The following is a 57671-nucleotide window of genomic DNA, read 5'->3' as shown; positions in this document are numbered from 1 at the left end:
GCGACGTCACGAGGACCGCGCCCGCCGGGTCGACCGACACCTCGATATCGCACGCGCGCCCGAGCGCCACGCATCGCACACCCATTTTGGCCAGGCAAGCGCGAATCGCCTGATGCATGGCCGGCACCGGCATACTCAAACTCGCACGCGCCGGGGTGAGACAGGGCCACGTGCGCAGCTCGCCGCCCCATCGAATCGGCAATCGGACGCGCACGTGCGTGCCCGTGCCGACCCGGCTCTCGATATCGATCGTGCCTTCCATGAGATCGACGAGCCGCTTCACGATCGACAAGCCGAGGCCCGTACCGCCGTAGCGCCGCGTCGTGGTGCTGTCTTGCTGGGTGAACGGCGCGAATAAACGCGCGCGATAGGCTTCCGAGATGCCGGCCCCGGTATCGCGGACCGACACGATGAGCCACGGGCGGGCGCGCACGGTCTTGCGCCGCACCTCTAGGACGACATGGCCTCGGCTCGTGAATCGAATCGCGTTACTGAGCAAATTCGTGAGGATCTGATTGAGGCGAACCTCATCGCCGACAAGATGCCGATCGAAGTGCGGCATGACCGCCAAATGCAAGCTAAGCCCCTTGCGCACGGCCAGCGGCGCATGCAACTCGGCCGCCGCGGCCACGAGCGCACAGACGTCGAACGGCGCGCTCTCGAGCGTCAACGCGCCTTGCTCTATTTTGAGATAGTCGAGCGTATCGTCCACGACGCGCAGCATCAATCGCGCTTGATGCTGCGCGATATCGAGATAACGCCTCGGCTCGTCGGGCAACGGCATCGTATCGAGCACGTCGAGCACGCCGACGACGCCGTTCATCGGCGTGCGGATCTCATGACTCATCATGGCAACGAATGCCGACTTCGCGCGGTCGGCGGCCAGCGCCTGCTCGCGCGCGGCGATCGCCTCCGTGCGCGCGGCGACCGCCGCGGCGCGCGCCGCTTGCGTGCGCCGGTAAGCCCAAGCAAGCGAGCCGATGACGGCCAGGGCGATTGCCGCGGCGCCCGATGCGAGCGCAATGACCACACGCTTCTCGTAACCTAGAACGATCGTCAACGGCCGCGCGCGACTGGCCAACCGGGCGAGCTCGTGAGGGCTATAGGAGGCGAGATAGCGATCGAGCATCGTCGCCAGCGGACGATTGGCGGGCATGACGGCGAAACCGATGCGCTCGACGCCCGCGGTGGCCGGGTCGATCGTTAGCTTATGCGACGCATAGCGATCGCCGAGTTCCTCGGCCGCGATCGCATTCACGAGCGCCGCATCGGCGTTGCCGGCCAGCACGGCGCGCAGCGCATCGGCCGCGGTGGTTCTCGGCACGAGCTCGGCGCCGGCGAGCACGGGTTCCGGCACGACCCGGCGCATCCGCCAAGGCGTTGTCGCAATACGGTTCGCGCGCCGGTCGTCGGGCTCCGCGCGCACGAACGACCATGGGAAACTATCGTAGGGACGCGTCGTCGCGAGCGTGCTCGCCCGCCCATCCGGGCCGAGCGGAAACGACGATACGACGTCGACGACACCGGTACGCAGTGCCTGCGCCGGCTCATGCGCGGGGTCGAGCAGCACCGTCTCGAATCGAAGTCCGGCCGCCTGTGCGAACTGCTTGAGCAGCGTCGCGCCGAATCCTTGCCACCGGCCTTCATCGTCGATGAAATCATAAGGACGGCCGAGCCGTTGCACGCCTACGCGCACCACGGGATGCCGTCTCGCCCACTCCCGCTCGACATCGGTCATGCGCAGCGGCGCGGCCCTGGGGCTACGCGGCGTCGTACCCGATAACGGCTGGATTTCCATCTCGTTGAAAGTCGACGGCGCGATGGCGGCGAGAGCCTGGGCGAGCATCGGCGCATCGTCTGTACGCGACGCGAGACATATCGCGAGCGAATCGGGCAACGCCACCGGCTCGAGCGTACCGATCGCATGCGCGGCCAGGGCTTCGACGTTCAGCGCATGCAAACCGACGAAAGCATCGGCGCGCCCGCTCGCAACCGCCTCGAGCGCGAGCGCACGATTCGGCAATTGCTCGGCGTCCATGCCGCCGAGTTTCGCGTTCAATGTAGCGGCGCCCAAGTCGCCGCCGGCAACGACGACGCGCTTGCCGTTCAGATCCGATAGCGCGTGCAAGGGATCGCGCCCGCGTACGAGCACCACGCCGAGAGGCAACCGCGCATAAGGACCGGTCAGCGTGCCGGCGCCGGTCGGCACCGGATCGGCGCACGCCACGGGCACGGCATCGATTTCGCCTGTCCGCAGCGCGGCCCATGCCCCGCCGGCCGACGATACGGACCGGTAATCGAGCCGCACCGCTCGAGCACGAGCAATTGCGCGCAAGACATCGGCGTTGATCCCCCGCCTAACACCCGCTTGATCGACATAGTCGAGCGCGCTCATATCGCCACCGTAAGCGCCGACTCGCCAAACTCGAGAATCGGCTGGCTTGGCGTCGAGCGCTCCCGAGAGACAAACCGCTGCCATCAAGCCGACGGCTTGCCGAGCAAACCGCGACGATCGGATATCGATTCGCGCGACACCTCGCCGGAAACGCAAGCCAATGCCCATCGCGGCCCCCTGCTTTCAATACCGGAACTTCTCTTTCAGAAACAGCGCGAGGCCCAGGTCGTCGGCAACGCGCAATTTGCGCATCGCACTGCGTTTGTGCGTACTAACCGTCTTCTTGCTGCGCCGCAGCCGCGCGGCCGTTTGCGTCACCGATAGTCCTTCGGCAATGTGCCGGAGAATCTCGATTTCGGCGGCGGACAGCATGTCCTCACGCGCATGCGGGACGAGCGCCTCGACCCGCCCCTCGCGCGTGACGAAGAATTTGCGCGGCGAGGCGACTGCGTGGCGTATCACCTCCGCAATGAGCGGCAACGGGGTTGATTTTTCGAGAAACGCATTGGCGCCCGAGCGATGACATACGCATTCGGCATCGCTCGCGCGCGCGGCGGAGAGCACGACGATAGCGATCGGAGGCGCCTCCATGCGCAGCCGCTTGACGAACGTCGCGCCGTCAAGACGATCGCCGGGAAGGTAAAAGTCGACGAGGGCGACATCGCACGCGCCGCGTTCGAGGACCGTAAATAAGTCGTCGATCGTCGAGACGTTCGCCACGAGTTCGAAGTCCGCATGATCGCGCAGATAGGTGGCGACACCGAGCGCGACGATGGGATGGTCATCGAGCACTGCAATACGAATTCGATGCCTGGGACGGGACAACAATAAGACTTGCCGGGGAGTCATGCGTTTTCATCCTCGCTATTGCCATTGCGACGTGAAGGACCGCCGCTCTAATGTATTAAGTCATTGGGCGGTGCGAATTTAATTCACAAGATCGAACGATTAACCGAGTCGCCATTCGCTTGACGACACATAGGATATGTCTCGGCGTTTTTCTTCAGGAATGTTTCCAATCAATTAGGATTGACGCGAAATTCTCGTTACCGCACCGCACGGCCTCTCCATCCTGCGGCTCCCATGCATACGGATGCGCGGTTCGCTCGATTCTAGCCCAAGCGGGGCACACCAACAACGCTCAGCGACATGCATTTTGTCGGAAATACGCGGAACCTCTTAAATTACCTTCCTTTGGTCCTAAAATTTCATCGACATAATCTCAATCACCTGAAACTGTGCTTATCAGACAACGATCGAAAACAAATAACCATAGGAAAAATCGCATTTCCGAATTCAGCATCCCGCGCTAAACAGCATGAACCGATGAATCAAACGCGAGGAGATGCGGTATGAGTGAAAGAATAGGTAGTGCGACCCAGCGCGGCACGAGCGTTGCGGGCATGTGATGGAACGCCGGAGGCCGATACGGCCTGGCGCAAAAGGATGGAGGCACAGCGTATGAGCGAATCGACACCATCCGGGAAGGACCAGCCTTCGCAACCGGATATCGCGCGCGGCACGCCCCCGGCTCGCACGCCGGAGACCTTACCCGAGACGGACCTCGAACCGGATCAAGCGCCCGTGCGCGATACGCCGGACGTTCGGTCGAGCGGAACGCCGCCGGTTCGATGAACGCGGCGCCGGCGCGCAGTGCCCTGTTTCGTTTGTCAGGGCATCAATCTCGCGGTCGCGAATACCAAGCCCGTCAACGCGATGGCCGTTCCGATAAACCATTTCAACAACGTCGACTCGAGTGTCGTCACGTCGTTTTTCGTTGCAAGATGGAGCAGCCCGGATTCGACGTGGGCCATGCGTTCCCGGATATCAGTCGTCATTTGTTCAAGCTCGGTGAGGCGTGCGTGAAATGACGAATGATCGCCGGTAAGGGCCTGCAAGGGCACCGGGGCGTTGAGAAATCGGACAGATGGCTGGGGACGACGCTGATCGCGCGCAGTGGACATCATCGGGCGGCTCACTCGGATTGGGTTCGGGGCGCGGCACAAGAGCACGCGCGCGGCCGTACCACCGACGCAACGCCCCAACCGCCGCATGTTCCGGGCGCCGACGATCGCGCCCATGCAAGCATCATCGATGATCGGACGGGGGCGGCCAAGCCGGCCGAATGGCCAATTCAGCGCCCGACGACCGAGTGGCACGCGCTATGCGCAGCGGCAATACGGCAGCATCCTCCCCAAACGAGCGCAAGGACGTGCAATGAAACCCATCTTGAAAATATCACTCGTCGTATTGGTGGCTGTCCTCGCGGGAAATCGCATCACCGACTTCTTGTGCGGGGACAAACCTAAACAGCAACGGCTGCCGTTATAAGGGCAACGAGCCGGCGTGATGCTCGCCGGCTCGCTCTCTCATCGATCGCTATCTCAATGCGAGAGCTGCCAAGCAAGCACCGGGTGAGTCGCGCCCGCCGGCATCGCCCAGATACCGCCCGGGCCGAAGTTCCAGCCGACGAACGATGAGGGGGTGCTCATTTGGGTAGTGGTGAGGCCGATCGCATACGATGGGCTGTCGTCGTTGTAAAGGGGATAGAGGCTTGTCGAAGCACCCGTGGTATCCATGTTCCAATACACGTCTGCTGCAATGGTGCCGCTATTCGTCCCTGCGATACCGCCACCGACGACGTCTCCTACCATCGGCATAGCGGTGGTTGCCACTGGGCCGCTGGCGAAGGACTGGCTGACCGTCCCGTGGTTCGCACCCACGAGCCCTCCCGCCCCGGATAGGCTTATGAACGCCGCGTTGACCGTGGCACCTGTTGCGTACGAGCGCGTAATCGTCGCATCGTTGATGCCGACGAGGCCCCCGATGACGGTTTCGTAGCTCCATCCATTTCCGGTCACCGACCCTGCGGCGTACGACTGGTCGATAACGCCGTTGTTTTCGCCAACGAGCCCTCCTCCTCCGGCCCCGCCAAACGTAACCGCCGCATTGCTCGACGAGCGTGAGATCGTTCCACGGTTCTCCCCTACGAGCCCACCGACGACCGTGGAATCATTGAAAAGATTGTCCCAGGTAGGGCCAGCCTGACTGATTGAGCCCGACGTGGTGACGCCCACGATCGTTCCATCGTTCTCACCGGCCAAAATTCCCTCTTCACCGGTCAGAGAGGGCGCGGAGTCGGGCTTGGTGTTTGCGACGCTACCGTCCACGTTCAAGTGACGCACGACGGCGCTCTTGCCCAAGGTTCCGAACAAACCTAACGTTGGCGCGTTTTGCCCCAGCACCGTTATTGAACTGATCGTATGGCCTTGTCCGTCGAATTGACCGGTGAACGCCGTGTTGCCGCCGCCGATGGGCACGTACGAACCGTCGCTCGTCGCGCTGGCGTCGATGTCCTTGCCCAGCGCGTAGTTGCCTGCCAGATTGGCCGACACTTTCTTCAAGTCCGCCAATGAATTGACGAGTCGATATTCCGTGATTTGCGTCACCAGCCCACTGTATTCCGGCGCTGTCCACGATGCATTGGACAGCAACGTGCCCGGGGTGTAGCTGCCGTTCATGTCGTAATAGGTACCGACGATGCCGGCGCTCTTCGACCAATCCACCGTGCCGCTATTTAGAACGCTGCCCCCGTTGTCGATCGCCGTTGCATCGGCCCGCAGCGTCAGATTGCCGCTACCTTGGTTCTTGATCGTTACGCCCTTGCCGACGTTCACCGAACGATATGCGTTCAAGTCGAGTGAAGCGGCGCCGTTCCAGCCGATGTTCGAGGCGACTGCGATATCGCCCGTATGACCGGCACCGCCCGTCGTAGTCAAATTGATCGACGTTCCGGCATTCAAGCTGCGTGAGAATGAAAGTGCGGCGGTGTCGCCGATCGTTAGGCTCGGCGTCGTGATATTCCAGATGCCCGCCGATACCGTCGGCACGCAGCCGCAGAAATATAGATTGCGCGCAACGGTATCGACTGTGCCGCCGCTGCCGTCGGCATTCGTCGCCTTCAACGTGCCCTTGAGCGTGACCGAACCACCGTCGGCGACGAGCCAAACGCGTCCGTCTCGCGTGGCCGTGCCCGTCGCACGAATCGCTTGATGCTCGCCCGCGAACGCATAGACGTTCCCGTCGGCCGCTTGCAAACCGATTTGCGCCGCGTTGATCACGCCTTCGTTGACCACCTTTCCCGCGCTGCCCAACTGCACGAACACTTGCTGTCCGTTCGACGAGTCTTGCAGCAGCACCCGCTGCCCCGCCGCGAACTCCGCCGTGCCGTGCGGCGCGCTGACGGTCCCTACGTTGTCGACCTCCTTCGCCGCAACGAGGAACACGTCGCCGTTGGTCGAGCCAATCTGACCCAGGTTCACCACCCACGCTTTAGACGAACCGCTCAGCGTCAACGGGCCGCCGTTCATGAACGACGCATTGTCGGCATCGAGCGTACTGGCGACGAAGCGGCCGCCAGTCGACACCACCCCGCTCTTGCCCACCACGATGCCTTGCGGATTGATTAGATAGACGCTGCCGGTCGAACTCAGCGTGCCTAGGATCGTCGACATCTCCCCGCCCGTCACTCGGTTCAACGTGGCGCCCGTGCCGTTGTTGACGTCGACGCGATTGCCGCTGCCGATCGAGAAACTCTTCCAGTCGATGACACCGCGCCCTGACGTTTGGTTGATCGTCAGCGAGTTGCCGGCACTATTGATGGAACCACTGCCCGCCACGAACTGGCCGCCGCTAGGCAGAACGCCGGCATGCGCCAGTGGCGCGGCCCCATATAGTGCCGCCAGCGCGACCGTCAGTAATTTTGGCCGAATCGGCAACGCCATCCTTGCTTTACATCCCATTGCATCCCCCATTTCGTGAGAAAGAATGCTTGCCCGGTCTTTCATCAGACAAATAGGCAGCGGGCAAAATTATGGAAATACGATGCAAGAACGTGTCGCCAAGTCGTCATACGTCGACGCCGGGCTGCTAGGCAGAGAGTCAGATAGTGGGACGCGGCTCTGACGCTCGAGCTTTCTCGATTAGGCAGATCACGCCGTCGGCATGATTTCGCTTCCACGTCTGGCTTGGAATCTTGGTAGACGAGGGAAACGTTAGGGGCGGAATTGGCCCCCCCACGAGGAATCGAACCTCGATTTCAGGTTTAGAAGACCCGTGTTCTATCCGTTGAACTATGGGGAGGCGAAGGCGTGATTGTACGACGCCGAATAGCGCCGAGGAGCGATGCGCCGGTCACGCGAGGCCGGGGGCCGGAATTATACTCGATCCCCCGCACCCAAGCGAAGCGCGATCAAACCGGCTGCCCGTGCGTGACGAACCAGGCGAAGCAAGCGAGGCCGGCGACGATGCAATAGATGCCGAACGAGGCCAGGCGGCCGCGTCCTTCGAAGTAGCGCATCAAGAAGCGCACGCTCAGGTAAGCGGCGATCGCAGTCAACACGCCGCCCAGCAGCGCATCGCCAACCAGCCCCGGTGCGCGGAAGAGTTTCGGAATTTCCAACAGCCCGGCCGCGAAAATGATCGGCGTACCCAGCAAGAAGGCGAACTCGGCCGCGCTCTCAGCCGTCAGGCCGGCGGCATTGCCCGCGATCATCGTCAAACCGCTGCGCGAGAAACCCGGAATCAGCGCACCGATCTGCGCGAGCCCCACGAGGAACGCTTGCTTAAACGTCAGCTTCTCGGGCGGCCGGTGCGCGCGCGAGCGTTGCAGCCGGTCGCCGAACCAAAGCAGCAAGCCGTTCACGACGAGCGCCAATGCCACGATCCGCAAATCATGAAAAACGCGCTCGAGCCGCTTTTCGAGCACCAGGCCGACGAGCCCGGCCGGAATCGTCCCGATGATGAGCGCCCACATCATGTGGCCTTCCTCGCTGCGCCGGCCGGCCAGCGAGCCGAACCAGCCCGAGATCAGCGCGATCCAGCGCTTGCGGAAGTACCACAGCAGAGCAAGGGCCGTGCCCAAATGCAACGCAACCAGGAACGGGATCAACTGCGGCGCATGCTTGTCGATATGGATGCCCAGCAGCGCGGGCGCGAGCAACGTATGCCCCAAGCTGCTGACCGGGAACAGTTCGGTGACGCCCTGCAGGACGCTTAGAAAAAACAAAAACCAAAGGCTCACGCGTCGATCCTTTTCTTTCTTCAGGTTGCGGAAAATGAGGAGAAATCCGGGCGCGGGCCAGCCGGCCGGCACCCGATCGCGACCGATTATGCCCAGCCTCGGATGTTGAGCCAAGCTAAGAAAACATTTTTTTCAGCCCAAATATCGAGCAAAAACGTCATAGGTCAGTCATAATCGACACGGATAATCGTTGCCGTGTAAACGTTTTCAGGCCCAGCACTACCGGACTGCACAGACAGCAATGAAACATACGATCAAGGATGTAGCCGCGTACGCCGGCTTTTCCATCGCGACGGTGTCTCGCGCGATCAATGCGCCGCATACGGTCAATCGCGTCACGCTCGCGAAGATCCGTGAGGCGATCGAAGCGCTGCAGTTCAGCCCGAGCCCGCTCGGGCGGCAACTGCGCGGCGAGCGCACGCGTCTCATCGGCGTCGTGCTGCCCACGCTCGCGAACCCGGTATTCGCGGAGTGCCTGCAAGGAATCGACGAGTTGGCCGCGGCGCAGGGTTATCGGCTCATGCTGATGACGACGCAATACGACGCCGCGCGCGAGCGTCACGCGATCGAAACGCTGCTCGCCCAGCGCGTCGAGGGCCTGATCCTTACCGTCGCCGACGCCGACACGCATCCGTTGCTCGACGAGCTAGACCGCGACGGCAAACAGTACGTCCTGATGCACAACGACACGGTGCGGCGCCCGTCGGTTTCGGTCGATAACCGCCGAGCCGCCTATGACGGCGTGCGCATGCTGATCGAGCACGGTCACGAGCGCATCCTCATGCTGGCCGGCACGCTCGCCGAGTCCGACCGCGCGCGGTTGCGTTACCGCGGCTACGCGGAAGCCATGACGCAGGCTGGGCTTACGCCCGCCCCCGCGCTCGAAGTCGACTTCAACGCCGACGAACTCGCACCGGCCGTCCTCGCTCACTTGACGGCCGGCGCATCGCGCCCCACCGCCCTCTTTTGCAGCAACGACCTGCTCGCCATGGTCGTCATGCGCGGCCTGCGCCGCGCCCGCTACGACGTGCCGGGCGACATGTCGATTCTCGGCTTCGACGGGCTCGCGATGGGCGAATTGCTCTCGCCGCCCCTCGCAAGCATCGGCACGCCGAACCGCGAGATCGGCTGCGCCGCCTGGCGGCGCCTGATGGCCCGCATCGAAGGCGCCGACGACGGCGAATCGCTCTCCCTCACTTTGCCCCATATGTTGCGCAAAGGCGCGACGATCGCCGCGCTCTCTGGCGCGTCGGACGCCGCCCATTCCGCGCATCCCGCCGCGTAAGCACCGGGGCATCCGCTGGTTTCCGCACTGGCCTCGCAAGGCCGGTGCAGCATTTCCACGACGTTCCATTCCGCCCTTTATCGTCCCGCAAGGAGACTTCAAGTGTCACGTCGCACACCCAGCCTTCGCGCACGCGTCGCCCGACTGGCCGCCATCGCCGGCGCGCTCGTCGCCCTGACCGGCACCTTCGCCACGACGGCACACGCCGAGCAAACGGCGATCTGCTACAACTGCCCGCCCGAATGGGCCGATTGGGCCAGCGAGCTGAAAGCCATTCAAGACAAGACCGGCATCCGCGTGCCGTCCGATAACAAGAACTCGGGTCAAGCGATCGCTCAATTGATCGCGGAGCAAAAGAGCCCCGTTGCCGACGTCGTCTATCTCGGCGTGTCCTCTGCCTTCCAAGCGAAAGACAAGGGTGTGATTCAGCCGTACAAGCCCGCCCACTGGGACGACATCCCCGCCGATCTAAAAGACCCGCAAGGCTACTGGTTCGCCATCCATTCGGGCACGCTCGGCTTCTTCGTCAACAAAGACGCGCTCGAAGGTAAACCCGTCCCGCGCACGTGGGCCGATCTGCTCAAGCCCGAGTACAAAGGCATGGTCGGGTACCTCGATCCGTCGAGCGCGTTCGTCGGTTACGCCGGCGCCGTTGCCGTGAATCTCGCGCTCGGCGGCTCGCTCGAGAATTTCAAGCCAGGCCTCGACTGGTTCGCCAAACTGAAGGCCAATCAGCCGATCGTACCGAAGCAAACCGCGTATGCGCGCGTGCTCTCGGGCGAAATTCCGATCTTGCTCGACTACGACTTCGACGCCTATCGCGCCAAGTACAAGGATCACGCGAACGTCGAGTTCGTGATTCCCGCCGAAGGCACGATTTCCGTACCGTACGTGATGAGCCTAGTCAAGGGCGCGCCGCATGACGCCAACGGCAAAAAGGTGCTCGACTTCGTGCTTTCCGACGACGGTCAAAAGGTCTGGGCCAATGCCTACTTGCGCCCCGTTCGCGCAAGCGCCATGAGCAAGGAAGCGGCCGCCAAGTTCTTGCCCGCGAGCGATTATGCGCGCGCCAAACCCGTCGATTTCGCCACGATGGCGGAAAAGCAGCAGGCCTTTGGCGAGCAATATCTGAAGGCCGTGCACTAAGCTTTCAGCGCGCTCCAGCATCACCGGATGACGCATGGGCGCGCGTCGGGCTTCGAGCCTCACGCGCCCCGCGCGCGCCAATCCGCCCCATCGCAACCGCCTTTTAATGCGCGGTCATCACCATGCATGACATCACGTTTCCGTTACGTTGGCGCATCGCTCTGATCGCGCCGGCACTCGCCGTCTTCATCGCATTTTGGCTGCTGCCGATCGCCGTGCTCGTTCAAGTCAGCGGCAACGGCCACCCCATCGCCACCTACCACGCGCTGCTGACCAATGGTCGCTATATCGATAGCCTCGTCGCGACCGTCGCTCTATCGGCCGCCGTCACGCTCGCCACGCTCGTGCTGTCGGTCGTCTCGGGCCTGCTGCTCGCGCGCCGCGAATTTCCAGGCAAGCGCACCCTCGTCGCGCTGCTCACGTTTCCGCTCGCCTTTCCGGGCGTCGTGGTCGGCTTCATGGTGATCATGCTTGCCGGGCGGCAGGGGCTCATCGGCTCGCTCTCGCTGAAGCTCACGGGCGATCGCTGGGTCTTCGCCTATTCGATGACGGGCCTGTTTCTCGGTTATCTCTACTTTTCGATTCCGCGCGTGATCGTCACGGTCATGGCGTCCGCGACGAAGCTCGATCCGTCGCTCGAAGAGGCGGCCCGCTCGCTCGGCGCCTCACCGTGGCAAATCATGCGCGACGTCGTCTTGCCCGGGCTCGCGCCGGGACTCGTCGCGGCCGGCGCGATTTGCTTCGCCACGGCCATGGGCGCGTTCGGCACCGCCTTTACGCTCGCCACCGATATCGACGTTTTGCCCATGACCATATATACGGAATTCACGTTGAACGCGAACATGATCACGGCGGCCGGGCTCTCGGTGATTCTCGGCATCGTCACCTGGCTCGTCCTTGCCGTTGCGCGCAGCGCGACGGGCTCGGCCGTCGCCGCCACCGCGTGAGGCCCGCCATGAATCGGCTCGCCGATACCGTGCCCGCCGCTCGCCGCGTATCGAGGCACACCGGCCCGTTCGCGCCGCGCACCCTGCTCGCGCTCGGACAATGGCTCGTCACCTTCGGTCTTTGCGCGTTTCTCGTCGTGCCCGTCGTCATGTCGGTGCTCGCGGGCCTCACCGTCAACTACTTTCGAGGCATTTCGAGCGGGCTCACACTGCGTTGGCTCGCGCAAGTCTGGGAGCAATACCACGGCTCGGTGTTCCTGTCGCTCGAGGTTGCCGCGGCCACGCTCGCGATCACGCTCGTCACCGGCGTGCCGGCCGCCTATGCGCTCGCGCGCAGCAAAACGCGCTGGGCGCGCCTCGTCGAAGAACTGCTCGTGCTGCCGATCGCACTGCCGGGGCTGGCCTCGGCGCTCGCGCTCATCGTGGTGTACGGCGGCTTCACGGCGTTTCGCATGAGCATCGCCTTCATCGTCGTCGGCCACGTCGTGTTCACGCTGCCGTTCATGGTCCGTTCGGTGGCGGCCGTCGCGGCGAGTGCCGATTTGCGCACGCTCGAGGAAGGCGCCGCGAGTCTGGGCGCCACGTTCGCACAGCGCTTTTTCACGGTGGTGTTGCCCAATTTAAAGCCCGGCATCGTCGCGGGCGCGCTCGCCGTCGTCACGCTGTCGATCGGCGAATTCAATCTGACCTGGATGCTGCACACGCCCGAAACGAAGACGCTGCCCGTGGGTCTCGCCGATACCTATGCGTCGCTGCGCATCGAGGTAGGCAGCGCCTACACGATCTTGTTTTTCGCCATGACGATGCCGTTGCTCATCGCGATGCAGCGCCTCGGCGGCGGCCAGGTTGAACTCACGCGCCGCGCCGATGCGGCGCGGCAACCGCACGCCAAAGCCGACTAACTCTCGCCCCACTTCGAAGATGAATTTCACCCCCGTTCCCATCGCGCTCACGCAATGTGCGAAAACTTTTCACGGCACGCGCGTGCTCGAACCGTTGGATCTGTCGATCGGCGCCGGCGAAACGCTCGTTCTGCTCGGCCCATCGGGCTGCGGCAAGACGACGACGCTGCGGATCGTCGCGGGCCTCGAGGCGCCCGACGCCGGCGGCACTGTCCGCTTCGGCGAGGACGACGTTACGCACCTGCCGATCGAGCGGCGGCAAGTCGGCATGGTGTTTCAAAGCTATGCGCTCTTTCCGAACCTAACCGTGCGCGGCAATATCGGCTACGGCCTGAAGATCGCGAAGGCCGATCCCGCGGTCGCGCGCCGGCGCGTCGACGAGTTGCTCGCACTGATGCGGCTCGAGGCCCATGCGGACAAAGCGATTCATCAACTCTCGGGCGGCCAGCGGCAACGCGTGGCGCTCGCCCGGGCACTGGCTCGCGAACCGCGCGTGCTGCTGCTGGACGAGCCGCTGACGGCGCTGGACGCGCGTTTGCGCGATACGCTCCGCCGTGAAATGAACGCGCTGCTGCGCGGGCTCGGCGTTACGACGGTCTACGTCACGCACGATCAAGCCGAGGCGATGGAATTGGGCGACCGCATCGTCGTCATGAGCGCGGGCCGTATCGAACAAATCGGCACGCCGCGGGAGATCTATTATCGTCCGGCCAATCGCACCGTCGCGCAGTTCGTGGGAACAATCAATCGGCTCGTCGGATACGGGCCGGGCGGCGCGGGCAGCTCGCAAGCGGAGGTTTTTTTTCGGCCTGAGGATGGTAGGCTCGTGGAGCCGCAAGGCGCGTCGCTGCGCGGTATCGTCGAAACAGTCTCTTTTCTCGGCGAACGCACGCGGGTCACAGTGGCGGGCGCAGCGCCCGAGGCGCTCGTCATCGACGTTGCCGGGCGCAGCGAGTGGGCGCCCGGTGCCGCGGTCGGCATTGAAATTGCACCGGAAGGATTGATCGCGTTACCTTGAAGATGCACGCGATCGACAAAAAATAAACATAGTCTCAGGACTCACACATGCTACTCGCTCAAATCAGCGACCTTCACATCAAGCGCCCCGGCGCACTGGCCTATCGGCGCGTCGACACGGCGGCTTACCTCGAGCGCTGCGTCGCGCGCCTGAACGCGCTCGAACCGAAACCGGACGCCGTCGTGGTCACGGGCGACCTCGTCGATTTGGGCACCCTCGTAGAGTACGAGACACTCAAAAAACTGCTCGCGCCGCTCACGATGCCCGTCTACCTGCTCGTGGGCAATCACGACGACCGGCAAGCGTTGCGCGACGTATTCTCCGATCACGCTCATCTGCACACCGGCGGTGAATTCATTCATTACACCGTCGATGTCGGCCCGCTGCGGCTCGTCGCGCTCGATTCGCAAATGCCCCAGCAAGGGGCCGGCTATTTGTGCGAGGCGCGCCTTGCATGGCTCGACACGCAACTCGCGGCATCGCAAGGCAAGAACGTCGTACTCGCCCTCCATCATCCGCCGTTCATCTCGGGCATCGGACACATGGATCGCCAACGGCTCGACCCGGGTTCGGCCGAACGGCTCGCGGCCATCGTGAGCCGTCATCCGAACGTCGAGCGCGTGATTTGCGGCCATGTGCATCGGCCGATTTTCACGCGCTTTGCCGGGACGATCGCGGTCGCGGTGCCCGCGCCGGCGCATCAGGTCGCGCTCGACTTGCGAGAAGACGCGCCGTCGGCGTTCCGGCTCGAACCGCCCGCCTTCGCGCTGCATCAGTACACCCCCGCCGCGGGCCTCGTCACGCATCATGCTTATGTCGACGAAGGCGAGGGCCCGTTTCCGTTCTACGAAACCGATGGCAAGCTGATCGACTGATCGACGCGCCCTCACACGCGATGAACGACGCGAGCCGCAGCGAGAACGCCAGCCCCCAGGGCCCCTATTCGCGCGCGCTCTTGCTGTTGCTCGCGACGATCGCCGGGGTGTCGGTAGCCAACATCTACTACAACCAGCCGCTACTCGATCGCTTACGTGAGACGTTCCCGCTGGCGGCCTCTTGGGTCGGGACGGTGCCCGCCGCCACGCAGCTCGGCTACGCCGCGGGTATGTTCTTGCTCGCCCCGCTCGGCGACCGGTTCAACCGCAAAACACTGATCTTGTTGCAAACGGGCGGGCTCGCGCTCGCGCTGACGGCCGCCGCCGGCGCGCCGTCGCTCGTCGTGCTGGCAGCGGCGAGTTTGGCGATCGGCGTGCTTTCGACGATCGCGCAGCAGGCCGTGCCGTTCGCCGCGGAACTCGCGCCGCCCGCGCAGCGCGGCCACGCGGTAGGCACGGTCATGAGCGGTTTGCTGCTCGGTATCTTGCTCGCTCGCACCGCCGCCGGTTTCATCGCGCAATACTTCGGTTGGCGCACGGTGTTCGGCGCGTCCGTCGGCGCACTGGCGATACTCGCGTTCGTCGTGATCGCACGCCTGCCCAATAGCCGGCCCACCTCTACGCTGCCTTACGGCAAGTTGCTCGGGTCGATGTGGCATCTCGCGATAGAGTTGCGCGGTCTGCGCGACGCTTCGATCACCGGCGCGGCGCTCTTCGCCGCCTTCAGCGCGTTCTGGTCCGTTCTCACGCTCTTGCTCGCGGGCGCACCGTTTCATCTCGGCCCGCAGGCCGCGGCACTGTTCGGCGTCGTCGGCGCGGCCGGCGCGCTTGCCGCGCCGATCGCGGGGCGCTCCTCCGATAAGCGCGGCCCGCATGCGGTCATCACGCTTTCGATCGGGCTCGTTGCCCTCGCCTTCGTCATCTTCGCCCTTTCCTCGGCGAGCATTGCCGGTCTCGTGCTCGGCGTCGTCGTGCTCGATGTCGGCGTGCAAGCGGCGCAGATATCGAATCAATCGCGCATCTATGCGCTCAAGCCCGAGGCGCGCAGCCGCGTCAACACGGTATTCATGGTCTGTTACTTCATCGGCGGGGCGACGGGGTCCGCCGTTGGCGCCTATGCGTGGCGTGCGTTCGGATGGCTCGGTGTCTGCGCGGCCGGCGTGCTGTTCGCCTGTCTGGCCGCCGCTCGGCATTTGAGCGCGCCCGCCGCGAAGGCGGGCGCATCGCATTAGCGCGGGTCGCTCATACCGCCACGGCCGCCGTCAGTGTCCCGTCAGCGCATTGGGCAGCTCGAGCGCCGGCTGCGAGGTGTTGCCGCCTTGCGCAACGAGCAAGTGAATCTGGCCGGGCTGGAGCGTGCTGACCACGCCGCCCGCCGGGACGGTCGAGATCAGCCAGTCGGCGTTGTTGCCGAGACTGAACTGGGCCGACTCGTAGATCGGCGTGCTCGAACCCGCCGCCGTCACGATCGCCATATATGTACCGCCCGACAAATAGAGCGAGTCTTGCCCCGACGCAGGCACGGCGTTGCCGTAAGAGATACCGGCCATCGTCGGGCTCATGCCCGATACGCTCGTCGTGCCCGGAGGCACGATATAGACGTCGACATCGGGTGCGTTCGGCGAGGCGTTGAACGAACGCAAGCGCGCGCTATTCGACAGCAAGCCCTTATCGAACGGATCGTCGATCAAACCGATGCCGTAGCCGTTGCTCGCCGAGATGCTCGGCAGCGCGATGACGGTATATTCGTGGCCGTTCGCTACGTTCGGGAACGTCCCGCTAGCCAGTGCCCCACTCGCGCTCGTTCCCGTTAGCCCGTACCCTACCTGCGTGCTGCCCGTACCGATATTGGCGAAGTTGGTGACGCCCTTATACGGCACGTTCGTTTGTCCCGACAATGTGGAGCCGTTGACGAACAAATCGAGATTCGGCGCCGTGGAACCGTCGGGGGCAAGCGGCACGGCGTTGACGAAATGAATTTCGGGATTTTGCAATCCCACTTCCTTGCCGACATCGCTCGAGCCGCCGCCGCATGCCGCCAGCAACGCGGCCACGCCCGCAAACGCAACAAGGTTACGAACCGTCTTCATGAACCACCTCCGAAATTGACACGCTTCCAATCGTCAGTCCAATACGAGCGAATCGCACGTCCAGCGTCGCGCGTTCGTGGCCTTTCGGGGAGCAAACGCTATGCCGTTCATCGGAACGGCATAGCCGGTGTGCCCGCTCACGGCCGCGCCTTGGGCCGCCGGCCGCGATTAGAGCCATGCCTCCAGCGTCGAAATGGCCGCGACACGCTATCGTTCGCACGCAGCCACTTTTACCAACGCGCCCCATGCCCTACCCACAATTGCTATCCGAGTTGGATCTCGGCTTCACGAAGCTCAAGAACCGCGTCGTCATGGGCTCGATGCATACGGGACTGGAGGATCGCTTCTGGCATTACCCAGCGCTCGCCGAGTACTACCGCGAGCGCGCGAAGGGCGGCGTCGGGCTCATCATCACGGGCGGCATTTCACCGAATCGCGAAGGCTGGCTGCTGCCGTTCGGCGGCACGCTCAATTCGGTCTTCGATCTGCGCAATCACCGCAAACTCACGCGAGCCGTGCATGAGGAAGGCGGCAAGATCGCGATGCAGATCCTGCATGCGGGCCGCTACGGCTATCACCCGTTCGTGGTGTCGGCCTCGGCCATCCGATCGCCGATCTCGAAGTTCACTCCGCGTGCGCTCACACGCGCGGGAATCGAGCGCACCGTACGCGCCTACGCGCGAACCGCGAGGCTAGCGCAGCGCGCGGGCTATGACGGCATCGAAATCATGGGCAGCGAAGGTTATCTGCTCAATCAGTTCCTTTGCCGCCGCACGAACCACCGCACGGACGAGTACGGCGGCAGCATCGAAAACCGGATGCGTCTCGCGATCGACGTCGTGCGGCGCGTACGCGAGGCATGCGGCGAGCGCTTTATCGTTATCTACCGGCTCTCGCTGATCGATCTCGTCGAAGGCGGCAATACTTGGGACGAAACGGTACAAGTTGCTCGCGCATTGGAAGCGGCCGGCGTCACGCTCATCAATACCGGCATAGGCTGGCATGAGGCCCGCGTGCCGACGATCGTGACGTCGGTGCCGCGTGCGGCCTTTGCCCCGCTCACGGCGCGCTTACGCGAAGCCGTGCACGTGCCCGTCATCGCATCGAATCGGATTAATACGCCCGAGCTCGCGGAATCGCTAATCGCACAAGGCGGCGCCGACCTCGTCTCGATGGCGCGCCCGCTGCTGGCCGATCCGCAGTTCGTCGTCAAGGCGAGTGAGGACCGCGCGGACGAGATCAATACCTGTATCGCCTGCAATCAGGCCTGCCTCGATCACACGTTCCGCAACGAGCGCGCGAGCTGTCTCGTCAATCCGCGCGCGGCGCGCGAAACGGAGCTCGTCTATCGCACCACCCAGCGCCCACTGTCGCTTGCCGTGGTCGGTGCGGGGCCGGCCGGGTTGTCGGCGGCTTGCGTCGCGGCATCGCGCGGGCATCGCGTCACCCTATTCGACGCAGCGGAAACGATCGGCGGGCAATTCAATCTCGCGCGCCGTATTCCGGGCAAAGAGGAATTCGCGGAAACGCTGCGCTACTTCGAGAGCCAACTGCGCAAGCACGGCGTCGATGTCCGGCTCGGCACGCGCGTGGATGCGGCGCTGCTCGCGAGCGCCCGCTATGACGAGGTCATCTTCGCGACGGGCATCATGCCACGGCGCCCCGCGATCCCGGGTATCGACTCGGCCCACGTGCTGTCATACGTCGACGTGCTGCGCGGCGCACCGGTCGGCCGCACGGTCGCCGTCATCGGCGCGGGAGGCATCGGCTTCGACGTCAGCGAGTTTCTTTTGCATCGCAGCGGCGATCCGCTGCCGCAACCGCGCGATGCCTGGCTCGCCGAGTGGAACGTGGACCTAGCGGTGGCCGAACCCGGCGGCCTCGCTCGCACGCGGCACGAAGCCGCCCCCGAACGCCGGATCTGGCTGCTGCAGCGAAAGAAAGGCAAGCTCGGCGCGGGCCTGGGCAAGACATCGGGATGGGTGCACCGCGCGACGCTCGTGCGCCAGGGCGTGAAGATGCTCGACGGCGTCACCTATCTCGAGATCGCGCCGCGCGGATTGAAAATCGCGCGCGACGGGATCGAGCAATGGCTGGACGTGGAAACGATCGTCGTCTGCGCGGGACAGGAATCGCTGCGCGATCTCGTGCCTGCCTCGGCGGCCGCCGGCGGTCCGCGCTTTCATGTGATCGGGGGCGCCGCGCTGGCGAGTGAGCTCGATGCGGAGCGCGCCATTCGGGAAGGCGCGGAATTGGCGGCGGCGCTGTAGGCGCGAAAGGGCGAGCGCAGGCCCTAGACTGGAGAGCTTCGTAATGACGCGATGCTAGACAATCAGGCTCTTCTGCGACCTGAGCGACAGTCCTCGCTTGGGGAGTTGGAACCTTTGCTTGAGCAGGCAGACGTCATCGGCTCAGACTCGACGCAATGAAAGCTTCTCGTCACGCAATACCTACACGCCGATCCGTTCCGTTCGCTTCTTCCGAATCGCGGATCGGTTATCTATGAGAGTAGAGAGAAAAAAGAAAAGGATTGCGTGTGTCACAACAACCAGAGCAGCCATCGAAAGTCGCGCGTCTTTGAGCTATTAAATGGAGGCAACAACCCTTGCGCAGAAAACTGGCAAAGTGGACTAACAGTCGCGAATGGATGGGTATCATGAAACGTATAAATCTGCTAGTCATTGCAATTTTCCTATCGCTTTTTTCCGGGCGAATTTTTGCCGAAGATGACGTCTTGTTGTCGGCAAAGCAAGTGCGCCCCGGTTGCTCCGTGATACTGCACAAGGCATATCCATCGGACATCGATCCAAATGTGAATGCCACTGTCTTTGACGAGCAACTCTTATGGAAATGTGCGGGCGCCGAAACGGTCCCCATAGGAACGATTGAGGCGGAGGGTAGCGGCCCAAAGATTGTCACCGTCTTTTACCGATCGAACGAGATCGTCGTCTTGGCACGTTGGACGTCAAGTTCGGCCGGAGCGGACTTCCAAGGGGACTTTTACCAAGTTAGCGCATTTCATCTTGAGCAGCAGAATAACCGAACGACTTTCCGAGCGGTGCCGGCTATTACCAAGGCGTTCGGCGACGGATACGATGGCGTGCTCAACGGAAAGCGCGTGACCTTTCCCTATAAGAATGCTGCGTCAATCCGCGCCCGGCTGATGGCACTAGGCCTGTGACGTGGGCGATCGCTTTGAGCCCATTACGCTCTGGTCCCACGCCAAGCACCCGGCCGCTGCACCGCTTTCGGGGCTCACGCAAGAGTCAAACTAAACGCGTTCTTACAAGCGTTGGGTGTTGTGTTTCTGTTTTGTTCGCTTCGCTCGCCTATGCCAGCGGAACGGAGACTGCCGCATGCCCGATTGCCTCACCCTCCACAGGCGTATTCTCTGCCGGGAAAATCTATCAAGATGCGATCATTTCAATCGAAAGAGATGACGCTGACCAGACGATAAGTTTGTCTATCTATAGACCGAGTTCCAACGGCTGCGTGAAAAACACGTTCGCAAAATACTCGATAGAGGGCGGCGCGCCGAATGTCGACTCTTTGTTCTTCATGGACCTGAAAGGCAAGCCGAATATTTTTACCATTGTTCATTGGGATGTTAATTCTCGCGGGATTGGCACATATGGAAAGTACTATCAAGTGTACGCATACACAAAGGATGATCAAGGTCGACTGATTGAAAACAAAAGCGTGGTCGACAACAGCGCGATGACCGGAATGGACGAATACCAGGAAGGACAAGAGAGTACCTTTCTGTACAAGACCGCCGGCGCCGTACGATCCTTTTTCAAGTGCAGTCCGAGGTGCCCGTAGTCATCGCCTCACGACACTGAGCCTCGCCGCGCCTAGCACCCAACCGATCCGCCCTACCCTAAGGCGCCCGCCGCCTATCGAACCAAAACGAGAGCGCAACGCTCGCGAGAATGACGATCGTCGAGACGAGCGTCGCGCCCGTCACGGGCTCGCCGAGCGTGAGCGCCCCGAGCCCCACGGCCACGATCGGATTGACGTACATGCAACTGCTCGCGACGATCGGGCTCGTATGACGGATCAAGAAACCGTAAGCGACATACGCGGCCATCGTCGCAACCAACATCAAGTACAAGAAGGCGAAGAGCGGGCCGAACCCGAGCGATGCAACGCGCTCGCCGCCGGCCACGGCGATCAACGTCGAGATCGCCCCGCCCAAGCCGATCTGCAGCGCGGTGGACACGAACAAATCGCTGGGCAAGGCCAGACGGCTCGCCAGATGCGCCCCCGCAGCCCAAAAAAGCGCGGCGCACAGGATGACGATGGTGCCGCTCGTAGACGAACTCGACGTATCGCCACGGTTCAGTATGAAGATACCCAAGAGCCCGAGCCCGACCGCCACCCACTCCCCCTTCGCGATCGGCCGGCCGGCGACGGCCGAAATAATCGTGGCGAACAGCGGCACGGTGGCGACCATCACCGCCGCCGTACCCGTGCCGACGCTACGCATGCCGAACGCAAGCAAGCCGCTCGAAAAGCCGACGAGCATCGTGCCGACGATGCCTGCATTGCGCGCCTCGACCAAAGTGGGCCAAACGAACGGGCGGCGCGCGGCAAAGGCGAAGAGCCCGATGCCCGCCATCACGTTGCGCAGCCCCGAAAGCAGGAGCGGCGGAAACGATTCGAGCGCGACGTGTACGGCCAGATAAGCCGAGCCCCACGCCAGATAGACGACAGCGAGCGCGAGCGCGATCCTTCCGCCCTGCGTACGCGGCAGCCGTGCGCGGGAGAGGATCTCGAACGGCAAGGCGCGGGCGAAACGGGCGATGCGGGGCGGCATTTCGGTCGGGGGCTTCGGCAAGGAACGCGCGCACACGGGCATTTCGCGCAAACGTCGCCATTATGCAACGGCGGCGCTCCGCGATCGGGCCAGTTCGCATGCCCGGCCTGGGCGCCGCGTTGGACGCGCAAGAAACGTGCATGCGAAGCCGCCCCGAGCGCGAGCGGGCGGATCGAGGCTGCCGGTTGCCAAAGGCCAGCCGACCGGTGTATCTTCTGCGGTGCTAACGCGGGGGTCCTGCGTCGTGCCGTCGCACTCGGTACGCGCGGGTGAGAAATACCCTTTGAACCTGATCTGGATAATGCCAGCGCAGGGAAGCGTGGGAGCTTTGCCGCTTCTCGCGCCTTTCTCTCATCCGCCCGACCTTCCTGTCGTCTCCTGCATTAGCGCCCTAAGTCAGGAGATTCGCATGAGTGCCAACCCGAAGTTCATTTCGTCCGAAGCGCGCGTCGATGCCGCCGCCGTCGCCCCGCTGCCCAACTCGAAGAAGATTTATGTAACCGGCTCGCGCCCCGATATTCGCGTCCCGATGCGCGAAATCACGCAGGCCGATACGCCGACAGGTTTCGGCGGCGAGAAGAACCCGCCGATCTACGTCTACGACACGTCGGGGCCGTACACCGACCCGCAAGCGAACATCGACATCCGCTCGGGACTGCCCGCGCTGCGTCAGCGCTGGATCGAGGAACGCGCCGACACCGAGCCGCTGCCTGGCCTCTCGAGCCAATACGGCCGCGAGCGCGCGGCCGATCCCGCGACTTCGTCGCTGCGCTTCCCGGGCCTGCACCGCACGCCGCGCCGCGCGAAAGCGGGCGCCAACGTGACGCAGATGCACTACGCGCGCCGCGGCATCATCACGCCGGAAATGGAGTTCATCGCGATTCGCGAGAACCAGCGCCGCGCCGAGTACATCGAAAGCCTGCGCGCGAGCGGCCCGAACGGCGCCAAGCTCGCGCAGATGATGGGCCGCCAGCATCCGGGCCAAGCATTCGGCGCCAGCGCGTTCGGCCCCAATGCCGCCCAAGAGATCACGCCCGAATTCGTGCGCGAGGAAGTGGCGCGCGGCCGGGCGATCATTCCGGCGAACATCAACCACCCGGAGAGCGAGCCGATGATCATCGGCCGCAACTTCCTCGTGAAGATCAACGCGAACATCGGCAACTCGGCCGTGACGTCGTCGATCGGCGAGGAAGTCGACAAAATGACGTGGGCGATCCGCTGGGGCGGCGACACGGTCATGGATTTGTCGACGGGCAAGCACATCCACGAAACGCGCGAATGGATCATCCGCAATAGCCCGGTGCCGATCGGCACGGTGCCGATCTATCAAGCGCTCGAAAAGGTCAACGGCAAGGCCGAGGACCTCACGTGGGAGATTTTCCGCGACACGCTCATCGAGCAAGCCGAGCAAGGCGTCGATTACTTCACGATCCACGCGGGCGTGTTGCTGCGCTATGTGCCGCTAACGGCCAACCGCATGACGGGCATCGTCTCGCGCGGCGGCTCGATCATGGCGAAGTGGTGCCTCGCGCATCACAAGGAAAGCTTCCTGTACGAGCACTTCGAGGAAATCTGCGAAATCATGAAGGCCTACGACGTGAGCTTCTCGCTCGGCGATGGCCTGCGCCCCGGCTCGATCTACGATGCCAACGACGAAGCGCAGCTCGGCGAACTGAAAACGCTCGGCGAACTCACGCAGATCGCCTGGAAACACGACGTGCAGGTCATGATCGAGGGCCCCGGCCACGTGCCGATGCAACTCATCAAGGAAAACATGGACCTGCAGTTGCAATGGTGCGACGAGGCGCCGTTCTACACGCTCGGGCCGCTGACGACCGATATCGCTCCCGGGTACGACCATATCACCTCGGGCATCGGCGCGGCGATGATCGGCTGGTTCGGCACGGCGATGCTGTGCTACGTCACGCCGAAGGAGCACCTCGGACTGCCGAACAAGGACGACGTCAAGGAAGGGATCATCACCTACAAGCTCGCGGCGCACGCGGCCGATCTGGCCAAGGGGCACCCGGGCGCGCAGGTGCGCGACAACGCGCTGTCCAAGGCGCGCTTCGAATTCCGCTGGGAAGACCAGTTCAACCTCGGCCTCGATCCTGACAAAGCGCGCGAATTCCACGACGAAACGCTGCCGAAGGATTCGGCCAAGGTCGCGCACTTCTGTTCGATGTGCGGGCCGCACTTCTGCTCGATGAAGATCACGCAGGACGTGCGTGACTTCGCGGCGGCGCAAGGCGTCTCCGACGAAGCGGCGCTCAAGAAGGGGATGGAGGAGAAGGCCGTCGAATTCGTCAAGGGCGGCGCGCAGATCTACACGCGGCAATGAGTCCGAGCCGCTGAGCGGCGGTGAGCGGCGCCGGGCGGCGCGCGCTCACGCCACCTGGCTCGCATGATGGGGCGCTTCGGCGCCCTTTTTTTATGCTCCGGCCGGGGCCGGCGACCGAAGTCGATTCCTGCCAACGATCGCTCGATTTTTGCCGTTTCATCTCGCGCTGAAATGTCGTGCGGGAATGCGGTGATACCATGCGTTTCGCTTAAGAAAAATCAATTCCAATCCCGCTCGAGACGCCCATGAAACCCAGCCATATCGTCCAACTCCTCGTGCTTGCCGCGCTATGGGGCGCGTCGTTCTTGTTTATCCGCGTCGGCGTGACCGAATTCGGCGTCGCGCCGCTCATGGCGTTGCGCGTATCGATCGGCGCCCTCGTGCTCATCGTCATGCTCGCGCTGCGCGGCACGCCGCGCGCCTCGCTGGCGACGCTGCGCGAGCGCGCACTCCCGCTTTTCGTAGTCGGCGTGCTCAACTCGGCCGCTCCGTTTTGCTTATTCGCGTTCGCCGAACTGACGCTGTCGGCCGGAATGACCTCGGTCATCAACGCCACGACACCGCTTTGGGGTGCACTCGTCGCATTTGTCTGGCTCAAGGACCGGCTCACGCCGCTGCGCACGCTCGGTATGCTGATCGGCTTTTCGGGCGTCGTATCGCTCGTGTGGGGCCAAATCGACACGCCCCATGGTCCCCTCGCCCCCTCGGCCTCGACGCAAGCGCTTGCGGCACTCGCCGCCACTGGCGCCGCGCTGCTGTACGGGATCGCCGCCAGTTACACGAAGCGCCGTCTCACGGGCGTCGATTCGTTGACGATCGCCACCGGCAGCATGATCGGCGGCAGCCTCGCGCTGATTCCGTTCGCGATCGCTTCGTGGCCCGCGGGCCCCGTCTCGGCGCATGCTTGGGGCGCCGTGCTGAGCCTGGGCGTCGCCTGTACCGGTATCGCGTATCTGATCTTCTTCCATTTGATCAACGTCGCCGGACCGGCGCGCGCGATCACGGTCACGTTCGTCATCCCCGTCTTCGGTATCCTGTGGGGCGCTTTGTTTCTGCATGAACAAGTCAACGCCGGGATGCTCGAGGGCTGCGCGGTCGTGCTCGTCGGCACCGCTCTCGCAACCGGCGTCGTCAAGCGCATCCCAGGCCTGCGGCAACGGCAAGCTTAGCCTAGCGCATCGCCCCGGGCGCAGTCAGCGGCGCCCGGCACAGCCCCTGTCCGTCATCCCCGCCGGAAAGTACGGCGCACCACATCCAATGCGCCTAAGCGCGCCCATCTTCAGCGGAATCGTCTGTCATCGCACGTAGGCTGCCCCCAGCGCGGTTTTACGCTGGGCTTGTTTTCTTCGGCCCACACTGCGCTACACTGCCTTTTCGTCATATGGACTTTCCGCGACATGCCCGATCCTTTCGCTCGCTGCCGATGGCGCGGCTTGCCGTGCGCGACCGGCACGACCTCTTTCCGCGTCTGGCGCGGCGCCCGCCGCGCTCAGTGCCGGCACGCGGACGTGCGTCGCTCGCCATGTCGTCCAGACGGGATCTGACGCTCGCCGGCATCTTGCCGCATCTGACCCGCGACAGCGGAGGGTGGCACATCGTCTATCAAGGCGTCACGCTGCGCAGCGCCTTCCAGCCGATCGTCTCGATCACGCACAAACGCGTCGTCGGCTACGAGGCGCTGCTGCGCGCCACGCACACGGGCGGCCAAGCGATCGCCCCCGATCACCTGTTCGCGCGCGCCAAGTCCACCGGTCCCGCGCTGGCGCTCGAGCGGCTCGCCCGCTGCGTGCACTTCGCCAATTTCGCCGAGCAAGACGTCGAAACGGGGTGGCTCTTCGTCAACGCGTTGCCGCAACTATTGCGCGTCGGTCCGAGCCATCGCGTATTCACCGACGAGCTCTGCGACTACTTCGGCATCGCGCCGCACCGGCTCGTCGTCGAGATGATCGAGCAACCGAGCACCGACGAGTCCAGCTTCGATCGGATGGTCGAGGCCATGCGCGAGCGCGACGTGTTGATCGCGGTCGACGACTTCGGCACCGGCTTTTCGAACTTCGATCGCATTTGGCGCATGCGCCCCGATATCGTCAAACTCGATCGTTCGCTCGTCGCCCGCATCGCGGCGCCCAGCGGCGATCATCAATTCGCGGCGCAACTCGTCACGATGCTGCATCGCGCCGGCACGATGGTGCTCGGAGAAGGCGTCGAGTCGGAAGCGGAATTGATGACGTTGATGGAAGCCGACGTCGACTTCGTGCAAGGCTTTTGGCTCGGCAAGCCGCACGCGTCGATCGCGCAGGCTTGCGCCGATGCGCCCGCAAAGATCGATGCGATGTGGCAGCGCTTTCATGCGCGCTCGGCGAGCGTACCCGGCATGCCGGTCGAATTCGGCAGCGTGGAGGAAGCCGTCCTCGGCGGCGCGCGTGCCTATAAGGCCACGGACGATCTCTCGTTTGCCGCGCAGCATACCTTTCGCAGCCCTTGGGCGCGGCGCGTGTTCGTCGTCGATCGGCACGGCGATCAGCACCAACCGTCGATCGCGTGCGAGCCTCAAACGCAATCGCCGCGCCTCGCCCCGCTCTTCCCCGATACGGCGAGCAATTGGTCGCGCCGCGCGTACTTCAAACGCGCCCTGGCGGCGCCCGGGCGCGTCGCCGTCATGGGGCCGCACTACTCGCTCACGGAAGGCAAGGATTGCTATACGGCCGCCGTCACCGTCGAGCGAGGCGGCGAACTGGAAGTGTTTTGCGTGGACTTCGTCGCGAGCGTTCCGCAGCCCGCCAAGCCTTGAGCACCGCGACGCCTCATTCGACGATGCGGCCGCGCCCCGCTTTCACGCTGGAGCGGCGCGTCTTCGATTCGAGCCGGCGCACCGTCGAGGCGCGCGTCGGACGCGTCGGAATCCTCGGGCGGCGCGTGACGCTCACGCTCGCGATCAACTCTTGCAGACGCGCGAGCGCGGCCGTCCGGTTCATCTCTTGCGTGCGGTACTCCTGCGCCTTGATGACGACGACGCCGTCGCGCGTGATGCGCCGGTCATCGAGCGCGAGCAAGCGCATCTTCAACGTGTCGGGCAGCGACGACGCTCGAATATCGAAGCGCAGATGAATCGCGCTCGACACTTTGTTGACGTTCTGCCCGCCCGCGCCCTGCGCGCGCACCGCCGTCAGTTCGACCTCTTCGGGCAATACTTCGTAACGTAATGTCATCGCGCCTCCCGCATGCGCGCAAATAAGCCGGAATCGCGCCGCGTCGGCGTGGCGATCGCCTGCGCCAACACCTCTCGCCCGCCGACGATGCGTACCGTCTTGCGCGCGCGCGTGATGGCGGTGTAGACGAGCTCGCGCGCCAGCACGCGGCTCTTGGATGCGGGCAGGATCAGTGCCGCGTGATCGAACTCGGAGCCTTGCGACTTGTGGACCGTCAGCGCGAACGCCGTATCGTGCGGCGGCAGCGCGGCCGGCGTAACGGCGCGCAAGCCGCCGTCGGCCGTGCGGAAATACACGCGCAGTTGCCCTTCGCGCGTGGGTAGCGCAATGCCGATGTCGCCGTTGAACAGCCCCAGCGCATAATCGTTGCGGGCCACCATGACGGCCCTTCCCGCGAACCAGTTCGTGCCGACCATCAGCGGCACGCGGGCCGAGCGGCGCACATGGTCGGCCATCTGCGCGTTCAAGGCCTCGACGCCGCGCGCGCCCAAGCGCGTCGCACAAAGAATCCGGAAGGCGTTCAAGGCGTCGAACAGCGGCTCGCAATCGGGTTGCGGCTGCTCGAGCGCCGTCCTTAGCGCCTGCACGTAAGGGGCGAAACCCTGCGCCAAACGCTCGAGCGTGCGGCCGGCCAGCGACGCCCCGGCATCCTCGTCGAGCACTGCCGGCACATCGGCATCCGCGCCGCCATGGCGATCGTGCTCCGCGAATAAATCGGGTTCGGCCGGTGCATGCGCGCCCAACGCATCGAGCGCGGCCTGCACGTCGCCGCGCCGGATCGCCAGCGACAAGCGGCCAATCGCCGAATCGAGCCCGAAACGATAATTGCGCTCGAGCCAAACGACGCAGTCGACGAGCGGGGTATTGCCAGCTATCGCATCGTCGTCGCCTGTCGTCTGCGCGCGGATCATGCCCAAGCCGGTCTCCGCGTTCTCGGCATCCGTGCGATGCGGCGCATCCGCTTCGAGCCGCGCGCCGTCGCCGGTGTAGCCGGCATCGGGTTCGTCGAGCCCCGTCCAAGTCGATGTGTCGTCGATAGAGCCCGGCAGATCGAGTTCGTCGAATAACGGGAATGCGTCGTCGCTCTCGGGCAGCATATCGGGGACCGTCGTATCGACGTCGATACCGGCCGCTTGCTCGGGGCGAGGCAGCGACGCACGCACGCGCGCGCTGTCGGTACCGGTGGCCCGCGCGATGCGGGCGATACCGGCCTCGCTAAACGACGGGTCCGCGCTCAATTCGGCAAACACGGCACCAGCCTCGACGGCCGCAAGCTGATCTTTATCGCCGAGCAGCACGAGGCGCGTCTCGGGCGAGAGCGCATCGAAGAGCTGCGCCGCGAGGGTGACGTCGATCATCGAAGCTTCGTCGACGACGACGACGTCGTACGGCAGCGGATTGTCGGGGCCGTAGCGGGCGCGCATGCCTTGCCCGAGACCGAGCAAGCGATGCAGCGTTTGCGAACTGCGGGGCAACCGCGCGGCGATCTCCTCCGGCAGGGTCGAGGCGCGCGCGAGCAGGGCTTCTTGCATCCGCTGCGCCGCCTTGCCGGTCGGCGCGGCAAGCGCGATCGTCAGCCGCGGATGCGCGTCGAGCAAGCATGCGAGCATCCCGACGACGGTCGTCGTCTTCCCGGTGCCGGGGCCGCCGCTGACGACCGTGAGCCGGCCCGAGAGCGACAACGCCGCGGCTGCGCGCTGCCAATCGACTTCGCTCGCATCGGGCGGCCCGAAAAAGCGCGCGAGCCGGTCTTCGAGCGCGGCGGCGTCCGCGGCGAGCGCGCTTCTCGCACCGCGCCCCGACGCATGACCGACGACGGCGCTCGCCAGCCGCCGCTCGTCCTCGTAGTAGCGCGCAAGGTAAAGCCGGCCGTCGCGATCGACGACGAGCGGGCGCAGCGCGGCCGCGTCCTCGGAGCCGTCGGAGACCACACCGCTCGCGCGCAGCGCCGTCCAGGCCGTCTGCAATGTGTCGTCGTAGCGCTCGGCGAGCCGAGCGAGCGACACGCAAACATGCCCCGCGCCGGTCGCGCGACTGGCCGCGAACGCGGCGCGGCGCGCCCATGTCACGGCAACCGGGCCCGCGCCGAGCCGCACGGCCAGCGCGGCAATACGGCGCGCGAAGCCTTCGGCCAGCGCGGCGCCGAACTCGCCGCCTTCACGCGCGAGCACGGAGCGTGAGAATCGAGCGTCGGTGCTCATGCGAACCTCGCAAGCAATGCGCGCGTCATGACGTGTGCCCTTCGCTCATCAACGCATCGAGCGCCTCGATCAACTCGCGCGCGGGCCGGCGCGCATGCACGCCGGCCGGCAGCGCCCCGTCGCGCCACGACGGCCGCACGCCGCGCACGAACAGATAGCTGTAACCGCCGATGTGCGAGTCGTAGTCATAGCCCGGGCGGCGCGCTTTCAAATACCGATGCACCGCGAGCACATAGAGCAGCGCCTGCAAGTGATACGCGTGGTGCGCCATCGCCTCGTCGAGCGCGGCGGCACCGTATTCGGCCGGCGTAACGCCAAGATGATTCGACTTCCAATCGATGACCCAAAAACGGCCGTCGTGCTCGACGATCATATCGATGAATCCTTTGACATAACCGGCGAGCGTCCCTGCTTCGAGCGCCACGTCGGGGTACCCGTGCCGGACGAGCAAACCGCGCAGCGCGGCGAGATCGAGGGCGGGCGCCACGAACAGAAACGGCCACTCGGTCAGCCTGCGCTCGGGATCGAGCGCCGCCAGCGTCATCCCCGGCGCCACCTCGGCGGCCGTCACGTCGGCGATCAGCCGCGCCATCATCGCCGGCAGGCGCGCGGCCGTCTCGGCATCGGCGGCGACGGGCCGCTCGAGCAGCGCGCGTTCGATCGCCGCCGGCCACGTTGCGGGATCGGAGAAGTCCGCCAATTCGAACATACGATGCAGACACTCGCCGGCCGCCGCCCCGCGCGGAAACGCGAGAATATCGTCGGGCTCCAAAGCCTGCGCAGCGGCAGCCGCGGGCACCTGCGGCCAGACGGCTGCGGCCGCAGCTTGCGCCTCTTGCTGGGCAGCGGCGAGCGCATCGTGATCGGGCCGCGGCTCGTCGTCGATCGTCTCGCTCGCGTGGCGCGCGCCGGCGGCGGCCAGCGAACTGAAGCTCGCGATGCGCCATGTTTCGCGCAGTAAGCGGTGCGGCGTGCGGGCCGCGAACCGCCCGGCCGACGATGCCTCGCGCGCAAGCGCAATCCGCCGCGCGGGCGCCGGCAGCGGCGCGAGCGTGATCGTGCCGTCGGCAAGCGAGGCCCAGGCGGCTTCGAGCGCGCCCTCATCGGGCGGATCGTCGGACCACGCGTCGAAGGGCCGGCCGTCGCCCGCGACGAGCCAATTGAGCACGCTGCGGCGCGCCTCTTTCGTCGAACGCGACGAGAGATAAACGCCCGCGACGAGATAGCAGCGATGCACGGCCCGCGTCAGCGCGACGTAGACGAGCCGCGCCCGTTCGGCCGCCTCGTCGCGCGCGGCCTCGGCTTCGGCGCGCTCGGCATCCAAGCCTTCGCAGCCGTAATGAAGCACGGCGCGAGCGCCCGCTTGCGCGTCCTCGTGATACTCGCTCGCATCGGGCAAGCCCGTGCTGGCCGCGTTCATGCGAGCGCCGTCGCCCAGGAACGGACAAAAGACGACGGCATATTCGAGTCCCTTGGACTTGTGCACGGTCACGATCTGCACGAGATCGCGATCCGATTCGAGCCGCAGTTGCGCATCCTCGCCGCCGCCGCGCGCACGCTCGGCCGCGAGCCACCGCAAGGTCGGCGCGATGCCAGGATGCACGGCCGCCCTCGCCTGCGCCAGCTCGGCCAGGTGACCCACGTCGGTGAACCGGCGCTCGCCGTCGCGTCCCGCGATGAGCCGCTCGCCGATCGCGAGCTCGCGCATCATCGTTCGCCACATCGTCGCAAAACCGCGTTCGAGCCAAAGCGACCGGTAGCGCGCGAACCGCTCCACCCAAGCCGTGGCCTCGTCGGCATGCGCCTGGGCCGGTGCGTCGGCTAGTTGCGCGAGCCGCGCGAGCGCCTGCGCATCGAGGCCGAACCAATCGGCCGCCAGCGCCGCCCTCAGGCGCCGCAAATCGCCCGGCGAGTCCACCGCCGCCAACACGCGTTCGAGTTGCTCGGCATCGAGCGTCGCAAAGACCGACGACTGCGCAAGCTCCACGCTGCCCACGCCCCAAGCAGCCAGTACGCGCTTCATCAAGCTGCCTTGCTTGTGCGTGCGTACGAGCACCGCGATATCGGCGGGCGCAAGCGCGCTGTCGCCCAGCGCCACGCTGCCCTCGCGCGCGCCGCGCAACAAGCGCACGATCTCTTGCGCGCACGCCTCGGCCGATTGCCGCTGGGCCTCGCGCTTGAGCAGCGTCGACTCGCCCGAAGGCAACATCCATACGCGCAGCGCGCCGTCCGCGCGTTGCGCTCGGGCGGGATCGGCCTCGTCGATCAACGGCGGCCGCGCCCGATCGGCCGCCCGCACGCTCGTATAGTCGAGCCCGTCGAGCACGAAGGCGCGCGGATTGGCGCCGAAAATGCGATTGCACGCGGCCACGAGCGGCGGCGTCGAACGCTGGTTCACGGCGAGCGTATAGCGCGCCGTGGCCGTGTGCCGAGCGGCCAGATAGGTATGCAGATCGGCCGCGCGAAAGCTGTAGATCGCCTGCTTCGGATCGCCGACCAGGAAGAGCGGGCCCGCTCGCCCGTCGCTGCCCGGCCCCGCGAAAATGCGCTCGAAGATAGCGAATTGGAGCGGATCGGTATCCTGGAATTCGTCGATGAGCGCAGCCGGATACCGCTCCCGCAGCGCGCGTGCGAGCCACGGGTGCTCGACCAAGGCGCCATGCAAGTTCGCGAGCAAGTCGTCGAACGATGCGACGCGGCGCGTCCGCTTCATCGCCGCGAGCGCGCGCGGCGCCTCGTCGAGCCACAGCGCGAGCAACGCGAGCCAGCGCGTGCGATGCGCCGTCTCGGCGGCCTCGGCGGCGCGGGCAAGCGTGTCGGCCAACTCGAAAAACGGATGCTCGGGCGGCGTCATCTTGACTTTGGTCGCCTTCGCGAGCGCGGTCGCGGTCAGCTTCAACGCTTCGCGGGCGGGAGCCGCATAAGGGTCGCCCTCGGCGAAATAGCGGCTCCACGCATCGACCGCCGCCCGCACCGCTTCGGGCTTATGCGACGTCTGTTTGAGCGCCGGCTGCGCGTTTTCCAGCAGGCGCTCGATCGACTCGCGCTGCTCGCGCCACAGATCGCAAGCGGCATCGAAACGCAGGCGAGCATCGTCTTCGTCGCCAGGCACGAGCACCGGCGCGTCCGCGCCCGAGGCCCCCCAGCGCAATTGCGCAAGCGGCTTTTTGAGCCGTCGCGCGAGTTGCGCATCGAGCTCGAGCGGGGTCGCCCCACGCGCGACGAGCCATGCCGCGAACGCGGGATACGCCGCGGCGACGGGCTCCACGCGCTCGCGCCAGAACTCGGCCGCTAGCTCGAAGCGCAGCGACGCGTCGTCGGCTTGCATCTCGAACGCAAACGGCATCGCGGCTGCGAACGGCGCCTCTTGCAACGCACGCTGGCAGAACGCGTGAATCGTATGGATGGCGGCTTGGTCGAACGTGGAGAGCGCGCGTCGAACGCGCTTGCCGGCCACGCCCCGGTCGAGCCCATCGTTGCCGAGGGTGGTCGCGAGCAGTTGCGCGACGAACGGGTCGCCGCCGTCGTCGGCCGTGTCTATCGCGCGGGCCAGCTCAGCCAGACGACCGCGAATCCGCTCTTGCAACTCGGCGGTAGCTGCCTTCGTGAAGGTGACGACGAGAATCTGATCCGCATTCAGATCGCGTTCGAGCAGCAAGCGCACGTACAGCGCGCAGATGTTCCAAGTCTTGCCCGTGCCGGCCGAAGCCTCGATTTGATTGACACCCGAGAGTTCGCAGCGAAAAACGTCGAGCGGCGCCGGCTCGTCCTCTAGCATCGACGGCGGCGCGCCTAGAAGGCGATCCTGCTCGCTCATGCCTGCCCCCCGGTCAGATGCTCGAGCAAAGGCTCGAACACGATACGGGCGGCGGCGCCGAACGCCGCATCGAGCGCGAGGTCCACGCCTCGCCAAGCGATCGTGAGCGCCGGGTCATCCGATTCGCCGCGCACGCGATCGCTAATCCAAGTCGCAAGTGCCTCTGCGTCGCCGCCGTTCGCTTTCGCCCAGGCGCTTTTCGGGAAGAAACGCAGCGGCAAGCGGCGCCCTGCCAGGTATAGCGCGACGAGCGGCGCGAGGTGTTCGAGCGGCGCATCGACGCGCGTGAACGCGAAGCGCTCGGTGGCGCCGAACCACACGGTACGGCAGGGCCCATCGGGCTCGGCCGCGCAGTATGCGAGGTGCGCGAGCCACGCATTCAAATATTCGCGCGCACTGGGGCTCGCGTACCGGTAAAGCACTTGACCCGTAGCGGTCACCCGGTTCAAGGTGCCGTGCAACTGCACGGGAGCACTGTCGCACAATGCGTCTCGCAGTTCGGTCTCATGCTCGCCGAACAGCGCGATGCCGTCCGTCTCGGGCCATTGCGGACGCACTTGCAATGCGAACGGCAAGCGTGACGCGCCCGCTGCCAGCGCCGCGCGCACGCTGCCCGCGAGACGGCCCAGCGCGCCTACCTCGCGCCGCTTGAGCACATCGCCCGTTGCGCCCGCCGGCAACTCGGGGCTCGTTTGCGCGACGCGCCACGCGCGCGCGCGCGCTTCGTCGTCGTCGCGCTCGATCAGTCGCGGCAGCAATCGATCGGCAAGCGCATCGCGCCCGGCGTAATCGAGTTCGAACGGCTCGACTTCGAGCAATTCTCCCTGCGTTTTCTCGAGCACCACGCCCAGCCGCTCGCGCAGCAGCGCGCGGGCCGGATGCTGCCAGAAACGTTGGAAATCGGCGAACGAAACGGGTCCCGCCGGTTCGGGCGGCAACGGACCCGCGAAAAACGGCGGCGCCACCGGTTCGGCATCGGCGGCGAGTAGCGAGGCCAAACGGGCGCGCTCGGCGTCGTAGGTAAAAAGCGCGGGGCGCGCTTCGAAATACGCCAAGGCGAACGGCTGCAGCGGATGCTCGACGATGAACGAGCGGCGCGCCGCATCCAGTTCCGCGGGCGCGGCATCCGGCCCAGCCTTGGCCCGCGCCAAATGATCGAGCAGTTCGTCGACGAGCGCCGCCGGCGGCAACGGCGCGTTGTCGCGGATACTGCGTCCCGTGTAGCTCACGAACAGCCGGTCGCGCGCGGCGAGCAGCAGATCGAGAAAGAGATTGCGCTCGTCGGCACGCCGCTGGCGGTCGCCCAACTGCGGCAAGACCGCCATTAGATCGAACTCGTCGGCGCGAGCGAGACTCGGCAAGACGCCGTCGTCCATCCCGATCAAGCAAATCGCGCGATACGGCAACCCGCGCAGGCTCGTCAACGAGGAAAACGTCACGCCGCCCCACGGCACGCCGCCGTGGGCCGCGTCGTCGAGCGCGACCGTTAGCGCCGCGCGCACCACCGCGGCGGGGGCCAGCGCGTCGCGCGCGCCGTCGCGCATCGCCTCGAGCGCTTTCTCCACGGCATCGCGCACGCTCGCGAGCGCATCGGCGAAAGGCGGCGACGGATCGAACAGGCGCGCGAGCGCATCGGCGAACAGCGCGCTCCAACCGTCGCAGCTCAACGTTTCGCGCGAGCGGCGAACGAACCCGTACAAGTCATCGACGAAGCGGCCGAGACGCCCCAGCAGTTGTGCATCGGCTCCGCGCGCGCCGGGCACCGGCAGCCACGCATCGACGGGTTCACCGTCATCGGGCATCGCATAGCCGAGAAAGAGCCGCGTGAGCGCATCGGCGAATGTATGGCGCGCCCCGGTCACGGCATGCGCGGCACGCTCGCCCTCGCCCGCCGGGGCCTCCGCCGCCAAGCCGCGGCGCGCGCCGGCCGCCGCGAGCCAGCTCTGAACCGTATCGAGCGACACCGCGTCGATACCGTAACGCGCGGCCACCGCATCGACGCGCAGCCATTCGACGAGTTCCGGCGCGGCCACGCCGCGCTCCGCGAGCGAGAGCCACTCGAGCAGCACGCGCGCGATCGGATTCGCCTGCGACGGCGGCAGGCCCGTGATGCGATACGGAATACGGCCGCGCTCGTCGCCGCGCGTCGTACCGAAGACGGCGTCGATGAGCGGCGCCGCGGCGGCGAGATCGGGGCACACGACGAGCACGTCCGACGGCCGCAGCCCCGGCAATGCATCGTTAGGGCCGGCGATCGAATCGTCGAACCAGCCGAGCAGCCGGTCGTGCAGCACCTCGAGTTGGCGCGACATGCTGTGGCAAACATGAACCTCGATGCCGCGCGCGGATTGGCCGGCCAGCGGCCCCTCGTCGTCCTCTTCCTGTTCCAAGTCGAGCATCGCGTTTTGCACGCGCGCGAGCCAGTTCGCCGATTCGTTGGGCGCATAGCGCGTCGCCTCGCTCGATGCCGCGCCCTCCGTCAATTCATGAAGCAAATGCAACTGCGCTTGCGTCTGCCGCCCCCACTCGGCAAGCAGCGGATGCCCCACCTCGTGGAAGTCGAGCGTATCGGCGGCTTCGAGTGCGAGCGCGCGCTTTTCGGTGACGATGTCGAACCAGAACTGACGGCACGGATTCAATACGTACATGCGCACGTCGATCCAGCGCGACAGCTCGCGCAGCAGCGCAATGTAAAGCGGGGCGATCGTGGGCAGCGCGAACACGCTGACGACGCGCGGCCAACGCGCGCGCATGACCGCATCGAGATCGAGCGTGCGCACGAGTTCGAGGAAACGGTGAGCGGGCGGCGCGGCCTCTGCGATGCCGGACGCGCCGCCTTCTTGCGCGAGTTCGGCCAGCACGGCACGCCACAGCGCCGCCTGCCAGCGCTCGTCCTCGCGGGCCGCCGGCGACGCTTGCGCAGTAGCCGGCGGCGGCGCCGCGCCCGGGCCGCCCTCGAAGATCGACTGCCCGTGCTGCCAGCGCGCGAGCCACTCCGGGCGATAGGTCAAATAGTGATCGAATACGGTGGCCACGCGCCGCGCGAGCTCGAAACGCATCGGGGCATCGGCCGCCTGCAGATAGCTGCGCAACCGGGGCGAGGCGAGCCAAAACGCCGCCTCGTCCGGCGAGGCGCCGCCGCCCTCATCGCCTTCTACCCCGAACAGGCGATAGCACCGCCAGGCCAGCCGCTCGACGCCGAGCGGCGAATGCGCGGGCACATCGATCACGCCCCCGATTTGGGTCCACAACCACTGCGCGAGATAACTGAAATTCACGTTCGCGCAGATGCCGCGGCGCGCCGCGAGCTCCAATTCGAGGCGCCGCCGCGCGGCCGCGCTCGGCACGACGATCTCCTCGTGCGTCCACGGATCGGCGGGCATGGCGGCAAGATCGTCGACGAGCGCTTGAACGAGCGTCTCGTACCGGTTCGAATAGAAAAGCTGGAGCATGAACCTTGGGTCGATGCGCCTGCGCGCGCAGGCCGCGGACGAAAACCGTCAGCATATCAAAGGCGCCGGACGGCCGTTAAGGCGCATGAAGCAGACATGCCCGGTGCTATCGAAATACGTTAGACTTTCACGCCAGCCGTCCCCGGCTCTTCCCGCTGCCCGCCGCGAGATCGATGCGCTACTCGAAAGAAATCGAAAAATTTCTCTACAGCCAATATTTTTTCGGTGGACTGCGCGCGGCCATCGGCGTATCGCTGCCGGCCGTCTTGTGCCTCGTCGTATTTCATCAGGCCGACCTCGGCTTCACGATCGCCACCGGTGCCCTAGGCGCCTGCGTCGTCGATATGCCCGGGCCGCTCAAATACAAGCACAACGAGATGCTCGTGTGCAGCGTGCTCGGCTTTCTGTCGGCGCTGGCCACGGGACTTGCGACCGTCAATATCTTCGCGCTGTGGGCCACGATCGTCGCGCTGACGTTCGTGCTGTCGCTGACCGTCGTCTACGGCAATCGCTGGCCGCAGATCAGCTTCGCGACGCTCTTCATGATGGTGATGACGCTCGAGGAGCACTTTACGCCGGCGCAGGCGCTCATCAACGCGAGCTGGATCTTGCTGGGCGGCCTTTGGTACACGTACTGGGCCACGTTGATTTCGCAGTGGCAAGCGCATCGGATCGAGAAACAGGCGCTCGCGGAAAACGTCTTCGCGTGCGCCGATTACCTGCTGGCGCGCGCGAACTTCTACGACATCGACGCGAACCTCGACGCGTGTTACGACATCCTCGTCGAAAAGCAAACGGCAGCCGTCGAAATGCAGGACGCCGCGCGTGCGATCGTGCTACGCAATTTGCCGAAGCTGCGCCGCGGCAAGCTCGATCCGCGACGCGTCACGCTGTTCAATCTGTTCATCAATACCGTCGATCTGCATGAGTTGTTCGTCGGCGCGCATACCGACTACCCGCTGATGCGCAGCACCTTCGGCAACGGCGACTTGATGCTGTTCTTCCGCGATTTGATCCGCAAGGCGGCAAGCGATCTCGAGGAAATCGGCTTGGCCGTACTGCAGAACCGGCGGCCCGATTCGCGCATCAACGTCAAAGCCGAAATCCGCGCGATCGAATACGAAATCGAACTCATGCGCAAGCAGGGCCTGCCCGAGCGCAACCCCGAAGCCTATGCGGCCGCATCGGCCTCGTTCCGGCGCATCTGGAGCGCGGTTCGCATGATCGACAAAATGAAAAAAACCGTCGGCAGCGACACCCCGGCCGTGCAAACCGCGGTGCGCGTCGACCATACGCTGATGCGCTTTCTCTCGGGCCGCCGGGTGCCGCTTCCGCAGATCTTCTCGAATCTGACGATGGCGTCGCCGAGCTTTCGTCACGCCCTGCGCGTGACGATTGCCGTCGCCCTGGGGTTCTGGCTCGGTCGCTTGCTGCCGCTCACGAACGCCTACTGGATCGTGATGACGACGCTGATCATCATGAAGCCCGGCTACTCGCTGACGAAGCAGCGCAATACGCAGCGGATCGTCGGCACGGCGATCGGCTGCGCGGCCAGCCTCGCCTTGATCTGGTTCGTGAAAGCGCCGCCCGTGTTGCTCGTGTTCATGTTCGCCTCGATGGTCATGAGCTACAGCCTGCTGCTGTTCAATTACGCGGCGAGCGTCGTCTTCACGTCGTCGTATGTGTTGCTGCTGTTTCATCTGCTGGCGCCCGGCAACATGCGCATCATCGGCGAGCGGGCGATCGATACGTTCGTCGGCTGCGCCCTCGCGATCGCGGCCAGCCATTTGTTTCCGTACTGGGAATACCGGCTCATGGGCAAGCTCGTCACCGAGATGCTCGCGGCCACGCGTCAGTATCTGGAGAGTGCTTGGTGGTGGGGCAACGCGCCGCGCGGCGGGACGAACGCCGCCGCGGCGCAGCCGGGCGCGCAAGCAGCGAGCGCCGATGAACGCGACTTCCGTTATCGCCTAGCGCGAAAGAACGTCCATATCGCGTTCGCCAATCTCGCGCAGGCGTTCCGCCGGATGATGCTCGAGCCGAAGGCGCAGCAGCGCTTCGTGCCGGAACTGAACGACTTGCTCGTTCAAAGCCACGTGCTGGCCGCGCATATCACGGCCGCCGCGCCGTTGCTGCGCGAGATGGCCGAGCGCGAGCCGGACGGCTCGCAGGCGTTACAGCGCGCGCTCTCGGCCGTGCGCGAGAACTTGACGCTCGCGCAAACGGGCGACGCGCCGCCCGTCGATCAGGCGGAGACGACGAAACAACTCACGCGGGAACTCGATGCGATGGTCGTCGAGATCGAACGGGCCGGCACGCAACCCGCCGAGTTCATCGGCGAAATCAAATTGCTCGCGCTGCAATGCAAGCAGATGCTCGCCGCCTCGTTTCTCATTCGCAAAGACGCGGGCGCGATTCGCCTGCCCGCGCAACCCTGACATAGGGCGCGCGGGCAGCAGCGGTTATTGCGAGGCGCCCGATGCGCTTGCGGCCGCGGACGACGATGCGGCTGCCGCGTTTTGCTCGTCGTACTCGCGCTTGCCCTTGATGGCGTTGAAGAGGAACGTCGCGATTCCGATCAGCACGATCACGATGATGAGCACGGCGACGCGCGTCGTGGGGTTTGATTTGTTCGAGCGGCGAGGATCGTTCATGGATGGTGTCGTGCGGCGCGCCGAGAGTGGCGCCGCGCAAAATAGCGAGACGAAAGCCGGCATTCTACGCGCTTCAAAGCGCGCGTCACCTGACCGGCAGCGCCGTTGAATATTTGATTTGCTCCATCGCGAAGCTGGAGCTCACGTCGAACAGCGGCACCGCGCGAATCAAGTGTTTGTAGACGCGATCGTAGTCGTCGATATCGGAGACGACGATACGCAGCAAATAGTCGGTCTCGCCGCTCATGCGGTAGGCTTCGACCACCTCCGGAATATCGCATACGGTCTGCACGAACCGGCGCGCCCATTCCTCCGTATGCTGGTTCGTGCGCACCGCGACGAACACGGTCGTCCCCACGCCGAGCTTGCGCGCGTCGCACAACGCCACTTGGGCGCGAATGACGCCTTCCTCCTTGAGCCGCTGGACGCGCTTCCAGCACGGCGTCTGCGAGAGATTGACGCGGCTCGCGAGTTCCGCGATCGGCAACGTGGCGTCGGCCTGAAGCAGCTCCACGAGCTTGCGATCGATAGCATCCATTCCCATTACGATCCCGTGTTGGAATTTTTTTCTATGTTTTATAGAGATCGTGGAATTATAAGCAAACTATTTTCACGGATAAACCGATATAAATGGGGCATCGATCGCTTTGGACGACGCCCCCATTTCTGCCCGCACGCGCCGAGGCGGCCCGCCCCGGCGCCGGGCGGGACCCCTCAATAAGCGACGGTCGCAATGCGGCGCACGAACCGGTTTTGTTCGATTTCGTCGACGAACGCGATCGCGTAATCTTCCGCCGAAATCTTGCTGGCGCCGCCGGCATCGACGATCAGCGTATCGGCGCCCGTGCGGAACGCGCCCGTCTTGGTCCCGGGCGCGATGATGGCGGCCGGCGCGAAGAAGGTCCAATCGATGTCGGTCGCCTCCCGATACAACCCGAGTGCCTCGCGATGCGCGAGCGCAACGGCTTTGTAGGCGTCCGGAAACCCTTCGGTATCGACGAGCTGCTTGCCCGGCGCCACTTCGAGCGATCCCGCGCCGCCGACTGCGACTAACCGCTTGACGCCGGAAATTCTGGCCAGTTCGATCAGCGCGCGCGTGGCTTGAATGACTTTGGCCGTGTCCTCCTGTGCCGGGCCGTAGGCGCTCGCGATCGCATCGAAGCCCGCGATGCGCTGGGCGTTCGCTTGCGCGTCGAACACGTCGCCGGCGAGGGTCGTCAATCCGGCCGCCCCTTCGACAGGCTGTGGCCGGCGCGAAATCGCCGCGACTTCATGGCCGCGCGCGAGCGCTTCGGCCGCGATGCGCGACCCGATCATCCCCGTCGCCCCGAAAAGCGCAATTTTCAAGCGTTGTTGCATGGTAGGCTCCTAGTCAATGAAATGTGTAACTTTATTGGTTACACTTATCGATCAAAAAAAAGAGGCGACGCCTCTCGCTAACTTCATCGGCCGCCGGCCGCGTGGTGAACTCAACCGCTATTACCGCTCTTACCGCCGGCCCCTACTCCCATCGCGCTTTCGGCTTCGATCACGCCTGCCGTGACATCGGCCAACGTGCGTGCGCCGAGCGATGCTTCCATGGCCCGCTGCGCGTCGTCGACGATGCCGACGAGCACCTGCTGAATGTGCCGGCCGACCATGCACGCCGGGTTCGGCTGCTCGCGGTGCAAGCCGAACAGCGCGGCTTCATCGACGGCGCGGTAGACGTCGAGCAAACGGATTTGTCCCGGCGCGCGCGCCAGCAACGCACCGCCTCCGGCGCCGAGCTGCGACGTCGTGAGCCCCGCCTGAGCAAGCATGGAGAGGAGCCGGCGAATCAGCGCCGGATTCGTATTGACGGAGCCCGCGATGATCTCGGAGGACAACGGCTCCCCTTGCTGTAGCGACAGCAGCGCCAAGATATGGACGGCATAGGCGAAGCGGCTGCTGGTGTTCATTGCTGAGGCTCGGCGTCAAAAACTGTAACCATGATAATTACATTTCGAGCGCCGCGCAATACCCGCCTGATCGCGCCCCGACGGCTCGATGCGGTACGCATGGCAGGAGTACACTGCCGCTTGATCGTAGGAAGCACGGATTCCGTAGTCGTCTACCCCTCACTAGAGAAGGAGCACGCCATGGCCGCGAAGAAGATTTTGTTTCTGACGGGCGATTTCGCAGAAGATTACGAAACGATGGTGCCGTTTCAGGCACTGCAAGCCGTCGGCCATACCGTCGATGCCGTCTGCCCGGGCAAGCGCGCGGGCCAGAAGATCAAAACGGCGATCCACGATTTCGAAGGCGACCAGACCTACACGGAGAAGCCCGGTCACCAATTCACGCTCAACGCCACGTTCGAGGAAGTCGACGCGGCCAGCTACGACGCGCTCGCGATCGCCGGCGGACGCGCCCCCGAGTATCTGCGTCTGGACGCCAAGGTCATCGAGCTCGTGCGCGACTTCGCGCAACGAAACAAGCCGATCGCCGCGATCTGCCATGCCGCGCAATTGCTTGCCGCCGCCGAGGTGATTCGCGGCAAGCGCATTTCGGCCTACCCCGCCTGCGCGCCCGAAGTGCGGCTTGCCGGCGCCGAGTACGCCGATATTCCCGTGGACGCGGCCGTCACCGACGCGCCGTTCGTCACGGCGCCCGCCTGGCCCGCGCATCCCGAGTGGCTGCGCCAATTCCTCGTGCTGCTCGGAACGCGCATCGAGCTTTAAGCGTCGCCGACGAACGGCGCCGTGCGGCCCGCCAACGCGGCCACCACGACCACGAGCTCGAGTGGATCGACGGGTTTGGCCAAATGCGTCTGGTAGCCGGCCAGCAGCGCGCGGCGCCGGTCCTCGCTGCGCGCGAACGCGGTCAGCGCCGCCGCCGGCGTGCTGCGCCCGCGCTGGCCCTCCGACGTACGCAGCCGCCGGATGAACTCGTAACCGTCGACGCCGGGCAGGCCGATATCGCTCACGATGACGTCGGGCGACTCGGCGGCGCATGCCTCCAACGCGTCGGTCGCGGACGAGAACGCAAGCGTCGTCGCACCGCGCTCTTGCAAGACCCGCTCGACGAGTTCGCGCGCGTCCGGCTCGTCTTCGAGCACGAGCACGCGCAAGCCCGCCAAGGCCGGCGGCGCGTGTAGTTCGAGCGCGTCGGCGTCCTGCTCGCGCGCCGGCTCCGCGGCGGCGGCCGGCAGCATGACGACGAACGTCGCCCCACAGCCGGGGCCGTCGCTATGAGCGACGATCCGCCCGCCGTGCATCTCCACCAACTGCCTAGCGATCGACAGGCCGAGCCCGAGCCCGCCGTGCTGACGCGCGATGCCCGCGTCCTCCTGGCAAAAACGCTCGAATACGTGGGGCAGAAACTCGGGTTTGATGCCCTGGCCGTTATCGGCGACGATCAACTCGACCTCGCCGTCGAGCCGCTGCAGTTTGACCTCGACGCAGCCGCCCCTGCCCGTGAATTTGACGGCATTCGAGAGCAGATTCCAGACGATCTGCTGCAATCGGGATGGGTCGCCAAGGACCGCACCGACCGCATCGAGCGATGACACGAAACGGATGTCTTTTGCCTGCGCAGCCGGACCCACGGAACGGATCACGTACTCGACGACGTCGGCGAGATCGACGCGCTCGGCTTCCAACCGAAGCTTGCCGGCCAGGATTCGCGAGAAATCGAGCAGGTCGTCGACCATGCGCGCTTGCGCCCGCGCGTTGCGGTCGATGACGTCGAGCCCTTTGCGCAGCGACTCCGACACGCTGGCGTCGCGCAACAGAAACTGAGTCCAACCGACGATCGCATTGAGCGGCGTGCGCAGCTCGTGCGACAACGTCGCGACGAATTCATCCTTCATCCGCGAGGCGCGCTCCGCTTCGGCGCGCGCCACGCGTTCAGCCGCCAGCAGCGCTTCGCGCTCCTCCGCCAATGCCCGGAAATGCGCCTCGCGCTCCTGCGCGCGCTGCGCCTGCGCCAGCTCGCGCTCGATGCGCCGCTCGCGCAACACGCGCTCGATCGCTTCGGGCAGGTACTCGAGATAGCCTTCGCTCTTGGGCACGACATCGGCCACGCCCGAGCGCAACGCCTCGATCACGCGCGCCTCGTCGGCAAATCCGGTGCACAAAATAGCGGGCAGCGCGAGCCCTTGAGCACGCAGCGCGCGCAAGAAATCGAGCCCGGTCTCCGCGGCTCCGAGCGCATAGTCGACCACGATCACATCGGGCTGCTCGGCCGCGAGCGATTGGCGCGCCGCATCCGTGCTCGGCGCGGTGCTCACGCGGTAACCGGCCCGAGCAAGCGAGCGCGCGGCGAGCCGCAACAGCCCCTCGTCGTCGTCGACGAACAGCGCATGAGCGCTCATCGAGTGGCCGCGGGCAGCTTCACCACCTGCAGGAAGAAGCCAAGACGGCGCACCGCCTCGATAAAGGCGTCGTATTCGACGGGTTTGGTCACGTAGACATTGCAGCCGAGCTCGTAGCACCGTTCGATTTCACGGGGATCGTCGGTCGTCGTCAATACGATGACGGGCAGCGAGGCCGTGCGCCGGTCGGCCTTCAACCGCCGCAACACTTCCAAACCGTCGATGCGCGGCATGTTCAAATCGAGCAGGATCACCGACGGCGGCAAATCCTCGCGCATGAACTGCGACGGTTCGCTAAAGAAGTAGTCGAGCGCTTGCTGGCCGTCGGAAAAACGCGTGAAGCCGTTGGTCAAGCCCGCGCGCCGCAAGTTGCGCTCGATCAGCGTGGCGTGACCGTCGTCGTCCTCGATCAGGATGATGCTCACCGATTGGCCCACATTGGGCTGGCCCGTGTTGTGATGGCCCGTCGTGGGATGCCCCGCCGTCCCGGTTGGGTTGTGCATTGTTACTTCCTCGATGCGTTATGCGGCGACGACCTGCTTGGTCGCCTCCGGTAGCGATAGATAGAACGTCGTGCCCTCGCCTTCGGTCGATTCGGCCCAGACGCGCCCCCCGTGCCGCTCGACCATGCGCCGCACGAGCGCGAGACCGATGCCCTCGCCCGCGGCCACGTTGCCGTGCAGCCGCTGGAACGCGTTGAACAGGCGCGGCATGGCGCCGGCCGGGATGCCCAGGCCGTTGTCCTTCACGTAAAAGATGCGCAGCGTACGAACGCCGCCTGGCGGCGCGGGCAACGCGCCGATCTCGATCCGGCCGGCGCGCTCCGGATCGAGGTAGTTGATCGCATTACCGATCAAGTTGGCAAAAATCTGTTCGAGCGCCGTCGGATCGCCCCATACGGGCGGCAACTCCTCGACGACGATTTCGGCATGACACGCGCGGATCGATGCCTGCATCGCGTCGAGCACGTGCCGCACGACGGACGCGACATCGACTTCCTGGCGCCGGTATTCGACGCGGCCCACGCGCGAGAGCCGCAGCAGCGAATCGATGATATGCGCCGCGCGCAACACGGCGCTTTGCAAGTATCGCAGCGCCTCGCCGATGTCCTCGTCGATGAGCCGCTCGATACGTTCGCGCTCGGCTGTTTCGAGCGACGATGCCCGCACCGCCTCGCGCAAGTCGTCGCACGCGTGCGTGAGTTCTTTCGAGAAACCTTGCAGGTTCACGAGCGGGGCGCGCAGATCGTGCGACACACTATAGATGAACATCTCGTTTTCCTGCGTTTGCTGGTGCAGCGTCTCGTTCGTTCGTGCCAGCTCGTCGGCCCGCCGCGACAAATCGCTTTGGAAACGCGCCTGCAACCGCTCCGATTCGAGTAGCCGCCGGCTCGTGTCGTGCAAGATTCCGTCGAGTTCGGCGATTTCATCGTTACCGGCGGACGGCGGCCCGAGCGGCGCGCTTTGCGCAAGCCGGGCCGCATTGTCCGAGAGCCGCGCGAGCCGTCCGCGCAATCCGCGCGTGAACAAAAACACGGCCAACGCGGTCATGACGAGCGAGCCCAGCACGACGGCCGCGGTCAGTTGCTGTTGCTGGGCCAGCGCTTGCGCCGCCTGGGCCGAGCGCACCGTGTCCATGCGCAATTCCTCGCTCTGGAACGCCGCGAGCTGCGCTCTGAACCGATCGATGACGTCGACGTTGCTTTGATTGCGGAACCGCTCGAGCAAATCGCTGTGGCGCCCGTTGCGCAGCAAGTCTTGCACGCGATCGGACCATTGCCGGTAGGCTTGCACCGTCTGGCGAATTTGCGCGGCGCGCTCGACCTGAACGGGGTTGTCCGCCACCAGATCGACGAGATGATCGATCCGGCGATCGAGATCGATCCAGAGCGTGACGGGCGTGGAGGAATCGCGTTGATTCTTGAGCACGGCCCCGCGCATACGAACCGACTCGATCAGCACGGGTTCGAGAATCGCGTTCGTTTGGCGCAGCACGTCCTTGCTATGCAGCACCCATTGCTCGGCCTGCTGAGCGTCGTTCTGTGCCTTCACGAGCCCCGAGAGCAACGCGAGCTCGACCGCCGTCGGAATAGCGATCAGCAACAAGCCTTTGATGGTCAGTCTCATTCGCGGTCGAATCGTTTCGGGTGCCCGGCCGGTCGAACACCGGCGATTCACGCATTATGTCGGCGTTTTTAGCGAATGACAAAGCCGTCGTTAAGTTTTGAGACGGTAGCCCGTTTTGAAAATCCATGCCACGATCCCGGTAAAAATCGCCAAAAAAACCGCGGTCATGCCAAGACTGACCCCAACATGAACATCGGCGATGCCGTAAAAGCTCCATCTAAAGCCGCTGATCAGATAGACCACGGGGTTGGCCAACGCGATCGTGCGCCAGAGCGGCGGCAAAATCCCGATCGAATAGAAGCTGCCCCCGAGGAACGTCAGCGGCGTAACGATGAGCAGCGGGACGACCTGCAGCTTTTCGAAGCCGTCGGCCCAGATTCCGATCACGAATCCGAACAGACTGAACGTGACCGACGTCAGCACGAGGAACACGATCATCCACAATGGGTGCTCGATGCGCAGCGGCACGAAGAACGCCGCCGTGGCCATGATGATGAGCCCGAGCATGATCGACTTCGTCGCCGCCGCGGCGACATAGCTCACCACCATTTCGAAGTACGAGACCGGCGCCGTCAGCACCTCGTAAATCGTGCCGGTGAACTTCGGAAAATAAATCGCGAACGAGGCATTGCTGATGCTTTGCGTGAGCAACGACAGCATGACGAGCCCCGGCACGATGAACGCGCCGTAGCTGATACCGTCGATTTCGCGAATACGCGAGCCGATCGCCGCGCCGAACACGACGAAATAAAGCGACGTGGAAATAACGGGCGATATCACGCTTTGCATCAGCGTGCGCCATGTGCGCGCCATTTCGAAGCGATATATCGCGCGCATTGCATGAAAGTTCATGAACGCTCCTTGACGAGATCGACGAAGATGTCTTCGAGCGAGCTTTGCGTCGTTTGCAAATCCTTGAAGAGAACGCGCGCGTCCTCCAGATCCTTGAGCAGTTTGACGATACCGGCCCGTTCGGACTGGGTGTCGTCATAGGTGTAAGTAAGCGCGCCGCCGTCGGGCGACAGTTCCAGCGCGTAAGCGGCCAGTTGCGGCGGCACTTGCGCGATGGGCTCCGCCAGTTGCAGCGTCAGTTGCTTCTTGCCGAGCTTGCGCAAAAGCTGCGTCTTCTCCTCGACGAGCACGATTTCGCCGCGATTGATGATGCCGATGCGGTCGGCCATCTCCTCGGCCTCGTCGATATAGTGGGTGGTCAGGATGATCGTGACGCCGGTTTCCTTCAGCGTACGCATGAGTTCCCACATGTCGCGCCGCAATTCCACATCGACGCCCGCGGTGGGCTCGTCCAGGAACAGCACTTGCGGCTCGTGCGCGAGCGCCTTGGCGATCAGCACGCGCCGTTTCATCCCGCCCGAGAGCGTCATGATCGGACTGTTGCGTTTGTCCCACAACGACAGCGCCCGCAACACCTTTTCCAGGTGGGCCGGGTTCGGCGATTTGCCGAACAGGCCGCGGCTGAACGTCACGGTCGCCCAGACCGTTTCGAACGCGTTCGTCGTCAGTTCCTGCGGGACGAGGCCGATCATCGCCCGCGCACGGCGATAGTCCTTGACGATGTCGTGCCCGTCCACGCGCACGGCGCCTTCGGTCGGATTGACGAGTCCGCAAACGGTGCCGATGAGCGTGGTCTTGCCGGCGCCGTTGGGGCCCAGTAACGCAAAGATTTCGCCGCGGTGTATGTCGAGGCTCACCCGCTTGAGCGCTTGAAAGCCCGACGCGTAAGTCTTCGATAGATTTGAGATAGAAAGGATTGTCTGCATTATGGATGCCGTCGGTGGGATCGGAACCGGCGCTCGGCGCCGGCTCGAGATCGACGCTGACGATAGCAGAACCGCGTCACGCATGCCGCCGAGAATGACGAAACGCATCGAGCCGGCCGCTGTCCAATGCGGGCGCGCCCAATGGAATCGGATCCAGCGGGGCAAAATGGCGAAAAAAAAGGCGCCACGTTGCCGTGGCGCCTTAAAGAAGTTCTAGCCATTCCGAGGGCCGTGCTAGAACCTGAGAGACGGTATTGCGGAACTGAGATCTCTGCGGGAACCTAGGTTCGCTCGATCCGCGCATCGCCTTCGATGCGTCGCTCCGAAATGAGATTCCATTCTTTCCCTTTCCGCTGACGAAGTCAAGATAATTTTTTCCGAAAAGTTAACAGGTACCCCCAAACCGGTATCGATTTCACAATGAAAAATAGGTAAAAATTACTTGCTTCACGCGAAGTGGCGGCCGGCGTAGACTGAACGAAACGTCAGATGTGAAACCGAATTTCAAAAAACTGTCACAGGCGATCCGTGGCCACCTCACCTTCCAGCACCGAAAGCCGTCCGCGCCCCGCCAAAGCGGGCGACGGCGCCGGCGATGAAATCATCGCGCTCTCGCGCGGCCTGACGCTGCTACGCCGCGTCGCCTCCGCCGACGCGCCGATCAGCAACCGCGAACTGGCCGAACTCACGGGCATTCCGAAGCCGACCGTCTCGCGTATCACCGCCACGCTCGTCGGCGCGGGGTTCCTCTTCCAGTTGCCCGATAGCGAGCGGTTCGTGTTGACCGCATCCGTGCTCGAGTTGAGCAACGGCTTTTTGCGTAATTTCGATATCCGCTCCCGCGCGCGCCCGCTGCTGATCGATCTCGCCGAGCGCACGTCTCTGTCCGTGCATTTGATGGCCCGCGACCGGCTGGATATGGTCGTCATCGAGACGATCCGACCTCGTTCGGCCGTGCTCGTGTCGCGGCTCGAGGTGGGCTCGCGCGTGGATCTGGCCCGCACGGCCGTCGGCCGCGCGTATCTGGCCGCACTGTCCGAGGCCGAGCGGCGCGAAGTGATGGCGGGACTGCAGGCCGCGTCCGGGGACGACTGGCCGCACATCCACGCCCGGCTCGCCGCCTCGCTCGACGAGACGCATACGCTCGGGTTTGCGATCGCGACCGGCGAGTGGTATTCGGAATTGAATGCGATCGCGGCCGGCTTCGTCGGCCCCTCGGGCGAACGGTACGCGGTCAACTGCGGCGGCGCGGCGCACTTGTGTCCACGCGAATGGCTGATCGAACATGCCGCGCCGGTACTGACCGAATGCATCGAGCGTATCGTCCACGAAATCGGCGGCGCGCCGCGTCAGCGCCTCGGCGACTGACGCCGCCGCCTGCCTCGCCGGTGTAACGGCCGTAAAAAACCGAAAAATCCGCCGCTGGACTCGCCGAGCCGGCGCGACGTAGCATCTTGCATCGACACGCTTGCGCTGCGGCGGCCCGCGGCCATCCGGCCGATCCGGACCGGCCGCGTCCGCGCCCCTGCCTTGGCACGCGCGCTGCGCCTCCCTACCCCACGCCGTATTGGCATTGCCGCTACAAAAACACTTCGATGGCCGAACAAGAGAACCACCCCCGCCCCCAGCCCCAGCCCGGAAAGCACGAACACGACTCGGCTCCGCGCGTCGAAACCGGCGCGCCTACGGGTCGCGCCGGCACGCGGCGCCGCATCGCGATCGCCGCCGTCGTCTTGCTCGCGCTGATCGCGCTGATCTGGTGGCGGCCCTGGGGCCGGCCGAGCGGCGCCGGCACCGGTGTCGCGCCCACGAAAGGCCGGCCGGGGCGCGCCGCGTTCGCGAACATGCCGCAGCCGGTCCATGTGGCAGCGGCCGCCGCCGGAGAGATGCCTATCGTCTTGACCGCCCTCGGCACGGTCACGCCGCTCGCGACGGTCACGGTCAAGACGCAGCTCTCGGGTACGCTGCAAAGCGTCGCATTCAAGGAAGGCCAGCTCGTCAAGGCCGGCGACGTGCTCGCGCAAATCGACCCGCGTCCCTACCAAATCTCCCTCGCGAACGCGCAGGGAGCACTCGCCAAGGACACGGCGCTCTTACAGACGGCACGCCTCGATTTGAAGCGCTACCAAACGCTGCTTGCGCAAGATTCGATCGCGTCCCAGCAAGTGGACACCCAGGCGTCCCTCGTCAAGCAGTACGAGGGCCAAGTGCAATCGGATCGGGCCAGCATCGACACCTATAAGCTGGACCTCACCTACGCGCGCATCACGGCGCCCGTCTCCGGCCGCGTCGGCCTGCGGCAAGTCGATCCGGGCAACTATGTGACGCCGTCCGATGCGAACGGCATCGTCGTCATCACGCAGTTGCAGCCGATCAGCGTGATCTTCACGACCTCGGAAGACAATTTGCCGGCCATCCTCAAGCAGATGCACGCCGGCGCCAAACTGTCGGCGACCGCCTACGACCGCAACAATACGATGCCGCTCGAAACGGGCTACTTGGATACGATCGATAACCAAATCGACACGGCGACGGGGACCGTCAAGCTGCGGGCCCTGTTCCCGAACACCTCGCAGATGCTGTTTCCGAACCAGTTCGTGAACGCGCGCCTACTGATCGACACCCTCCACGACGCCGTCATCGTGCCGAGTTCGGCCGTGCTGAACGGCGCGAACGGGCCATTCGCCTACGTCGTCAAACCGGACAACACCGTCACCGTCCGGCCGCTCAAGGTCGGCCCCGTCGATGGCGAACGCACGAGCATCGCAGCGGGACTCGCGCTCGGCGAACGCGTCGTGATCGACGGTTCCGACCGCCTGCGCGAAGGCGCGAAGATCACCGTCGCCCCCGATGCGGCGACCGTGCTGCATGCCGCCTCGAGCGGCGGGGGGGGCGCTGCGTCGGGCGCGCACGGGCATCACCGCAAAAGCGCTTCCGGCTCCGCCGGCGCGCAGTAACGGCGGGTGCGCGCTCGCATGAATCCGTCTCGCGCCTTTATCCTGCGTCCCGTCGGCACGGCTCTGCTGATGGCGGCCATCATGCTCGTCGGTCTCGTCGCTTTGCGCTTCTTGCCGATCTCGGCGTTGCCCGAAGTCGACTATCCGACGATCCAAGTCCAAACCTTCTACCCCGGCGCGAGCCCCGAGGTCATGACCTCGGCGGTCACGGCGCCGCTCGAGCGGCAGTTCGGCCAGATGCCGTCGCTCAATCAGATGTCGTCGCAAAGCTCGGCGGGCTCATCGGTCATCACGCTGCAATTCAGCCTCGATCTGCCGCTCGATATCGCCGAGCAAGAAGTCCAGGCCGCCATCAACGCCGCGGGCAACCTTTTGCCGGCCGATCTGCCCGCTCCGCCGATCTATGCCAAGGTCAATCCGGCCGACGCACCGATCTTGACGCTCGCGATCACGTCGAACACGACGCCGCTCACCGACATCGAAGATCTGGCCGACACGCGGCTCGCCGAGAAGATTTCGCAAGTGGCCGGCGTCGGTCTCGTCAGCATCAGCGGCGGCCAGCGGCCGGCCGTGCGCATTCAAGCCAATCCGCTCGCGCTCGCCTCGTACGGGCTGAACCTCGACGACCTGCGCTCGAGCGTCGCGAATCTGAACGTCAATACGCCCAAGGGCAACTTCGACGGACCGACACGCAATTTCACGATCAATGCAAACGATCAGTTGACCGACGCGAAGGCCTATAACGACGCGATCGTCGCCTATAAAAACGGCCGGCCCGTCATGCTCACCGACGTCGCCAAGATCGTGGACGGCGCCGAAAACACGAAGCTCGGCGCGTGGGTCGGCATGGGCGGCAAGGTCACCCCCGCGATTTTGCTCAACATCCAACGTCAGCCGGGCGCCAACGTCATTCAAGTCGTCGATAGCGTGAAAGCGCTGTTGCCCCAGTTGCAAGCCTCGCTGCCGGCCGCCGTCAACGTGGCCGTCGTCACCGACCGGACGACGACCATCCGCGCCTCGGTGCGCGACGTGCAGTTCGAACTCGCGATGTCGGTCGTGCTCGTCGTGCTCGTCATGTATCTGTTCCTTGCGAACATCTATGCGACGATCATCCCGAGCTTGTCGGTCCCGCTCTCGCTGATCGGCACGCTGGCCGTCATGTATCTGTGCGGCTTTTCGCTCGACAACCTGTCGTTGATGGCGCTGACGATCGCCACGGGCTTCGTCGTCGACGACGCCATCGTCATGATCGAGAACATCGCCCGCTACGTGGAGCAAGGCGATACGGCGCTCGATGCCGCGCTCAAGGGCTCCAAGCAGATCGGCTTCACGATCATCTCGCTGACGGTCTCGCTGATCGCCGTGCTGATTCCGCTGCTGTTCATGGGCGACGTCGTGGGCCGGCTCTTCCATGAATTCGCGATCACGCTGGCCGTGACGATCGTCATCTCGGCCGTCGTTTCGCTCACGCTCGTGCCGATGATGTGCGCGAAGTTGCTCAGGCACACGCCGCCGCCCGAGAGTCATCGCTTCGAAGCCAAGGCGCATGCCGTCATCGACGCGATCATCGCGCGCTATGCCGTGGCGTTGCGCTGGGTCCTCGCGCGTGAGCGGGCGACGCTCGTCGTGGCGATCCTCACGCTCGTCCTCACTGCCCTGCTCTACGTGCTGATCCCGAAGGGCTTTTTCCCCGTGCAAGACACGGGCGTTATTCAAGCCATCACGCAGGCCCCGCAGTCGATCTCGTACGCGGCGATGGCCGAGCGCCAGCAAGCGCTGGCCGATGCGATCCTGAAGGATCCCAACGTCGACAGCCTGACCTCGTTCATCGGCGTGGACGGCACCAACATCACGCTCAACAGCGGCCGCATGCTGATCAATTTGAAGCCGCACGGCGACCGCTCGAAGAGCGCGACCGACATCATTCGAGACCTCGAAAGCGAAACCGCGAGCGTCGCGGGCGTCACGCTCTATCTACAGCCCGTGCAGGACTTGACGATCAACTCGACCGTCAGCGCGACGCAATATCAATTCATGCTGACGGATCCGAATGCCGACGAATTCGCCACTTGGGTGCCCAAGCTCGTCGAGCGCCTCAAACAGGCGCCCGAACTGGCCGACGTCGCCACCGATCTGCAGCAAAGCGGCCAATCCGTTTTCGTGCAGATCGATCGAGCGACCGCCGCCCGCTTCGGCATCACGCCGGCCACGGTGGACAACGCGTTATACGACGCGTTCGGTCAGCGCATCATCTCGACGATTTTTACGCAGTCGAATCAATACCGCGTGATCCTCGAAACCGATCCGCGCATGCAGCATTACACGGATGCACTTAAGTCGATCTATCTGCCTTCCTCGCAGGGCAACGGCCAGCAAGTGCCGCTGAGCGCGATCGCGACGTTCTCCGAGCGCCCGGCGCCGCTCTTGGTCTCGCACCTCGGGCAATTCCCATCCACGACGGTCTCGTTCAACCTCGCCCCGGGCGCCTCGTTGGGCGCGGCGGTCAAAGCGATCGAGCAGGCCGAGCGCGACGTGGAACTGCCCGTCTCGTTCCAAACGCGCTTTCAAGGCGCGGCGTTGGCTTTTCAAGCCTCGCTCGCCAACGAGCTGTTCTTGATCCTCGCCGCGATCGTGACGATGTACATCGTACTCGGCGTGCTCTACGAGAGCTTCATCCATCCGATCACGATTCTCTCGACGCTGCCCTCGGCCGGCGTGGGCGCCCTGCTCGCGCTGATCGTCTCCGGACACGATCTCGACATCATCGGCATCATCGGCATCGTGCTGCTGATCGGCATCGTCAAGAAGAACGCCATCATGATGATCGACTTCGCCTTGGAAGCCGAGCGTGAGCAAGGCAAGAGCGCGCACGAGGCAATTTATCAGGCGTGCCTGCTGCGCTTCCGGCCGATCTTGATGACGACGATGGCGGCGCTGCTCGGCGCCTTACCGCTGATGCTCGGCACGGGGGTCGGCTCCGAGTTGCGTCATCCGCTCGGTATCGCGATCGCGGGCGGACTCGTGGTCAGTCAATTGCTGACGCTATTCACGACGCCCGTCATCTACCTGGGCTTCGATTCACTCGCGCGCCGCATGCGCGCGCGCTTCGGCGGCGGCCGCAACGAGGAGCCGGCGCGATGAACCTTTCGCGCCCCTTCATCTCGCGCCCGGTCGCGACGACGCTGCTTGCGATCGGCATCGCGCTCGCCGGCGTCTTCGCTTTCGTCAAGCTCCCGGTCGCGCCGCTGCCGCAAGTGGATTTTCCGACGATCGCAGTCCAGGCGAACTTGCCGGGCGCGAGCCCGGAAACGGTCGCAACGAGCGTCGCCAGTCCGCTCGAGCGGCACCTCGGGCAGATCGCCGACGTGACCGAGATGACGTCGATGAGCGGCGTCGGGCAAACGCGCATCACGCTGCAATTCGGTTTGAACCGCGATATCGACGGCGCCGCGCGCGACGTGCAGGCGGCAATCAACGCGGCGCGCGCCGACCTGCCGACGAGCCTGCGCAGCAATCCGACCTATCACAAGATGAACCCGGCCGACGCGCCGATTCTCGTACTGTCGCTGACCTCGAAAACCGTGCCCCCGGGGCAGTTGTACGACGCCGCGTCCACGGTGTTGCAACAAGCGCTCTCGCAAGTGGACGGGATCGGGGAAGTGGACGTGAGCGGTTCGGCCAATCCGGCCGTGCGCGTCGAACTCGAACCGCAGGCGTTGTTCCATTACGGCATCGGGCTCGAGGACGTCCGCGCGGCGCTGGCGGCGGCGAACGCGAATAGCCCGAAGGGTTCGATCGATTTCGGTGAAAACCGCGTGCAGATCTATACGAACGATCAAGCGCGCGCGGCCGCGCAGTACAAGGACCTCGTCATCGCCTATCGCAACGGCGCGGCGATCAAGTTGTCGGACGTCGCAGCCGTCCAGGATTCGGTCGAAGATTTGCGCAACCTCGGCCTCATGAACGGCCAGCGCTCGGTGCTCGTGATTCTTTACCGGCAACCCGGCGCCAACATCGTCGCGACGATCGATCGCGTGCTCGCGATGTTGCCGCAATTGCGCGCGTCGGTGCCGGCGGCGATCGACATTACGCCCGTGGCCGATCGTTCGACCACGATCCGCGCATCGTTGCAGGATACCGAGCGCACGCTGATCGTCGCGGTCTTGCTCGTCGTCACGGTCGTGTTCCTGTTTTTGCGCAACTGGCGCGCGACGTTGATTCCTAGCGTGGCCGTACCGATCTCGATCATCGGCACGTTCGCCGCGATGTATTTGCTGAACTACTCGATCGACAACCTCTCGCTGATGGCCCTCATCGTGGCGACAGGCTTCGTCGTCGACGATGCGATCGTCGTACTCGAGAACATCTCGCGTCATATCGAGGAGGGCATGCCCCGCATGCAGGCCGCCTATCTGGGCGCGCGCGAAGTCGGCTTCACGGTGACGTCGATCAGCATCTCGCTCGTCGCGGTCTTTCTGCCGATCTTGCTGATGGGCGGCATCGTCGGGCGGCTCTTTCGCGAGTTCGCGGTCACGCTGTCGCTCGCGATCGGCGTGTCGCTCGCCGTCTCGCTGACCGTCACGCCAATGATGTGCTCGCGCTTGCTCGCCGACCGCGAGCACAGGCCCAAGGAGGGCCCGCTCGCGCAACGTCTCGAGCGTGCGTTCGCTCGGCTGCAAGGCGGCTATGCGCGCTCGCTCGGCTGGGCGCTCTCGCATCCGCTGCTTGTCCTTTTGATCCTCTTTGCGACCGTGGTGCTGAACGTCTATCTCTACGTCGTCGTGCCGAAGGGCTTTTTCCCGCAGCAGGATACGGGACGCCTCGTGGGCGGCATTCAAGCCGATCAGTCCACTTCATTCCAAGCGATGAAGGTCAAGTTCGGTGAAATGATGTCGATCGTGCAGCACAACCCGAACGTCGAAAACGTGATCGGCTTCACGGGCGGGCGGCAGACCAATTCGGGCTTCATGTTCGTCACGCTCAAACCCAAAGGGCAGCGCAACGCGTCGGCCGATCAGGTCATCGCACAGTTGCGCAAGCCGCTTGGACAAGTGGCCGGCGCGCAAACGTTCTTGCAGGCGGTGCAGGATATTCGCGCGGGCGGGCGGCAGTCGAACGCGCAGTATCAGTACACGCTGCTCGGCGATTCGAGCGCCGAGGTCTATAAATGGGCGCCGTTGCTCGCCGAGGCGCTCAAGCGCCGGCCCGAACTCACCGACGTCAATTCCGACCAGCAGCAAGGCGGGCTCGAAGCGTACGTGACGGTCAATCGACAGAGCGCCGCGCGGCTGAAAATCACGCCCTCGCAGATCGACAATACGCTTTACGACGCATTCGGCCAGCGGCAAGTCTCGACGATCTACAACCCGCTGAACCAATACCACGTGATCATGGAGGTCGCGCCGCGCTATTGGCAAGACCCGGCGATGCTGGGTCAGATTTACATCAGCACGTCGGGAGGAAGCGCAAGCGGATCGCAATCGACCAACGCGGTCGCGGGCACCTTCACGGCAACGGCGAAGGGCGGCACGAGTGCGGCAAACGCTGCCACGGGCGCCAGCGCGGCCACGATCGCAGCCGATTCGGCGCGCAACTTGGCGACGAACTCGATCGCGGCGAGCGGCAAATCGAGCGCGTCGACGGGCTCGGCCGTTTCGACTTCGAAGGAAACGATGATTCCGCTCTCGGCCGTGGCCTCGTTCGGGCCCGGCAGTACGCCGATAGCGGTCAACCACCAGGGCCCGTTCGTCGCCTCGACGATTTCGTTCAACCTGCCCGTCGGCAAGTCGCTGTCGGACGCGACGCGCGCCATCAACGAGACCGCCGCCGCGATCGGCATGCCGGCGACGGTGCACGGCAGTTTCTCGGGCACGGCGCAAGCGTTCCAACAGTCGACGAGCGACATGCCGCTCTTGATTCTTGCGGCGCTCGCGGCGGTGTATATCGTGCTCGGCATGCTCTACGAGAGCTATATCCACCCCATCACGATCTTGTCGACGTTGCCTTCCGCCGGGGTCGGCGCGCTGCTCGCGCTGCTGCTCTTTCAATCCGAGTTCAGCATCATCGCGCTCATCGGCGTGATCTTGCTGATCGGCATCGTGAAGAAGAACGCGATCATGATGGTCGATTTCGCGATCGAGGCGTCGCGGCAAGGCATGTCGTCGTTCGATGCGATCCACCGCGCGTGTCTGATGCGCTTTCGTCCGATCATGATGACGACCTGCGCCGCGCTGCTGGGGGCGTTGCCGCTCGCATTCGGGCGCGGCGAAGGGGCCGAACTGCGCTCGCCGCTCGGCATCTCGATCGTCGGCGGGCTGCTCGTGAGCCAGGTGCTCACGCTCTATACGACGCCCGTCGTCTATTTGTGCATGGACCGTCTGCGGGTCTGGCGCGAAAATCGCCGCGCACGCCCCGGCACCGCGGCCGGTCCCGCTAGGTAAGCAGTTGAAACAATTGTGACGGGCCTGTTATGGCGCTCGCTCCGTCCTTGACCTAGCCTTGTGAGTGTTGCGCCGTCTTTTGTCCGGCGCATTCACTGAGCAATAGGAGCCCATCGTGCGGCGCTTGACCGCTTCACTCGCACTCGTGGCCGCGGCCTGTCTGGGCGCCAGCGGCGCCGCGCATGCGGCGCATTGGCGCGTCGGGGTTTATTGGGGCATGCCGGGGCCTTACTACTACCCCTACCCTTATCCGTATCCCGTCCCCGTTGTACCGGCGCCCTATTACTACGCTCCGTACGCGCCACCGGTCGTGGTCGCGCCGACCGTACCCGACACCACTTATATCGAACGCCCGCGGCCGGGCGCCAACGGCCAAGCGCAAGACGAACCGGCCCAGGGCACATGGTGGTATTGCGACAAGACCAAGTCCTATTACCCGTACGTCAAACAATGCGCGAGCGGCTGGCGCGAAGTGCCGGCCACTCCGCCCGCACCCGAGCGGTGACACGATGAACGATTCATTGACGGGGCACGCCAAGCGGCGTGCCAAATGGCTGCCGCTCGCGGCCCTCGCGGGCCTCGGCGCATGCACGGTGATGCCGACCGGACCGAGCGTGATGGCCCTGCCGGGCACCGGCAAAACTTTCGACCAATTCCGCGCCGACGACTACAACTGCCGCCAATACGCACTCGGCCAAGTGGGCGGCGTCAGCGCGAGCCAAGGGGCGACCGCGGCCGGCGTGGGCAGCGCAGCCCTGGGCACCGCCGTGGGCGCGGCGGCCGGTGCCGCGTTCGGCGGCGGAC

The 57671-nt window shown here is 64.8% G+C and carries 41 protein-coding genes, 1 tRNA gene, 1 pseudogene and 1 riboswitch (1 of these 44 running past the window's edge); of the genes and pseudogenes, 22 read left to right on the top strand and 21 right to left on the bottom strand.

What is annotated here, in order from left to right; translation table 11 throughout:
* A protein-coding gene (locus DXT59_RS27500) for an ATP-binding protein (RefSeq protein ID WP_162878265.1) crosses the window boundary here: on the bottom strand, positions 1-2395 show its 5' portion. Its footprint begins 575 nt before the window's first position; 2395 of the gene's 2970 nt are visible here — the first part of the coding sequence; the start codon lies at positions 2393-2395; the stop codon falls past the left edge of the window.
* Between the two features lie 183 nt (positions 2396-2578).
* Positions 2579-3244 carry a response regulator transcription factor gene (locus DXT59_RS27495; RefSeq protein ID WP_116141264.1) on the bottom strand — a complete coding sequence of 222 codons (666 nt, stop codon included), beginning with the start codon at positions 3242-3244 and terminating at the stop codon, positions 2579-2581.
* Between the two features lie 612 nt (positions 3245-3856).
* Between DXT59_RS27495 and DXT59_RS27490 the strand changes: the two genes are divergently transcribed.
* Positions 3857-4030, top strand: a complete 174-nt coding sequence (locus tag DXT59_RS27490) for a hypothetical protein (RefSeq protein ID WP_162878264.1) — start codon at positions 3857-3859, stop codon at positions 4028-4030.
* A 35-nt stretch (positions 4031-4065) separates the two neighbouring features.
* Here the strand turns inward: DXT59_RS27490 and DXT59_RS27485 are convergent, their stop codons facing one another.
* The 4 genes from DXT59_RS27485 to DXT59_RS27470 all read right to left on the bottom strand — a co-directional run bounded on the left by DXT59_RS27485 (position 4066) and on the right by DXT59_RS27470 (position 8477).
* Positions 4066-4476, bottom strand: coding sequence for a hypothetical protein (locus tag DXT59_RS27485; protein ID WP_116141260.1), 411 nt, complete (start codon positions 4474-4476; stop codon positions 4066-4068).
* Between the two features lie 303 nt (positions 4477-4779).
* On the bottom strand, positions 4780-7179 hold the full coding sequence (locus tag DXT59_RS27480) for a two-partner secretion domain-containing protein (RefSeq protein ID WP_116141258.1): 2400 nt from the start codon (positions 7177-7179) through the stop codon (positions 4780-4782).
* A gap of 283 nt (positions 7180-7462) precedes the next feature.
* Positions 7463-7537 (bottom strand) — tRNA-Arg (locus tag DXT59_RS27475).
* 109 nt (positions 7538-7646) lie between these two features.
* Positions 7647-8477 (bottom strand): undecaprenyl-diphosphate phosphatase, encoded by an 831-nt coding sequence (locus tag DXT59_RS27470; RefSeq protein WP_116141560.1) that lies wholly within the window; start codon positions 8475-8477, stop codon positions 7647-7649.
* 241 nt (positions 8478-8718) lie between these two features.
* On the opposite strand from DXT59_RS27470, the gene DXT59_RS27465 reads away from it, so the two are divergent.
* The 7 genes from DXT59_RS27465 (at position 8719) to DXT59_RS27435 (ending at position 15882) form a co-directional block, all read left to right on the top strand.
* On the top strand, positions 8719-9762 hold the full coding sequence (locus tag DXT59_RS27465) for a substrate-binding domain-containing protein (protein WP_116141255.1): 1044 nt from the start codon (positions 8719-8721) through the stop codon (positions 9760-9762).
* 102 nt (positions 9763-9864) lie between these two features.
* Entirely contained in the window at positions 9865-10908 is a 1044-nt protein-coding gene (locus DXT59_RS27460; protein ID WP_116141253.1) for an ABC transporter substrate-binding protein, read from the top strand.
* Between the two features lie 122 nt (positions 10909-11030).
* Positions 11031-11855, top strand: coding sequence for an ABC transporter permease (locus tag DXT59_RS27455; RefSeq protein ID WP_116141251.1), 825 nt, complete (start codon positions 11031-11033; stop codon positions 11853-11855).
* An 8-nt stretch (positions 11856-11863) separates the two neighbouring features.
* On the top strand, positions 11864-12757 hold the full coding sequence (locus DXT59_RS27450) for an ABC transporter permease (RefSeq protein WP_116141249.1): 894 nt from the start codon (positions 11864-11866) through the stop codon (positions 12755-12757).
* 19 nt (positions 12758-12776) lie between these two features.
* Positions 12777-13775: an ABC transporter ATP-binding protein gene (locus DXT59_RS27445; RefSeq protein WP_116141247.1), complete on the top strand. Its 999-nt coding sequence runs from the start codon at positions 12777-12779 to the stop codon at positions 13773-13775.
* Between the two features lie 47 nt (positions 13776-13822).
* Positions 13823-14650, top strand: coding sequence for a phosphodiesterase (locus tag DXT59_RS27440; RefSeq protein WP_116141245.1), 828 nt, complete (start codon positions 13823-13825; stop codon positions 14648-14650).
* Between the two features lie 20 nt (positions 14651-14670).
* Positions 14671-15882, top strand: coding sequence for an MFS transporter (locus DXT59_RS27435; protein ID WP_116141243.1), 1212 nt, complete (start codon positions 14671-14673; stop codon positions 15880-15882).
* 30 nt (positions 15883-15912) lie between these two features.
* Here DXT59_RS27435 and DXT59_RS27430 read toward each other — a convergent pair whose 3' ends face one another.
* Positions 15913-16740: a DUF4397 domain-containing protein gene (locus DXT59_RS27430; protein ID WP_116141240.1), complete on the bottom strand. Its 828-nt coding sequence runs from the start codon at positions 16738-16740 to the stop codon at positions 15913-15915.
* A 245-nt stretch (positions 16741-16985) separates the two neighbouring features.
* Between DXT59_RS27430 and DXT59_RS27425 the strand changes: the two genes are divergently transcribed.
* From DXT59_RS27425 to DXT59_RS30855, 3 genes are all read left to right on the top strand, one after another.
* Positions 16986-19010 (top strand): NADPH-dependent 2,4-dienoyl-CoA reductase, encoded by a 2025-nt coding sequence (locus tag DXT59_RS27425; RefSeq protein ID WP_116141238.1) that lies wholly within the window; start codon positions 16986-16988, stop codon positions 19008-19010.
* 386 nt (positions 19011-19396) lie between these two features.
* On the top strand, positions 19397-19921 hold the full coding sequence (locus tag DXT59_RS27420; protein WP_162878263.1) for a hypothetical protein: 525 nt from the start codon (positions 19397-19399) through the stop codon (positions 19919-19921).
* Positions 19922-20052: 131 nt separating this feature from the next.
* Entirely contained in the window at positions 20053-20562 is a 510-nt protein-coding gene (locus DXT59_RS30855; protein WP_162878262.1) for a hypothetical protein, read from the top strand.
* A gap of 58 nt (positions 20563-20620) precedes the next feature.
* On the opposite strand, the gene DXT59_RS27410 is transcribed toward DXT59_RS30855, so the two are convergent.
* Complete coding sequence (locus tag DXT59_RS27410; RefSeq protein WP_116141558.1) at positions 20621-21559, bottom strand: EamA family transporter; 939 nt, start codon at positions 21557-21559, stop codon at positions 20621-20623.
* A 220-nt stretch (positions 21560-21779) separates the two neighbouring features.
* Positions 21780-21893: riboswitch (TPP riboswitch) on the top strand.
* 75 nt (positions 21894-21968) lie between these two features.
* Here DXT59_RS27410 and thiC point away from each other — a divergent pair.
* The 3 genes from thiC to DXT59_RS27395 all read left to right on the top strand — a co-directional run bounded on the left by thiC (position 21969) and on the right by DXT59_RS27395 (position 26691).
* Positions 21969-23900 (top strand): phosphomethylpyrimidine synthase ThiC, encoded by a 1932-nt coding sequence (gene thiC / locus DXT59_RS27405; protein WP_116141232.1) that lies wholly within the window; start codon positions 21969-21971, stop codon positions 23898-23900.
* A 245-nt stretch (positions 23901-24145) separates the two neighbouring features.
* Positions 24146-25069, top strand: coding sequence for a DMT family transporter (locus DXT59_RS27400; RefSeq protein WP_116141230.1), 924 nt, complete (start codon positions 24146-24148; stop codon positions 25067-25069).
* A gap of 353 nt (positions 25070-25422) precedes the next feature.
* A complete protein-coding gene (locus DXT59_RS27395) occupies positions 25423-26691 on the top strand; it encodes a sensor domain-containing phosphodiesterase (RefSeq protein WP_116141556.1) in 1269 nt (422 codons plus the stop codon).
* A gap of 13 nt (positions 26692-26704) precedes the next feature.
* Here DXT59_RS27395 and arfB read toward each other — a convergent pair whose 3' ends face one another.
* The 4 genes from arfB to recC are packed head-to-tail and all read right to left on the bottom strand — an operon-like array spanning position 26705 to position 36579.
* Positions 26705-27109 (bottom strand): alternative ribosome rescue aminoacyl-tRNA hydrolase ArfB, encoded by a 405-nt coding sequence (arfB, locus tag DXT59_RS27390; RefSeq protein WP_116141227.1) that lies wholly within the window; start codon positions 27107-27109, stop codon positions 26705-26707.
* Positions 27106-29310 carry an AAA family ATPase gene (locus DXT59_RS27385; protein WP_116141225.1) on the bottom strand — a complete coding sequence of 735 codons (2205 nt, stop codon included), beginning with the start codon at positions 29308-29310 and terminating at the stop codon, positions 27106-27108. The genes arfB and DXT59_RS27385 overlap by 4 nt, the downstream gene beginning before the upstream one ends.
* 25 nt (positions 29311-29335) lie before the next feature.
* Positions 29336-33088 carry an exodeoxyribonuclease V subunit beta gene (recB, locus tag DXT59_RS27380; RefSeq protein ID WP_116141554.1) on the bottom strand — a complete coding sequence of 1251 codons (3753 nt, stop codon included), beginning with the start codon at positions 33086-33088 and terminating at the stop codon, positions 29336-29338.
* Positions 33089-33123: 35 nt separating this feature from the next.
* On the bottom strand, positions 33124-36579 hold the full coding sequence (gene recC, locus DXT59_RS27375) for an exodeoxyribonuclease V subunit gamma (RefSeq protein WP_116141223.1): 3456 nt from the start codon (positions 36577-36579) through the stop codon (positions 33124-33126).
* A 173-nt stretch (positions 36580-36752) separates the two neighbouring features.
* On the opposite strand from recC, the gene DXT59_RS27370 reads away from it, so the two are divergent.
* Complete coding sequence (locus DXT59_RS27370) at positions 36753-39017, top strand: FUSC family protein (RefSeq protein WP_116141221.1); 2265 nt, start codon at positions 36753-36755, stop codon at positions 39015-39017.
* 24 nt (positions 39018-39041) lie between these two features.
* Here DXT59_RS27370 and DXT59_RS27365 read toward each other — a convergent pair whose 3' ends face one another.
* The 4 genes from DXT59_RS27365 to DXT59_RS27350 all read right to left on the bottom strand — a co-directional run bounded on the left by DXT59_RS27365 (position 39042) and on the right by DXT59_RS27350 (position 41170).
* The gene (locus DXT59_RS27365) at positions 39042-39233 is read right to left on the bottom strand and encodes a hypothetical protein (RefSeq protein WP_116141552.1); all 192 of its coding nucleotides are present in this window, start codon (positions 39231-39233) and stop codon (positions 39042-39044) included.
* Positions 39234-39318: 85 nt separating this feature from the next.
* Positions 39319-39771 (bottom strand): Lrp/AsnC family transcriptional regulator, encoded by a 453-nt coding sequence (locus DXT59_RS27360; protein ID WP_116141219.1) that lies wholly within the window; start codon positions 39769-39771, stop codon positions 39319-39321.
* A 176-nt stretch (positions 39772-39947) separates the two neighbouring features.
* Complete coding sequence (locus DXT59_RS27355; RefSeq protein WP_116141217.1) at positions 39948-40592, bottom strand: NAD(P)-dependent oxidoreductase; 645 nt, start codon at positions 40590-40592, stop codon at positions 39948-39950.
* Positions 40593-40702: 110 nt separating this feature from the next.
* Positions 40703-41170 (bottom strand): Rrf2 family transcriptional regulator, encoded by a 468-nt coding sequence (locus DXT59_RS27350; protein WP_116141215.1) that lies wholly within the window; start codon positions 41168-41170, stop codon positions 40703-40705.
* A 180-nt stretch (positions 41171-41350) separates the two neighbouring features.
* On the opposite strand from DXT59_RS27350, the gene DXT59_RS27345 reads away from it, so the two are divergent.
* Positions 41351-41932 (top strand): DJ-1/PfpI family protein, encoded by a 582-nt coding sequence (locus tag DXT59_RS27345; protein WP_116141213.1) that lies wholly within the window; start codon positions 41351-41353, stop codon positions 41930-41932.
* Here DXT59_RS27345 and DXT59_RS27340 read toward each other — a convergent pair.
* The 5 genes from DXT59_RS27340 to DXT59_RS27320 form a co-directional block, all read right to left on the bottom strand.
* Positions 41929-43566, bottom strand: coding sequence for an ATP-binding response regulator (locus DXT59_RS27340; RefSeq protein WP_116141210.1), 1638 nt, complete (start codon positions 43564-43566; stop codon positions 41929-41931). The genes DXT59_RS27345 and DXT59_RS27340 overlap by 4 nt on opposite strands.
* Entirely contained in the window at positions 43563-44069 is a 507-nt protein-coding gene (locus DXT59_RS27335; RefSeq protein WP_116141208.1) for a response regulator, read from the bottom strand. Before DXT59_RS27335 ends, DXT59_RS27340 begins: the two co-directional genes overlap by 4 nt.
* An 18-nt stretch (positions 44070-44087) precedes the next feature.
* A complete protein-coding gene (locus DXT59_RS27330) occupies positions 44088-45692 on the bottom strand; it encodes a sensor histidine kinase (RefSeq protein WP_116141207.1) in 1605 nt (534 codons plus the stop codon).
* A gap of 90 nt (positions 45693-45782) precedes the next feature.
* Complete coding sequence (locus tag DXT59_RS27325; RefSeq protein ID WP_116141205.1) at positions 45783-46544, bottom strand: ABC transporter permease; 762 nt, start codon at positions 46542-46544, stop codon at positions 45783-45785.
* A complete protein-coding gene (locus DXT59_RS27320; protein ID WP_116141203.1) occupies positions 46541-47470 on the bottom strand; it encodes an ABC transporter ATP-binding protein in 930 nt (309 codons plus the stop codon). The genes DXT59_RS27325 and DXT59_RS27320 overlap by 4 nt, the downstream gene beginning before the upstream one ends.
* A 528-nt stretch (positions 47471-47998) precedes the next feature.
* On the opposite strand from DXT59_RS27320, the gene DXT59_RS27310 reads away from it, so the two are divergent.
* The 6 genes and pseudogenes from DXT59_RS27310 to DXT59_RS27285 form a co-directional block, all read left to right on the top strand.
* Positions 47999-48838: an IclR family transcriptional regulator gene (locus DXT59_RS27310; RefSeq protein ID WP_116141199.1), complete on the top strand. Its 840-nt coding sequence runs from the start codon at positions 47999-48001 to the stop codon at positions 48836-48838.
* A 227-nt stretch (positions 48839-49065) separates the two neighbouring features.
* Complete coding sequence (locus DXT59_RS27305; RefSeq protein WP_116141197.1) at positions 49066-50427, top strand: MdtA/MuxA family multidrug efflux RND transporter periplasmic adaptor subunit; 1362 nt, start codon at positions 49066-49068, stop codon at positions 50425-50427.
* 18 nt (positions 50428-50445) lie between these two features.
* Positions 50446-53568: an MdtB/MuxB family multidrug efflux RND transporter permease subunit gene (locus DXT59_RS27300; protein ID WP_116141195.1), complete on the top strand. Its 3123-nt coding sequence runs from the start codon at positions 50446-50448 to the stop codon at positions 53566-53568.
* Complete coding sequence (locus tag DXT59_RS27295) at positions 53565-56867, top strand: efflux RND transporter permease subunit (RefSeq protein WP_116141193.1); 3303 nt, start codon at positions 53565-53567, stop codon at positions 56865-56867. The genes DXT59_RS27300 and DXT59_RS27295 overlap by 4 nt, the downstream gene beginning before the upstream one ends.
* Before the next feature lie 115 nt (positions 56868-56982).
* On the top strand, positions 56983-57372 hold the full coding sequence (locus tag DXT59_RS27290; protein WP_116141191.1) for a hypothetical protein: 390 nt from the start codon (positions 56983-56985) through the stop codon (positions 57370-57372).
* Positions 57373-57376: 4 nt separating this feature from the next.
* A pseudogene (locus tag DXT59_RS27285) lies at positions 57377-57671 on the top strand (hypothetical protein); the annotation flags it as partial.

This window comes from Trinickia diaoshuihuensis (assembly GCF_003390925.1).
GTDB classification, from domain to species: domain Bacteria; phylum Pseudomonadota; class Gammaproteobacteria; order Burkholderiales; family Burkholderiaceae; genus Trinickia; species Trinickia diaoshuihuensis.
The sequence above is the reverse complement of the archived record's forward strand: the minus strand, read 5'-3'. Positions and strand labels throughout refer to the sequence as shown.

Excerpts from the sequence above, each read along its gene's own strand:
- DXT59_RS27495 (WP_116141264.1), bottom strand. The coding sequence starts at position 3,244 with ATGACTCCCCGGCAAGTCTTATTGTTGTCCCGTCCCAGGCATCGAATT.
- DXT59_RS27490 (WP_162878264.1), top strand. The coding sequence starts at position 3,857 with ATGAGCGAATCGACACCATCCGGGAAGGACCAGCCTTCGCAACCGGAT.
- DXT59_RS27485 (WP_116141260.1), bottom strand. The coding sequence starts at position 4,476 with ATGGGCGCGATCGTCGGCGCCCGGAACATGCGGCGGTTGGGGCGTTGC.
- DXT59_RS27480 (WP_116141258.1), bottom strand. The coding sequence starts at position 7,179 with ATGGCGTTGCCGATTCGGCCAAAATTACTGACGGTCGCGCTGGCGGCA.
- DXT59_RS27465 (WP_116141255.1), top strand. The coding sequence starts at position 8,719 with ATGAAACATACGATCAAGGATGTAGCCGCGTACGCCGGCTTTTCCATC.
- DXT59_RS27455 (WP_116141251.1), top strand. The coding sequence starts at position 11,031 with ATGCATGACATCACGTTTCCGTTACGTTGGCGCATCGCTCTGATCGCG.
- DXT59_RS27450 (WP_116141249.1), top strand. The coding sequence starts at position 11,864 with ATGAATCGGCTCGCCGATACCGTGCCCGCCGCTCGCCGCGTATCGAGG.
- DXT59_RS27445 (WP_116141247.1), top strand. The coding sequence starts at position 12,777 with ATGAATTTCACCCCCGTTCCCATCGCGCTCACGCAATGTGCGAAAACT.
- DXT59_RS27440 (WP_116141245.1), top strand. The coding sequence starts at position 13,823 with ATGCTACTCGCTCAAATCAGCGACCTTCACATCAAGCGCCCCGGCGCA.
- DXT59_RS27435 (WP_116141243.1), top strand. The coding sequence starts at position 14,671 with ATGAACGACGCGAGCCGCAGCGAGAACGCCAGCCCCCAGGGCCCCTAT.
- DXT59_RS27430 (WP_116141240.1), bottom strand. The coding sequence starts at position 16,740 with ATGAAGACGGTTCGTAACCTTGTTGCGTTTGCGGGCGTGGCCGCGTTG.
- DXT59_RS27425 (WP_116141238.1), top strand. The coding sequence starts at position 16,986 with ATGCCCTACCCACAATTGCTATCCGAGTTGGATCTCGGCTTCACGAAG.
- DXT59_RS27420 (WP_162878263.1), top strand. The coding sequence starts at position 19,397 with ATGAAACGTATAAATCTGCTAGTCATTGCAATTTTCCTATCGCTTTTT.
- DXT59_RS27410 (WP_116141558.1), bottom strand. The coding sequence starts at position 21,559 with ATGCCGCCCCGCATCGCCCGTTTCGCCCGCGCCTTGCCGTTCGAGATC.
- thiC (WP_116141232.1), top strand. The coding sequence starts at position 21,969 with ATGAGTGCCAACCCGAAGTTCATTTCGTCCGAAGCGCGCGTCGATGCC.
- DXT59_RS27400 (WP_116141230.1), top strand. The coding sequence starts at position 24,146 with ATGAAACCCAGCCATATCGTCCAACTCCTCGTGCTTGCCGCGCTATGG.
- DXT59_RS27395 (WP_116141556.1), top strand. The coding sequence starts at position 25,423 with ATGTCGTCCAGACGGGATCTGACGCTCGCCGGCATCTTGCCGCATCTG.
- arfB (WP_116141227.1), bottom strand. The coding sequence starts at position 27,109 with ATGACATTACGTTACGAAGTATTGCCCGAAGAGGTCGAACTGACGGCG.
- DXT59_RS27385 (WP_116141225.1), bottom strand. The coding sequence starts at position 29,310 with ATGAGCACCGACGCTCGATTCTCACGCTCCGTGCTCGCGCGTGAAGGC.
- recB (WP_116141554.1), bottom strand. The coding sequence starts at position 33,088 with ATGCTAGAGGACGAGCCGGCGCCGCTCGACGTTTTTCGCTGCGAACTC.
- recC (WP_116141223.1), bottom strand. The coding sequence starts at position 36,579 with ATGCTCCAGCTTTTCTATTCGAACCGGTACGAGACGCTCGTTCAAGCG.
- DXT59_RS27370 (WP_116141221.1), top strand. The coding sequence starts at position 36,753 with ATGCGCTACTCGAAAGAAATCGAAAAATTTCTCTACAGCCAATATTTT.
- DXT59_RS27365 (WP_116141552.1), bottom strand. The coding sequence starts at position 39,233 with ATGAACGATCCTCGCCGCTCGAACAAATCAAACCCCACGACGCGCGTC.
- DXT59_RS27360 (WP_116141219.1), bottom strand. The coding sequence starts at position 39,771 with ATGGATGCTATCGATCGCAAGCTCGTGGAGCTGCTTCAGGCCGACGCC.
- DXT59_RS27355 (WP_116141217.1), bottom strand. The coding sequence starts at position 40,592 with ATGCAACAACGCTTGAAAATTGCGCTTTTCGGGGCGACGGGGATGATC.
- DXT59_RS27350 (WP_116141215.1), bottom strand. The coding sequence starts at position 41,170 with ATGAACACCAGCAGCCGCTTCGCCTATGCCGTCCATATCTTGGCGCTG.
- DXT59_RS27345 (WP_116141213.1), top strand. The coding sequence starts at position 41,351 with ATGGCCGCGAAGAAGATTTTGTTTCTGACGGGCGATTTCGCAGAAGAT.
- DXT59_RS27340 (WP_116141210.1), bottom strand. The coding sequence starts at position 43,566 with ATGAGCGCTCATGCGCTGTTCGTCGACGACGACGAGGGGCTGTTGCGG.
- DXT59_RS27335 (WP_116141208.1), bottom strand. The coding sequence starts at position 44,069 with ATGCACAACCCAACCGGGACGGCGGGGCATCCCACGACGGGCCATCAC.
- DXT59_RS27330 (WP_116141207.1), bottom strand. The coding sequence starts at position 45,692 with ATGAGACTGACCATCAAAGGCTTGTTGCTGATCGCTATTCCGACGGCG.
- DXT59_RS27325 (WP_116141205.1), bottom strand. The coding sequence starts at position 46,544 with ATGAACTTTCATGCAATGCGCGCGATATATCGCTTCGAAATGGCGCGC.
- DXT59_RS27320 (WP_116141203.1), bottom strand. The coding sequence starts at position 47,470 with ATGCAGACAATCCTTTCTATCTCAAATCTATCGAAGACTTACGCGTCG.
- DXT59_RS27305 (WP_116141197.1), top strand. The coding sequence starts at position 49,066 with ATGGCCGAACAAGAGAACCACCCCCGCCCCCAGCCCCAGCCCGGAAAG.
- DXT59_RS27300 (WP_116141195.1), top strand. The coding sequence starts at position 50,446 with ATGAATCCGTCTCGCGCCTTTATCCTGCGTCCCGTCGGCACGGCTCTG.
- DXT59_RS27295 (WP_116141193.1), top strand. The coding sequence starts at position 53,565 with ATGAACCTTTCGCGCCCCTTCATCTCGCGCCCGGTCGCGACGACGCTG.